The sequence below is a fragment of the Salinimicrobium soli genome, assembly GCF_048323655.1.
Lineage (GTDB): Bacteria > Bacteroidota > Bacteroidia > Flavobacteriales > Flavobacteriaceae > Salinimicrobium > Salinimicrobium soli.
In genome coordinates this window covers 919,778-977,448 of record NZ_JBLUWW010000001.1, presented here as the reverse complement: position 1 = coordinate 977,448, position 57,671 = coordinate 919,778, and the positions used below count along the sequence as shown (strand labels likewise).

The 57,671-nt window shown below is 42.7% G+C and carries 50 protein-coding genes (2 of these 50 running past the window's edge); 12 read left to right on the top strand and 38 right to left on the bottom strand.

Translation table 11 applies throughout. From position 1 onward, the window contains the following. A protein-coding gene (locus ACNORC_RS04435) for a WD40/YVTN/BNR-like repeat-containing protein (RefSeq protein ID WP_418334387.1) crosses the window boundary here: on the top strand, positions 1-3,072 show its 3' portion. Its footprint begins 57 nt before the window's first position; the window shows 3,072 of its 3,129 coding nt (coding positions 58-3,129); its start codon lies off the left edge, out of view; it ends in the stop codon at positions 3,070-3,072. Positions 3,073-3,183: 111 nt separating this feature from the next. Here ACNORC_RS04435 and clpX read toward each other — a convergent pair whose 3' ends face one another. The 8 genes from clpX to ACNORC_RS04395 form a co-directional block, all read right to left on the bottom strand. Continuing rightward, a complete protein-coding gene (gene clpX / locus ACNORC_RS04430; RefSeq protein ID WP_418334386.1) occupies positions 3,184-4,416 on the bottom strand; it encodes an ATP-dependent Clp protease ATP-binding subunit ClpX in 1,233 nt (410 codons plus the stop codon). 63 nt (positions 4,417-4,479) lie between these two features. Next, on the bottom strand, positions 4,480-5,154 hold the full coding sequence (gene clpP / locus ACNORC_RS04425; RefSeq protein ID WP_418334385.1) for an ATP-dependent Clp endopeptidase proteolytic subunit ClpP: 675 nt from the start codon (positions 5,152-5,154) through the stop codon (positions 4,480-4,482). A gap of 133 nt (positions 5,155-5,287) precedes the next feature. Beyond that, complete coding sequence (gene tig, locus ACNORC_RS04420; protein ID WP_418334384.1) at positions 5,288-6,601, bottom strand: trigger factor; 1,314 nt, start codon at positions 6,599-6,601, stop codon at positions 5,288-5,290. An 85-nt stretch (positions 6,602-6,686) separates the two neighbouring features. Continuing rightward, on the bottom strand, positions 6,687-7,028 hold the full coding sequence (locus ACNORC_RS04415) for a phage holin family protein (protein WP_418334383.1): 342 nt from the start codon (positions 7,026-7,028) through the stop codon (positions 6,687-6,689). 75 nt (positions 7,029-7,103) lie between these two features. Continuing rightward, on the bottom strand, positions 7,104-8,666 hold the full coding sequence (locus tag ACNORC_RS04410; RefSeq protein ID WP_418334382.1) for an SGNH/GDSL hydrolase family protein: 1,563 nt from the start codon (positions 8,664-8,666) through the stop codon (positions 7,104-7,106). A gap of 14 nt (positions 8,667-8,680) precedes the next feature. Beyond that, the gene (locus tag ACNORC_RS04405) at positions 8,681-9,952 is read right to left on the bottom strand and encodes an OmpP1/FadL family transporter (RefSeq protein ID WP_418334381.1); all 1,272 of its coding nucleotides are present in this window, start codon (positions 9,950-9,952) and stop codon (positions 8,681-8,683) included. Positions 9,953-10,060: 108 nt separating this feature from the next. Further along, the gene (locus ACNORC_RS04400) at positions 10,061-10,822 is read right to left on the bottom strand and encodes an alpha/beta fold hydrolase (protein ID WP_418334380.1); all 762 of its coding nucleotides are present in this window, start codon (positions 10,820-10,822) and stop codon (positions 10,061-10,063) included. Next, complete coding sequence (locus ACNORC_RS04395) at positions 10,822-11,538, bottom strand: pyridoxine 5'-phosphate synthase (protein ID WP_418334379.1); 717 nt, start codon at positions 11,536-11,538, stop codon at positions 10,822-10,824. Before ACNORC_RS04395 ends, ACNORC_RS04400 begins: the two co-directional genes overlap by 1 nt. Positions 11,539-11,626: 88 nt before the next feature. Between ACNORC_RS04395 and ACNORC_RS04390 the strand changes: the two genes are divergently transcribed. From ACNORC_RS04390 to ACNORC_RS04340, 11 genes are all read left to right on the top strand, one after another. Beyond that, positions 11,627-12,283: a CBS domain-containing protein gene (locus ACNORC_RS04390; RefSeq protein WP_418334378.1), complete on the top strand. Its 657-nt coding sequence runs from the start codon at positions 11,627-11,629 to the stop codon at positions 12,281-12,283. Positions 12,284-12,286: 3 nt separating this feature from the next. Then, a complete protein-coding gene (locus ACNORC_RS04385; RefSeq protein WP_418334377.1) occupies positions 12,287-13,168 on the top strand; it encodes an NAD kinase in 882 nt (293 codons plus the stop codon). Between the two features lie 100 nt (positions 13,169-13,268). Then, positions 13,269-13,976 (top strand): type IX secretion system protein PorG, encoded by a 708-nt coding sequence (gene porG / locus ACNORC_RS04380; protein ID WP_418334376.1) that lies wholly within the window; start codon positions 13,269-13,271, stop codon positions 13,974-13,976. Position 13,977: 1 nt separating this feature from the next. Continuing rightward, entirely contained in the window at positions 13,978-14,718 is a 741-nt protein-coding gene (gene uppS / locus ACNORC_RS04375) for an undecaprenyl pyrophosphate synthase (protein ID WP_418334375.1), read from the top strand. Beyond that, positions 14,651-17,350, top strand: coding sequence for an outer membrane protein assembly factor BamA (gene bamA / locus ACNORC_RS04370; protein ID WP_418334374.1), 2,700 nt, complete (start codon positions 14,651-14,653; stop codon positions 17,348-17,350). Before uppS ends, bamA begins: the two co-directional genes overlap by 68 nt. Positions 17,351-17,385: 35 nt before the next feature. Further along, positions 17,386-18,192: an OmpH/Skp family outer membrane protein gene (locus tag ACNORC_RS04365; RefSeq protein ID WP_418334373.1), complete on the top strand. Its 807-nt coding sequence runs from the start codon at positions 17,386-17,388 to the stop codon at positions 18,190-18,192. A gap of 55 nt (positions 18,193-18,247) precedes the next feature. Further along, positions 18,248-18,757, top strand: coding sequence for an OmpH/Skp family outer membrane protein (locus ACNORC_RS04360; RefSeq protein WP_418334372.1), 510 nt, complete (start codon positions 18,248-18,250; stop codon positions 18,755-18,757). A 65-nt stretch (positions 18,758-18,822) separates the two neighbouring features. Continuing rightward, positions 18,823-19,611, top strand: a complete 789-nt coding sequence (gene murI, locus ACNORC_RS04355) for a glutamate racemase (protein ID WP_418334371.1) — start codon at positions 18,823-18,825, stop codon at positions 19,609-19,611. A gap of 77 nt (positions 19,612-19,688) precedes the next feature. Next, complete coding sequence (locus tag ACNORC_RS04350) at positions 19,689-20,597, top strand: NifU family protein (protein WP_418334370.1); 909 nt, start codon at positions 19,689-19,691, stop codon at positions 20,595-20,597. 170 nt (positions 20,598-20,767) lie between these two features. Further along, positions 20,768-20,971 carry a dodecin family protein gene (locus ACNORC_RS04345; protein WP_418334369.1) on the top strand — a complete coding sequence of 68 codons (204 nt, stop codon included), beginning with the start codon at positions 20,768-20,770 and terminating at the stop codon, positions 20,969-20,971. A gap of 151 nt (positions 20,972-21,122) precedes the next feature. Further along, positions 21,123-21,974, top strand: coding sequence for a mechanosensitive ion channel family protein (locus ACNORC_RS04340; protein WP_418334368.1), 852 nt, complete (start codon positions 21,123-21,125; stop codon positions 21,972-21,974). Positions 21,975-22,057: 83 nt separating this feature from the next. On the opposite strand, the gene ACNORC_RS04335 is transcribed toward ACNORC_RS04340, so the two are convergent. From ACNORC_RS04335 to ruvB, 30 genes are all read right to left on the bottom strand, one after another. After that, positions 22,058-22,738, bottom strand: coding sequence for a DUF6090 family protein (locus ACNORC_RS04335; protein ID WP_418334367.1), 681 nt, complete (start codon positions 22,736-22,738; stop codon positions 22,058-22,060). A gap of 229 nt (positions 22,739-22,967) precedes the next feature. Then, positions 22,968-23,630 carry a hypothetical protein gene (locus tag ACNORC_RS04330; protein WP_418334366.1) on the bottom strand — a complete coding sequence of 221 codons (663 nt, stop codon included), beginning with the start codon at positions 23,628-23,630 and terminating at the stop codon, positions 22,968-22,970. Positions 23,631-23,789: 159 nt separating this feature from the next. Then, a complete protein-coding gene (locus tag ACNORC_RS04325) occupies positions 23,790-24,572 on the bottom strand; it encodes a DUF6090 family protein (protein ID WP_418334365.1) in 783 nt (260 codons plus the stop codon). A 263-nt stretch (positions 24,573-24,835) separates the two neighbouring features. Then, positions 24,836-25,495, bottom strand: coding sequence for a tRNA (adenosine(37)-N6)-threonylcarbamoyltransferase complex dimerization subunit type 1 TsaB (tsaB, locus tag ACNORC_RS04320; protein ID WP_418334364.1), 660 nt, complete (start codon positions 25,493-25,495; stop codon positions 24,836-24,838). Positions 25,496-25,497: 2 nt separating this feature from the next. Further along, positions 25,498-26,781, bottom strand: a complete 1,284-nt coding sequence (locus ACNORC_RS04315) for an efflux RND transporter periplasmic adaptor subunit (RefSeq protein WP_418334363.1) — start codon at positions 26,779-26,781, stop codon at positions 25,498-25,500. 3 nt (positions 26,782-26,784) lie between these two features. Further along, a complete protein-coding gene (locus tag ACNORC_RS04310; RefSeq protein WP_418334362.1) occupies positions 26,785-28,221 on the bottom strand; it encodes a TolC family protein in 1,437 nt (478 codons plus the stop codon). A 64-nt stretch (positions 28,222-28,285) separates the two neighbouring features. Continuing rightward, positions 28,286-29,401: an efflux RND transporter periplasmic adaptor subunit gene (locus tag ACNORC_RS04305; RefSeq protein ID WP_418334361.1), complete on the bottom strand. Its 1,116-nt coding sequence runs from the start codon at positions 29,399-29,401 to the stop codon at positions 28,286-28,288. 27 nt (positions 29,402-29,428) lie between these two features. Then, entirely contained in the window at positions 29,429-30,694 is a 1,266-nt protein-coding gene (locus ACNORC_RS04300) for an ABC transporter permease (RefSeq protein ID WP_418334360.1), read from the bottom strand. A 1-nt stretch (position 30,695) separates the two neighbouring features. Further along, positions 30,696-31,940: an ABC transporter permease gene (locus ACNORC_RS04295; RefSeq protein ID WP_418334359.1), complete on the bottom strand. Its 1,245-nt coding sequence runs from the start codon at positions 31,938-31,940 to the stop codon at positions 30,696-30,698. Then, positions 31,933-32,634 carry an ABC transporter ATP-binding protein gene (locus tag ACNORC_RS04290; protein ID WP_418334358.1) on the bottom strand — a complete coding sequence of 234 codons (702 nt, stop codon included), beginning with the start codon at positions 32,632-32,634 and terminating at the stop codon, positions 31,933-31,935. Before ACNORC_RS04290 ends, ACNORC_RS04295 begins: the two co-directional genes overlap by 8 nt. A 119-nt stretch (positions 32,635-32,753) precedes the next feature. Beyond that, the gene (locus ACNORC_RS04285; protein WP_418334357.1) at positions 32,754-32,978 is read right to left on the bottom strand and encodes a CAMCR motif-containing small membrane protein; all 225 of its coding nucleotides are present in this window, start codon (positions 32,976-32,978) and stop codon (positions 32,754-32,756) included. A 4-nt stretch (positions 32,979-32,982) separates the two neighbouring features. Next, complete coding sequence (locus ACNORC_RS04280) at positions 32,983-33,516, bottom strand: DUF420 domain-containing protein (protein WP_418334356.1); 534 nt, start codon at positions 33,514-33,516, stop codon at positions 32,983-32,985. After that, on the bottom strand, positions 33,506-34,246 hold the full coding sequence (locus tag ACNORC_RS04275; protein ID WP_418334355.1) for an SCO family protein: 741 nt from the start codon (positions 34,244-34,246) through the stop codon (positions 33,506-33,508). The genes ACNORC_RS04280 and ACNORC_RS04275 overlap by 11 nt, the downstream gene beginning before the upstream one ends. A gap of 3 nt (positions 34,247-34,249) precedes the next feature. After that, on the bottom strand, positions 34,250-34,891 hold the full coding sequence (locus ACNORC_RS04270) for a hypothetical protein (RefSeq protein ID WP_418334354.1): 642 nt from the start codon (positions 34,889-34,891) through the stop codon (positions 34,250-34,252). Positions 34,892-34,966: 75 nt separating this feature from the next. Beyond that, positions 34,967-35,329 (bottom strand): cytochrome C oxidase subunit IV family protein, encoded by a 363-nt coding sequence (locus tag ACNORC_RS04265; RefSeq protein ID WP_418334353.1) that lies wholly within the window; start codon positions 35,327-35,329, stop codon positions 34,967-34,969. A gap of 19 nt (positions 35,330-35,348) precedes the next feature. Continuing rightward, positions 35,349-36,329: a cytochrome c oxidase subunit 3 gene (locus ACNORC_RS04260; RefSeq protein ID WP_418334352.1), complete on the bottom strand. Its 981-nt coding sequence runs from the start codon at positions 36,327-36,329 to the stop codon at positions 35,349-35,351. A gap of 45 nt (positions 36,330-36,374) precedes the next feature. After that, positions 36,375-36,956, bottom strand: coding sequence for a cytochrome c oxidase subunit 3 (locus ACNORC_RS04255; RefSeq protein WP_418334351.1), 582 nt, complete (start codon positions 36,954-36,956; stop codon positions 36,375-36,377). Continuing rightward, the gene (gene cyoE / locus ACNORC_RS04250) at positions 36,947-37,849 is read right to left on the bottom strand and encodes a heme o synthase (protein WP_418334350.1); all 903 of its coding nucleotides are present in this window, start codon (positions 37,847-37,849) and stop codon (positions 36,947-36,949) included. Before cyoE ends, ACNORC_RS04255 begins: the two co-directional genes overlap by 10 nt. A 118-nt stretch (positions 37,850-37,967) precedes the next feature. Next, positions 37,968-40,073 carry a gliding motility outer membrane protein RemB gene (remB, locus tag ACNORC_RS04245; protein WP_418334634.1) on the bottom strand — a complete coding sequence of 702 codons (2,106 nt, stop codon included), beginning with the start codon at positions 40,071-40,073 and terminating at the stop codon, positions 37,968-37,970. A gap of 154 nt (positions 40,074-40,227) precedes the next feature. Continuing rightward, positions 40,228-40,941 (bottom strand): energy transducer TonB, encoded by a 714-nt coding sequence (locus tag ACNORC_RS04240; protein ID WP_418334349.1) that lies wholly within the window; start codon positions 40,939-40,941, stop codon positions 40,228-40,230. 197 nt (positions 40,942-41,138) lie between these two features. Then, positions 41,139-41,864 carry an energy transducer TonB gene (locus ACNORC_RS04235; RefSeq protein WP_418334348.1) on the bottom strand — a complete coding sequence of 242 codons (726 nt, stop codon included), beginning with the start codon at positions 41,862-41,864 and terminating at the stop codon, positions 41,139-41,141. Positions 41,865-41,897: 33 nt separating this feature from the next. Continuing rightward, positions 41,898-42,311: a VanZ family protein gene (locus tag ACNORC_RS04230; protein WP_418334347.1), complete on the bottom strand. Its 414-nt coding sequence runs from the start codon at positions 42,309-42,311 to the stop codon at positions 41,898-41,900. Next, positions 42,301-42,681 (bottom strand): glycine cleavage system protein GcvH, encoded by a 381-nt coding sequence (gcvH, locus tag ACNORC_RS04225; protein WP_418334346.1) that lies wholly within the window; start codon positions 42,679-42,681, stop codon positions 42,301-42,303. The genes ACNORC_RS04230 and gcvH overlap by 11 nt, the downstream gene beginning before the upstream one ends. A 61-nt stretch (positions 42,682-42,742) precedes the next feature. Next, positions 42,743-49,888 (bottom strand): T9SS outer membrane translocon Sov/SprA, encoded by a 7,146-nt coding sequence (gene sov / locus ACNORC_RS04220; protein WP_503473625.1) that lies wholly within the window; start codon positions 49,886-49,888, stop codon positions 42,743-42,745. A 2-nt stretch (positions 49,889-49,890) separates the two neighbouring features. Then, entirely contained in the window at positions 49,891-50,472 is a 582-nt protein-coding gene (gene ruvA / locus ACNORC_RS04215) for a Holliday junction branch migration protein RuvA (protein ID WP_418334344.1), read from the bottom strand. 163 nt (positions 50,473-50,635) lie between these two features. Further along, a complete protein-coding gene (locus tag ACNORC_RS04210) occupies positions 50,636-52,930 on the bottom strand; it encodes an NADP-dependent malic enzyme (RefSeq protein WP_418334343.1) in 2,295 nt (764 codons plus the stop codon). A gap of 123 nt (positions 52,931-53,053) precedes the next feature. Beyond that, positions 53,054-54,979, bottom strand: coding sequence for a trehalase family glycosidase (locus ACNORC_RS04205; RefSeq protein WP_418334342.1), 1,926 nt, complete (start codon positions 54,977-54,979; stop codon positions 53,054-53,056). Positions 54,980-55,028: 49 nt separating this feature from the next. Further along, positions 55,029-55,955, bottom strand: coding sequence for a tRNA epoxyqueuosine(34) reductase QueG (gene queG / locus ACNORC_RS04200; RefSeq protein ID WP_418334341.1), 927 nt, complete (start codon positions 55,953-55,955; stop codon positions 55,029-55,031). A 1-nt stretch (position 55,956) separates the two neighbouring features. Further along, entirely contained in the window at positions 55,957-57,279 is a 1,323-nt protein-coding gene (locus ACNORC_RS04195; protein WP_418334340.1) for a cytochrome P450, read from the bottom strand. 49 nt (positions 57,280-57,328) lie between these two features. Beyond that, positions 57,329-57,671 carry the 3' end of a Holliday junction branch migration DNA helicase RuvB gene (gene ruvB / locus ACNORC_RS04190; RefSeq protein WP_418334339.1) on the bottom strand. Its footprint extends 680 nt past the window's final position, so only the last 343 of its 1,023 coding nucleotides appear in the window; its start codon lies beyond the right edge, outside the window — the gene reads right to left on this strand; its stop codon occupies positions 57,329-57,331.

The window sequence follows — 57,671 nt, the reverse complement described above, 5'->3', positions numbered from 1 at the left end:
CAGAAAAGAGGAAATCAACGTGCTAACGCTAAAGTTCAATATGACACTACCTTCCTTTCAGCTCTTCAATGGCGAAACGTAGGACCTTTTAGAGGCGGTCGCTCAGCCGCTGTTACGGGAGTTCCCGGCAAAGCAAACCTTTTCTACTTCGGAAGTTCCGGAGGCGGTGTTTGGCGTACAACTGATGCAGGAAACACCTGGGAAAATATATCTGACGGATATTTTGGCGGTTCCATTGGGGCTGTAGCTGTGAGCGAATCAGATCACAATGTTATTTATGTAGGTGGCGGTGAAAAAACAGTACGTGGCAATGTGGCCTCCGGAAATGGAATGTGGAAAACGGTAGATGCCGGGAAGACCTGGAAACAAATCGGACTAGAAAATTCCCGACATATTCCCCGTGTACGCATTCATCCAACCAATCCTGATATTGTTTATGCAGCCGTTTTAGGAGATCTTTACAAAAGCAGCACAGAGCGCGGAGTATTTAAAAGTACCGATGGGGGCACCACCTGGAAAAAAGTACTTTTTGCAAATGCAGATGCAGGTGTCGTTGATCTCATTATAGATCCTAATAACCCACGGATCCTGTATGCCTCCACCTGGCGCGTACGCCGCACTCCTCATAGTCTGGAAAGTGGTGGGGAAGGTAGCGCTTTATGGAAAAGTACTGACGGTGGCGAGACCTGGAAAAATATTTCATCCAATCCCGGGCTTCCTGATGGAATCTGGGGAATTTCAGGAATAAGTGTTTCTCCGGTGAATTCAGACAGGTTATATACCATTATTGAAAATGACGACGGAGGAGTCTTCCGCTCAGATGATGCAGGAAAAACCTGGAATAAAGTCAATGATGACCGCAGTTTGCGTCAACGTGCCTGGTATTACACCCGCATTTATGCAGATCCACAGGAGTTGGATCGGGTGTATGTAATGAACGTGGATTACCATGTATCCAATGACGGCGGAAAATCTTTTTCTGACTACGCTGCCCCTCACGGAGATCATCACGATCTATGGATCGCTCCCGAAGACAATAACAGAATGATCATTGCTGATGATGGCGGAGCCCAGGTGAGTTTCGATGCGGGAGAGAACTGGTCAACCTATCACAACCAACCCACCGCACAATTCTACAGGGTGACTACTGATAATCATTTCCCTTACCGGATCTACGGTGCACAGCAGGATAATTCAACTGTGCGCATTCTTCACCGGACAGACGGAGGTTCTATTTCTGAAAGTGACTGGGAAGCTACAGCCGGAGGAGAATCTGCTCATATTGCAGTAGACCCTGAAAATAATGATATTGTTTACGGCGGAAGCTACGGAGGTTTCCTTACCCGGGTAAATCATGAGACCAATGAAGTAAGAGCCATCAATGTTTGGCCAGACAACCCAATGGGTCATGGAGCGGAAGGAATGAAATACCGTTTCCAGTGGAATTTCCCGATCTTCTTTTCACCGCATAATCCTGATAAGCTTTATACGGCCAGTAATCATCTGCACGTAACTTCCAATGAAGGACAGAGTTGGGAGGTAATTAGTCCTGACCTCACCCGCGCAGATACTACTAAGTTAGGACCTTCGGGTGGGCCCATCACAAAAGATAATACTGGCGTAGAGTATTATGCTACGATTTTCGCCGCTATTGAATCTCCTTATGAGGAAGGATTGATATGGACGGGATCTGATGATGGCCTGTTGCACGTAAGCCGCGACGGAGGCAAGACTTGGAAGAATGTCACTCCGAAGAACCTTCCGGAGTGGACTATGATCAACAGCCTTGAAGCCGATCCATTTCAAAAGGGAGGTCTTTACATGGCCGGAACCCGTTATAAGCTCGGAGATTATGAGCCTTACCTTTATAAAACCTCTGATTATGGTGCGACCTGGAAAAAGATCACCAATGGCATCCCTTCTGAACACTTTACAAGAGTGGTAAGAGCAGATCCTGAAAGAAAAGGGCTCTTGTATGCCGGGACAGAATGGGGAATGTACGTGTCATTTGACGATGGCGCCAACTGGCAACCATTTCAACAGAACCTGCCAATTGTTCCCATTACAGACCTGGCAGTGAAGAACAATAATCTTATTGCCGCGACCCAGGGTAGAAGTTTCTGGATCATAGATGATCTTACTCCGCTGCACCAGCTGAATAAGGATTTTGTAGCTAAGGACATCAACCTCTTCAAACCAATGGACAGCTATAGAATGGATGGCGGCAGCCGCGGAAGTTCCAGGACAGCCGGTGAGAACCATCCCGGTGGCGTAATTGTAAATTATTTTGTGAAGGACACCACGGCAGTGGATACTTTGAGACTCGAATTCAGAACCCCGAAAAATGAGCTAATTGCTGCCTTTTCCAATCATCCTGATAAAGATGAGAAAGAAGGAAAACTGAAAATAGAACCGGGAATGAACAGGTTTAACTGGAACATGCGTTACCAGGGTGCCGAAACTTTTGACGGGATGGTTCTATGGTGGGCCTCCATGGCCGGGCCAAAGGCCCTGCCGGGATCGTACAAAGTTGCACTAATTGCAGATAACTCTGAAATGGTAAAGGAATTCGAAATCCTTGAAGATCCGAGATCTTCTGCTACAGAGGCTGAGTTACAGGAACAATTTGACTTCCTGCAATCGGTGGTAGACAAGATCACCGAAACGCACAAGGCGATCCAGAATCTTCGGGAGACAAAAGACCAGATAAATGATGTTCTGGAACAAATTGCCGATGTGGACAATTCAGAAAAAGTCAAAGAAATGGGGAAAGAGATTTCCGAAGAACTTACAGAAATTGAAAACGCATTATATCAAACCAAAAACAGAAGTTCTCAGGATCCACTCAACTATCCTATCAAACTGAACAATAAGCTGGCGCATCTTAATTCTCTGATGGCGGTGGGTGATTTTAAACCTACAGATTCTGCGATTGCGTTTAAAGAGGAAGTGACCAAAGAAATAGATGAGGAATTGCAAAAACTAAGAACCATCTACTCATTAAAAATTCCCGAATTCAATCAAAAGGTCAAGGAGCTCGACTGGAATCCGGTGGAAGCAAAAGCTTTTTAATCAACTACACGTTTCAAAAAGGTCATCCAAAAATGGCCTTTTTGAAGCTTTCTTAAAAAGAGAAAGCCACTTCAAATGAAGTGGCTTTTCCTTTTTACGTTATATCTAAATCTATGATACCGCTTTTAATCGCTTGATACCAGATTTGTCCAGTTTCTCTTCTGCATAATCTTTATCGACCACCAGCTTTGTGTCATTGCCTTCGGGCATCTCAAACATGGCATCAGTAAGGATCGCTTCACATAAAGAACGCAAACCTCTCGCTCCAAGTTTGTACTCTACTGCCTTTTCAACAATAAAGTCTAAAGCTTCGTCAGTAATACTGAAATTAATGTCATCCATTTCAAACAATTTCTGATACTGCTTGATAATGGCATTTTTTGGTTCGGTCAAAATGGAACGCAGTGTCTTTTTATCCAACGGATTCATGTGCGTAAGCACCGGAAGACGTCCAATGATCTCAGGAATGAGTCCAAAGTCCTTCAGATCCTTCGGAATGATATACTTCAGAAGGTTTTCCCGCTCAATAGCATCATCGCTCTTGGAAGCACTGAAACCAACTGCCTGCATATTCAATCGCTTGCTGATGTTCCTTTCAATTCCGTCGAAAGCCCCACCTGTCACGAACAGGATATTTTCGGTATCAACTTCAATGAATTTTTGATCAGGGTGCTTACGTCCTCCTTTTGGCGGCACGTTCACAGTTGTTCCTTCCAAAAGCTTCAGCAAAGCCTGTTGCACCCCTTCTCCTGAAACATCCCGGGTGATGGAAGGGTTATCGCTTTTACGGGCGATCTTATCTATCTCATCGATAAACACGATCCCGTGTTGTGCTTTTTCAAGGTTGTAGTCGGCGGCCTGTAAAAGACGGGTAAGGATACTTTCAACATCTTCCCCCACATAACCGGCTTCGGTCAAAACAGTAGCATCAACAATGGCCAGCGGCACGTTAAGCATTTTGGCTATGGTCTTTGCCATAAGGGTTTTACCTGTACCGGTTTCACCCACCATGATAATATTACTCTTCTGAATCTCTATTTCGTCATCTGAAGAGGGTTGTAATAATCTTTTATAATGGTTGTAAACCGCTACGGAAAGTACTTTTTTGGTATGCTCCTGCCCTATTACGTATTGGTCCAGGAAATTCTTGATGGCCTGTGGCTTTCTCAGTTTAAGCTCTGATGTAAGTTCACTGGTACCTTCCTGCTTTGATTCTTCTAAAACAATACCGTGCGCCTGCTCAATACAGCGGTCGCAAATATGAGCGTCCAGCCCCGCAATGAGCAAATTGGTTTCCGGTTTTTTCCTTCCGCAAAAGGAACATTCTAATTCTTCTTTCGCCATAAATTTTTTGTTGCAGCCTTTGCAGCACAAAGACTCTTCTCTACATTCTTTAAAAAGGGAAGTTTAGCCCCTAGTTAAAATTTCATCAATCATTCCATACTCCAAAGCTTTATCTGCTTTCATCCAGTAGTCCCGGTCACTGTCTTCCTCGATCTTTTCGAAAGTCTGTCCAGAATGTTTTGCGATGATCTCATACAACTCTTTTTTAAGAGTCAGGATCTCACGGGCGGTGATCTCAATATCACTGGCCTGCCCCTGTGCACCTCCCAAAGGCTGGTGGATCATTACACGGGAATGTGGCAATCCGCTACGTTTCCCCTTTTCACCGGCACATAAAAGAACGGCTCCCATTGAAGCTGCCATTCCGGTACAGATGGTAGCCACATCTGGTTTTATAAATTGCATGGTATCATATATACCAAGACCTGCATAGACACTACCTCCCGGAGAATTTATATATATCTGGATATCTTTGGAAGCATCTGTACTCTCAAGAAACAACAACTGTGCCTGAATAATGTTGGCCACCTGGTCATTAATAGCCGTCCCCAAAAAGATGATACGATCCATCATCAAGCGTGAAAACACGTCAAAAATGGCAATATTCATTTGCCTTTCTTCAATGATGTTGGGAGTCATTCCCAATGGGTTCATACTGCTGATTATCTGGTTGTAATAATTGCTATTGATCCCGTGATGTTTGGTAGCGTATTTCTCGAATTCTTTTCCGTAATCCATATAGTATTTTCTCTGTTTACCTGTTTAAGGAATTTTGACAAATCTCTCAAAACCCCTGTAAATATTAGCTAAAAAAGGCGTTATCCCGCATTCGGTCTAACGCCTTAAAGATAAGTATTAATTTAATAAAGTTCTATTGATAAACCTCTTTAACAAATTCTTCATATGTTACCTCTTTCTCTTTAAGGTTCACTTTCTCTTTGTAAAGCTGAAGTAATTTCTGGTTCATCAATTGCTCAGACAAACGCTTCACCTCATCCTGACGAGACAGGATACGCGCAGCGATATCATCAAGTTCTTTTTCTTCCGGATTCATTTGACCAAACTGAGCCATTTGCTCCCTGATACGATCTTTAGCAAAAGATTTAAGATCTTCAAATTTTACCTGCAGGTCATGATCAGCGATCAATTTACCTTCGATCAACTGAAAACGAAGTCCTTTTTCGCTTTTTTCGTACTCCTCTTTAGCCTCTTCTTCTGAAAGTTCTTTTTCTCCGGCAGTCTGGATCCACTTCTGAAGGAATTCCTTCGGAAGGTCAAACTTTGTATTCTCGATCAACATTTCAGTAACATCATTCAGCAACTGCTGGTCACTCTGCTGCTCGAATTGCTTAGCCGCATCTTCTTTGATCTTTTCTTTAAGTTCGGTTACTGAAGTAACTTCTCCTTTTCCGAAGAGTTTATCAAACAATTCCTGGTCAAGGTCTGCCAGTTCCTGCTTGTTAACTTCAGAAACTGTAAATTCCACCTCAATATCCAGCCCGTGAGCTTTATCGTGATCTACTTTAAGGAATTCCATAAGATCATGGTCATCCTCAAAAAGGCCTTTTGTATTCAAGGTAAGAACATCACCTGCCTTTGCACCGATCAATTTTTCGGTATTCTTCACTTTATCAAGGGGCAAAGTAGCTTTAGTATCTATACCTTCTTCTTCATTCTTGAAAGTTCCGGTTACCTGGTCTCCTTCTTCAGCAACATCTTTGGAAACAAGTTTCCCGTATTGCTTCTGAATGGTCTTGATCTGGTTGTCGATCATCTCATCGCCGGCAACGATCTTATAATGGGTAATTGGTTCTTTATTATCAAGGCTGACCTCAAACTGCGGAGACAATCCCAGTTCGAATTCAAAAGTGTAAGTTTCACTGTCCCAATCGAAGTTTTCCTGCTCTTTTGGCAACGGATTTCCAAGAACATCCAGTTTTTCTTCAGTAAGATACTTGTTAAGGGCATCCTGTAACAGCTTATTCACCTCATCTACCAAAACTGCCTTTCCATACTGCTTCTTCACCATTCCCATTGGTACGTGTCCTTTTCTGAACCCGGGAATATTCGCATTCTTTCGGTAGTCCTTCAGCACCTTTTCAACTTTGCTGCTGTAATCTTCCTTAGCAATGTCAACTTTGACTACTGCATTCAGTTCATCAATGTTCTCTCTCGTTATATTCATTATAAACTCTTATAAAAATTGGTCTGCAAAAGTACAACTTTTTTAAGAGCAAGCAAAGTTTCAAAAACCTGAAATTCAGAAGCCTCTATTTCCTTTCGGCAAGCGAGAAGAGCAGCGACTGAAAAATGGAAAGAAGTATACTGAAAAGCAGGGCTATCCAGAATCCTGAGACCTCAAAACCTCCCACAAAAGCGTCTGCCAGCAGGATAATAATGGCATTGATCACTATGAGAAAAAGTCCGAAGGTAAGTATGGTTACCGGCAGGGTGAAAATTATGAGGACCGGTTTGACTATCAAATTCAGCAATGCAAGGACCAGCGCCACAACTATGGCTGTTAGGTATCCTGCTACGGTAACTCCCGGAAGGAATTTTGCTAAGAAGACCACGACCACTGCGGTGAGTAAAATGCGGAGAATGAAGATCATTTGGTTAGATTTTAAATCTAAGATAAAAAAAACGCCGGGAAAGCCCGGCGTTTTTAAGATTTATGCAAGTATTAATTACTGTACATTATTACTTGGAGTAATAGTTCCGTAAGCTCCAATATTGACTTTTGGAACTGTGGAATTGTAGGTCTCATTGATTTTTGCGATCACTTCATTCGCAACTATAGCATAGCCACGAGGAGTAAGGTGTATCCCGTCCAAAGAAAAAGCACCTCCGGTACCAAAAGTATCGGTCACCACACCTGAATCAAATGAAATTCCACCGGTTGCTAAAGCATTTTGGAATGGCTCTACATCTACAAAAGCCAAAGACTCTTTTTGAGCTGCCTGCTCGATTACTTGATTGTAAGCGGCACGGGCTGTATTGATGGAGTTGAGTTCTGAAGAATCAAGTACATCTTTGTCATCTATCCCGTTCACAGCGTTCAACACCAATTGAGCCTGCTCTGCTGTAGGCTGACCTCCTGATTGTAATATTCCCAATACCTGCATTACATCTGGTGTAATGGCAGCTGAACCATAACCCTGTTGTCTGATAGCAGTCTGGTTAATTGTTAAAAGGAGCAATTCCTCTTCGGTCATTTGACGGAAACCAAGCGGATTGGTCTGAGTAACAGGAACATCAATTATAAAACGGTTTGGACCCGCATTGAATTTAATAGCATACTGAGCTGCTATAGCCTGAGCCTGCTCTGCAGGAACCTGCTGTTGCATCAGGAACTGAGTAAATATTCCTGCAACGGCCTGGAAATAACCTGTTAGACCAGCTGCCTGCTCAGCTGTAAGCACAAGAGCATTGTTAGGAACAGTAGTGAAATAAGGAACTTTTGTTACATCTGGTACGGTAAGTAAAGCACCTTTTGCTCCATTTGCAGTCATAGCACCCACAATAGCTTTGTAGGCCTGCTCAAAGACCATTGGATCTGTAATGTCACCATAAGAATAAGTTGTAGGATCAAAATTTCCTGTTTGATCAACTCCTGTTCCACCAGAAAGGGCAAAAGAAAGCACATCGTTACTACCTATCCACAATGTAAAGAAGGTAGGATTTTGAGCTACTGCATCTGCAACAACAGTTGTTCCCGGTTCTGAAGCGAAGCGCACAAAATAAGGGTTGGCTGCACCGGTAGAAAGTCCGGCCATACTACCATAGTTAGCCGCAACTAAATGAAAGCTTTTTGCTCCCGGAACTGCCATGTTATTAAATGACCCTGAAAGATGATTGCTCAATTCAGTTGTCGGCATTTCGTTCAACGGCTTTGGTGCAGGATTTCCCTGGGCATCAAAAGCAAGTACGAGTTTTGGGCCGTAAAGTACTTCCCCATTCAGTAAAAGTCCACCAATATTATCTGCCATTAAAGGTTGAGTAAATTCTCCTCCTCCAGCGGTTGAAAATTGTTGAGCTAAAATATTAGGATAGCTATTGGTTTGGCCATATTGAGTCAGGGCATTGTCGGCATATCCTGCCGTCAAAGAATTTCCGAGCGCCACATAAGTAGAGAAATCTGCTTCTCCATTAGAGTACAGGTCTCCCGAGTCAACCGGATTTTCGAATTCCGGCTCACAGGAAGCAAATCCAAGTGCAAGAATTCCTATATAGATTAAATGTTTTTTCATTTTATAATATGCTTTTATAGTTTATAAGTAATTCCCAGTCCAGGAATAAAGGCCACAGATTTGTAAGTACCCTCAAAAGGCACTGCTACCGGACCATTCTGTCCAGGCTCATAATAATAGTCATAGGAAGCATCTACCTCATCAAACCTGATGTAAGCGAAAGAGGCGTCAATGGCCAGTTTAGAGGTCACGTCCAGTGAAAGCCCGGCAGTGAATCCCATTGAGTCATTTCTTGGGGTCTCAGGAGCGAAGTAACCCGGTTGTACAGGAGATTCATCCAGGTAATATCCGGCACGAAGTACCAGTTTTTCTGTAGCATTATATTGCGCACCAAATCTCCAGGTATTGGAATCTTCGTAGTTACGTGCATTTTGAGAATCAGGAATGTTTGGATCTGCGAAATCAATATCTAAAGACTCATAAACTCCCCAATAGGTACGGTTGTAATCAAAGGCCAGAAGCCATTTGTCATTTAATTCATAAGAAACACCAACAGTTAGTTCTGCGGGCAAAGGCAAAGTAGCATCAAAAGCGGTATCATCAATTTGGTCGAGCCCCTGGAAAGGAGTATTCGGAATATTCTCGAAATCGGCTTCCCCACCTTCAGCGTTCATCAGGATCTCTGAACGATAGTTCACCCCTACCCTGATATCATCGGTAGCATTGAACATCGCACTTGCTGACCAGCCCCAGGCAGAAACTCCGGAAGCATCAACGGTAACGTTTGCGCGATTACCTTCTTCATCTACTAAAGTTCTATTAAGGTTCCTGTTGAAATTAACAGCTCCGGTCACATAAATTGGACCACCTCCAAAACTAAGATAATCGGTAACCTTAACAGATACCAAAGGCTGTACGAAAATTGCCTGTAATTCAATATTATTCACAAGATGTGACCCTGCCCAGTCGTCTTCCCACTGTACAGTACTACCATACGGAGTGTAGACACTAAGACCAACTGCTAACCAGTCTTTTAATTTATAGGAAGCGTTGAAGTAAAAAGGAGTTCCCGCAGGATTATCAGTTCTAAAACTCTGTCCTGTTTCTTCATTCTGCCAGGCAACATCAGAAAAGATGGCACTTGCACCTGCAGAAATTGTAAGTTTGTTCTCGAGGTAAACTAACCCGGCCGGGTTAAAAAAGCCAAGTTCGGCACTGTTTACGACTGCTACCCCTGTGTGTCCCATGGCCAGCGCACGCTGTCCCTGTACACTCACCCGGTAACCGCCGGCATAAGTCACGGCGCTTGCTAGTGCAAACACCAATAGAAATAAAATTTTTCTCATGATTGTTTTTGTGAATTTTAATAAGATGGTCCAAAAATAGCATAAATTAGATATTATGCAATAAATACCTTTGTTTTGTTATGCGTGCACAATAAATTTCTTATTCCATTACAGGAATTGCATTACAGCGGCATAGAAACCATCTTTATTTTCGGCATGGACCCAGTGTCCCGAACCGGGAATGGATACAATTTTTGAGGAAGGAAAATGCTTACTGATTTCTTTTTCATCCTCCGAAGTAATATAATCTGATCGCTCCCCTTTTATGAAAAGTGTGGGGCCTGAAAATCTGTAATCATCAGGTAATTTTTCTCCCAGGGCTTCAATATTTCTTTCTAAAGCCGGAAGGTTCATTCTTAAGGCCAGTTTACCTTTAGTTTTCCAGTAAAGATTTTTCAACAAGAACAACCTCACACCTTCCTCCTTTACATAATTAGCCAATAGATCTTCAGCATCTCCCCTTGAAGAAAGTTCTGCCGCGTCAAGGGCATTCAAGCCTTCAAGGATCTGCTGGTGATGTGGCGCGTAATAGCGTGGTGCAATATCCACCACGATCAATTTCTCCACTACATGTGGAAAAAGACAAGCCGCAGTCATAGCTGTTTTACCTCCCATGGAGTGCCCCAGCAAAATGCAATTTTCCAGGCTATGGGTATCAATATATTCTTTAACATCTTTTGCCAACACCAGGTAATTAAACTCCTCACTGTGCGGACTTCTCCCATGGTTTCGCTGATCAATGAGATGAACCTGGTAACCGGCTTCGGCAAATTCACGACCCAGTGTTCTCCAGTTATCACTCATCCCCAGGAATCCATGGAGGATCAATAATGGCTTTCCTTCTCCTACAATTGTGGAATGTAATTTCATCAGCTTTTAAGAAGTTTTAAATATTCCTGAATTACTTTTTCAAATCCCTCATATAGGGCTTCCGAAATTAGAGCATGCCCAATAGACACCTCCAGCAGGCCGGGAATATTATTTTTAAAGAATTCGATATTTTTCAAGGAGAGATCATGTCCAGCATTGATCCCCAGCCCCAGCTCATTGGCGATCTCAGCGCAAAGCGCGTAGGGTTCTATCGCTGCGGTATTTCCCTTTTCGTACTCTTTGGCATAATCTTCAGTATAAAGCTCGATGCGATCTGTCCCGGTTGCCAGGGCAGCTTTTACCATTTCAGGATCGGGATCTACAAAAATGGAGGTGCGTATGTTGTTCCTTTTAAATTCTGAGATCACCTCCTGAAGAAAGTCTTTGTGCTTCTTAGTATTCCAGCCGGCGTTAGAAGTAATGGCATCTTCAGCATCTGGCACCAGGGTCACCTGCTCCGGTTTTGCTTTGAGTACAAGCTCTATGAATTTTGGTATAGGATTTCCTTCAATATTGAATTCGGTAGTCACTACAGGCTTAAGATCAAATACATCGCTATACCTGATGTGCCGTTCGTCTGGCCGGGGATGTATAGTAATTCCCTGAGCCCCGAACTTCTGTACATCCTTCGCCACCTGAACAAGGTTAGGCACATCTCCCCCGCGAGCATTCCGCAGGGTTGCCACCTTGTTAATATTCACGCTTAATTTTGTCATTTTTGGTATGAGTTTCGAACAAAAATACAAAGTTGAATAGGCAAAAAAGTACTTTATTTTAATTAATTTGCAGAAAATACGAGGAGTCATGAGCATTGAGCCATACATACTAAATGATATTAAAATGCCCGATATCACCAGCAAAATTGGTGAGATCAGAAAACTGCTCGAGCCTCCCGAGTATTCCCACATTCCTATTCAGCACGAAGGAACTTACGTGGGTAGCATTTCCGAAAATGACATAATTACCTTCGACCCCGAAAAGACAGTCGAGGAGTACCAGTATTCCCTGGAAGGATTTTTTGTTAGAGACACGGAGAACTGGATGGACGTACTACACAATTTCTCCAAAAACCAAACGAATATCATGCCCGTTCTTGACGAGGAGAATCACTATCTTGGATACCTGGAACTCTATGATATTATGAATCTTTTCACCGAAGCTCCTTTTATTGCAAACCCCGGCGGAATTTTTACGGTTGAAAAAGGATATAAAGATTATTCTTTCAGTGAGATCACGCAGATCATAGAATCTAATGGAGCCCAGATATTGGGAGCTTTTGTTTCCCGCCTCGAAAATGACATGGCCCAGATCACCATAAAAACGGGCCCTACCCCTGTGAATGCTATTTTACAGGCTTTCCGAAGATATGGATACAAAATAGCCTCGACCCACCAGGAAGATAAATATTCTTCAGACCTTAAGGATCGGTCAGACTACCTGGATAAATATCTTAATATATAACGGATGAAAGTAGGGATCTATGGGCAGTTCTATCATGCTAATTCGGGAGTTTATATTGAAGAACTTCTCAACGCGCTGGGGGAGGAAAATGTAGAGGTAGCTATTGAGGAAGAATTCTTCCGGCTGATAGACCAGAACAAATCAATTGAAAAGGACTATCACCACTTTAGCACCTTTAGGAAACTTGATTCTTCTTTTGACCTTTTTCTAAGTGTAGGAGGAGATGGGACCATTTTAAAGGCAGTAAATTATATTTACGATCTCAACATTCCTATTCTCGGAATTAATACGGGAAGATTGGGTTTTCTTGCCACGGTGAACAAAGAAGAGATACGTAGTACCATTTCACAACTCGTCAAAAACCAGTATAGTATTTCGGAGCGCACGCTCTTGTGCCTTTCCACAGAACCCGAAGATGACGACTGCAAACGACATTTTGCACTCAACGAAATTGCCGTAAGCCGAAAGAACACCACCTCCATGATCACCATAGAGACATGGCTGGATGATGAATATCTCACGGCTTATTGGGCAGATGGTTTAATCGTCTCCACCCCTACCGGCTCAACGGGCTACTCGCTAAGCTGTGGCGGCCCTGTAATTACCCCTGCAACAAAGGCCCTGGCCATCACCCCTATCGCACCTCATAATCTTAATGCCAGACCGCTTATTATTACCGATAACACCAAAATAAGATTAAAAATTTCGGGAAGAGAAGAAGATTATCTTGTCTCTATGGACTCCCGAATCACATCTTACAAGAACAATACTACCGTAACCATCCAAAAAGCACCCTTCACCCTTAAGATGGTAGAATTTACAGGAGACACCTTTTTAAAGACACTTCGCAAGAAACTTCTATGGGGAGAAGATAAGCGCAACTAAACAATAAATCTCCGGGAAAATTGTTAATGCTAAGGGACAAACCCGCTCAAATTATTGTGGAGCAAACAATATTGTTATATTTGCAAACTTTTGAAAACCTATGAGGTATATAGTTGTGATGGTTCTAATGATCTTTTTCAGCAACCAGTCATATTCCCAGAATTTTGAAATAGGCCCTTATGTTGGAGGAGCCAATTATATCGGGGATGTGGGAAACACAACCTATATAAATCCCAAGTCTCTTGTTTTTGGAGGACTCTTAAAATGGAATCGCAGTGACAGGCATTCATTCAGGTTTTCTCTACTTTACGCAAATATTGAAGCCGATGATGCCCGGTCTGACGATACCCGAAGACAGCAGCGCGGCTATTCTTTTTCCAATAATATAGCCGAAGCATCCCTGGGACTGGAATTTACTTTTTGGGAATGGGATCTTCATGCCAACACTTACCAGTCTACTCCTTACCTTTATACCGGTATTAATTATTACTTTGCGCATCATTATATGCTAAGGAATAATGCATACACCAGGCCGAATCAATTGGAAGAAGCAGGGAATAACTGGGAGTTTTCTATTCCTTTGGTCATGGGCTATAAACAAACGCTGAACAATTTTATGGCGGCAGGTATAGAAATAGGCGCCCGGTACACTTTTACAGACAATCTTGACGGCAGTCAACCTTCCGAAGTGGATGGCGATTACCGCCTGAAGGATTTTGGAAACCGGAATACTACAGACTGGTACATGTTCACCGGTATCTACCTGACGTTCAATTTTGGTCACCGGTCCTGTTACAACGAATATTAAAATGAATTTCAAAGAAAAGATCAATCCCGAAAAATTACCGCAACACATTGCTATCATCATGGATGGGAATGGCCGCTGGGCGAAAAAGCAGGGGTTGGTAAGAGCCATGGGCCATGAAAGAGGCACAAAAGCGGTTCGCGAAGTAGTAGAGGGCGCCGCCGAGATAGGTGTCAAAAACCTCACTCTCTATGCTTTTTCTACGGAAAACTGGAACAGGCCAAAACTTGAGGTCGATACCCTGATGAAGCTCTTGGTTTCCTCTCTTAAAAAGGAGATCAGCACCCTTCAGGATAATAAGATCCGGCTGAATGCCATTGGGTGCCTTGACAATCTTCCTGCTAAGGCCCACCGCGAATTACAGGAGGTAATAAAAAAAACAGCTTCCAATGACCGAATGACCCTTACCCTTGCATTGAGCTATGGTTCAAGGGAAGAACTCACCACAGCAGTAAAAGAAATTTCCAAAAAAGTGAAAAACGGGGAGATTTCTGAAAAAGCTATTGATGAATCGGTTATAAATAAGCATCTTTACACGCAAAATTTGCCAGATGTAGATCTTTTGATCAGAACAAGTGGCGAACAGCGCATTAGCAATTTCCTGTTATGGCAAATTGCCTATGCCGAATTATATTTTTCAGAAATACTATGGCCAGATTTTCGGAAAGAGGATCTATATGAGGCCATTTATAATTATCAAAACAGAGAACGAAGATTTGGAAAAACAAGTGAGCAACTTAGTTAGTGCATTTATATCAAACAGAATTTTAGCACTCCTGGCATTTTGCCTTTTTTACAGTTTTACATCAACCGCTCAGGATCTGCCACTTGCTAACGGCAAAGAATACACCATAGGAGAAATAGATGTTACCGGAACTGTATCTTATAACGAACAAACGGTAATAGCCTATACGGGCCTTAAAAAAGGGGAAAAGATCTATATTCCCGGAGACAGGATCAGTAAGGTGCTTAAAAAGCTCTGGAATCTCGGACTTTTTAGCGATATCAATATTTATGTTACCAGTATTGAAGGCGATACAGCGAACCTCGAGCTGGAGATAAAGGAAGTTCCTACCCTGGCTGATGTAAGGATTCAGGGAATCAAGAAGAAAAAGCAGGAAGAGCTAAAAAAGGAGAATAAACTTACCAAAGGTGCCAAGGTCACCGAAAACCTGCTTACCACTACCAAGAACTATATTGAGAACACATACAAAAAAGAAGGGTTCCTGAACACCAAAGTAGTTCTAAATACAATTCCGGTTGAAGATACGGCTGCTGTGAACCAGGTGAACATGGTGGTGAATATTGATAAAGGTGAGCGTGTAAAGATCTCCGATATTGAATTTATAGGCAATGAATCACTTTCTGACGCACGCCTTAGAAAGTCCATGAAAAAGACAAAGCAGCAGAATTTCCTGCGCTTCTGGAAACGTTCAAAATTTATCCCGGAAGAATATCAGGCAGACAAACAAAAGCTGATCAAAGTTTACAAGGAACGCGGTTTCCGTGATGCCCGTATTGTCTCTGATACACTTATTAAACAAAACGAAGACAAGGTTGCTCTTCGCCTCAATATTGAGGAGGGAGACCGTTATTACTTCGGAAATATCGACTTTATAGGAAACAGTGTTTATACCGATGAACAGTTGCAGAGAGTTTTGGGTATTACAAAAGGGGATGTTTATAACGGTGTGCTTTTGGAAAAGCAGATCGCCGATAACACTAAACCTGATGCCAATGACCTAACCAACCTTTACCAGAACAACGGTTACCTGTTCTCTAACATTAACCCGGTTGAAGTAAAGGTCTATAACGACACCATTGACTTTGAGATCCGTATAAGGGAAGGAAAAGTGGCTTATTTCAATGAGATCAGGGTAGTTGGAAATGACAAGACGAAAGACCATGTGATCTACCGGGAATTGAGAACTAAACCGGGACATAAGTACAGCAAAGAAAATGTTGTAAGAACTGTAAGGGAACTTGGACAGTTAGGGTATTTTGATCCTGAAAACCTGAAACCTGAATTCAGAAATGTAGATCCAAACAGCGGAACTCTTGACCTGGAATATTCTGTAGTAGAGAGTGGCGCCAGCCAGATCGAACTTCAGGGTGGTTATGGAGGCGGTGGTTTCGTTGGAACCCTTGGACTTTCTTTCAACAACTTCTCACTCGCCGGACTTTTTGACAAGGAAGCTTACCGTCCTTTACCAATGGGAGATGGCCAGACACTATCTTTAAGAGCTCAGGCGAGTACTTATTATCAAACTTACAGCCTGTCATTTTCTGAACCATGGTGGGGTGGAGTGAAGCCTGTAAGGCTATCTACCTCCTTCCAGCATACAGAGCAATATGATTACAATATTCGTACAAGGAGAGCTAATAAAGACAGGAAATTCTCAATTACCGGAATTACTTTTGGTCTGGCAAAAAGACTGACTGTGCCTGACGATTTCTTTGTATTGTCTCATGCAGTGGCATTCCAGCACTATAATTTAACTAACTATAATACAGGTCTCTTTACTTTTGGAGACGGTTACTCTAATAACCTTTCCTATACCATAGGATTGACCAGGGACAATACATTCACGAACCCTATCTTCCCAATGGGAGGTTCAAAATTTGAGATCATTGCAAAACTGACTCCTCCTTATTCTCTTTTCAACGATGTTGACTATGCGAACCTGGGAGACCAGAAAGAGTTTCAGTTGCAAAATGCAAACGGAACATTGATCAACAGGCAAGGTCGCCCATTACAGGCAGGAGAAGACCCTGTACCGGATCAATCCAAGATCGACCAGGAAAAGTACAAGTGGTTGGAATTCTACAAGGTAAAATTCAGCGGTACATGGTATACTAACCTCTACGAGAAACTGGTGATGCGCTCACATGCTGAATACGGATTCCTTGGAGCCTATAACAACGACAGGGGAATTCCTCCTTTTGAAAGGTTCTACCTTGGAGGTGACGGAATGGGAACTTATAGCCTTGACGGAAGGGAATCTATTGCCATGAGAGGTTATCCTAACCAATCTTTGGTTCCGGTTGACAGAGGAACCATGAGTTCAGCGACAGCTAATGACGGTGCAACTATTTACAACAAATACTCACTGGAACTACGGTATCCAATCACATTAAAACAGACTGCCTCTATTTACGCGCTTACCTTTTTGGAAGCGGGAGCCTCTTATGATGGCTTCAGGGATTTCAACCCATTCCAGCTAAATAGATCTGCCGGTGCAGGATTGCGTATATTTATGCCTGCATTCGGATTATTGGGAATTGACTTTGGTTATGGTTTTGATCCTAATCCATCTTTAGGAGAGAACAAAGCCAATGGTTGGGAAACCCATTTCATAATCGGGCAGCAGTTTTAAAAATTGGCACGGTATTTTCTATAAACTGATAGACTATGAAAAAATCAATTCTTTTCAGCTTTGTAATTGCACTTATCGGCTTTGCCGCTACGGCACAGCAAACGGTAAGGATTGGTTATGTAGACATGGAATACATTCTTGAGAATGTTCCGGAATATCAGGAAGCTTCAGCACAACTTGAAAAAAAGGTGCAGCAGTGGAAATCTGAGATCGAAGCAGATCTTAAGAGAATAGAAACCATGAAACAGGAACTCGCCAATGAGAAGCCACTTTTGACCAGTGAGCTGATCGAAGAGCGCGAGGACGAGATAAAATTTGAAGAAGAAAAACTCAGGGATTATCAGCAAAAAAGGTTTGGACCTAATGGAGACCTGGTAATTCAGAAACTTCAGCTGGTAAAACCAATCCAGGACCAGGTGTTTGTAGCGGTTCAGGAAATAGCCAAGAACAGGAAATACGACCTGATCTTTGACAAGTCGGCTGATGTGATCACCCTTTACGCAGCAGACCGTTTAGATGTAAGTGACCAGGTGTTGCGCAGCATCACAAGAGCTTCCAATCGCGAAGAACTTGAAACTCGCCAGGAAAAGAGGGAGTTGCTTCGGGATGAAGCTAAAACAGTTGAAGAAGACGAAGTAGTTTCAGAAAGGGAACAACTTCAGGAGCAACGCAAGAAAGAACGCGAAGCCCTCTTAAAAGAACGCCAGCGGGTAAGAGATTCTCTTAGAACTGCCAAGAAAAACGAGTACGAAGAGAGAAAGGCAAAGATTTTGCAGGAGCGTCAAAGAAAAAAAGACTCTATTGAAAAAGCCCGGGAGGCGAAAAAAGACACGATAAACTAAATAAGAATCCTGATAATTAAACAAGAATTTTAAATCAACAATTAATACTTCAAAAATGAAACAAGTAAAGACCCTTTTAATAGTTGTAACCCTGATTCTAGGAGCAACTTCTTTTGCAAATGCCCAGTCTAAAGTGGCACATATCGCTACTCAGGACCTGATTGAGCAAATGCCTTCTTACAAGTCTGCCATGAATCAATTGGAAAAGCTTCAAAAGACCTATGATACTGAAATCAAAGACATGGTAACTGAAGCACAGAACACCATGAAGCGTTACGAAAGTGAAGCTACTACCAAGACTGACCAGGAGAATGAAAAGAGAGCAATGGAGCTTCAGCAGACTCAAAGAACTATTGGTGAGTACCGTCAAAATGCAATGCAGGAACTTCAAAAGAAGGAAATGGAGCTTTTAAAGCCAGTATTGGAAAAAGCCCGTACTACCATTCAAAAAGTAGCCCGTGCAAAAGGATTTGATTATGTATTGGATTCTACTACCGGAACAGGAGTGATCATGGCTGACGGATACGATCTTATGCCAGATGTAAAGAAGGAATTAGGTATCTAATACTTTCTCAAAAATAAATTACTTAAAACTGCGCATCCCTGATGCGCAGTTTTTATTTTTACAGTATGAGCAAGCACAGCCCTATTGGTATTTTTGATTCCGGCGTTGGAGGTACTTCCATTTGGAAAGAGATCCATAGTCTGTTACCGCTGGAGCATACCATCTATCTTGCCGACAGTACAAATGCTCCTTACGGGGAAAAACCAAAAGAGGAAATAGTAGCCCTGAGTGTTAAGAACACCGAAAAGTTACTGGATATGGGTGCAAAGATCATTGTAGTGGCCTGTAATACCGCCACAACCAATGCCATTAAACATTTGCGCTCCACATATAGGGTTCCTTTCATAGGAATTGAACCCGCGATAAAACCCGCCGCTCTTAACACCCGCACGAAATGTATTGGAATACTGGCCACCAAAGGAACACTCTCCAGCGCTCTTTTTGCTGAAACTTCCAGTCTTTATTCAAGGGATATTAAGGTAATCGAGGTTGTGGGCAAAGGCCTTGTTCAGGAAATAGAAAAGGGTGGCAAAGATTCTCCTAAAGTGGAAAAAATGCTACGGGAGCTACTGGATCCAATGATCAAAGGCGGCATTGACCACCTGGTACTGGGATGCAGCCACTATCCGTACCTCATCCCCACCTTAAAAAAGATGCTTCCGCCGGAGGTTTCCATAATAGATTCGGGAATGGCTGTAGCCAAACAAACCCGATTGGTTCTCCAAAGCATGGATCTGCTTGCGAATACAAAGGAAGCTGCGCCTGAATTCTATACCAATGGATCTCCCTCAGTTTTAAGGTCACTCTTATCCCCCATTGCCGATTCTTTTAAAATTGAAACCCTGGATTTTTAGATCCTTCCGCAGGAAAGAATGGGTCTAAATACCCGATCTAATAGCTTTTGATTTAGTACTTTTGCAAAAATTTTATTATGAAGGAATTCACCATAAATATACAGCCCACTACTAAACCAACAATTGTAAAATTCGAGGCGAATAAGTTCTTGACACAGCACGAAAGCTTTGAGTTCCACAACATAGAGGAAGCTGAACATTCCCCTCTTGCTCAACAGTTGTTTCACCTGCCGTTCGTCAAGACCGTTTACATCGCTCAGAACTTTGTCGCTCTTGAAAAATACAACATCGTACACTGGAAAGACATACAACACGAAGTAGCAGAGCAAATAGAAGACTTCCTGAACAAGGGAGGAACAGTTGTAACCCCTTCTAAAGAAGAAAACAAAAAGATCCCTGTGACGGTCTATGCCGAAAGCACGCCCAATCCTACAGTAATGAAGTTCGTGGCTAACAGGAAACTCGTACTGCAGACCGCGGAGTTCAAAAATATTGACGAGGCGAAACATGCTCCCCTGGCAAAAGCACTCTTCCATTTTCCGTTTGTAAAAGAAGTCTTTCTGGATGAGAACTATATCTCTATTACAAAATACGATATAGCCGAATGGAATGACATCACACTGGAACTACGGGAATTCGTCCGAGAGTATCTTGAACAGGGAAAAGAGGTAATGTCTGAAGATCACGTGGAGACAACTAACGCTAAGAATAATTCAGATTCAAACATTCAGGAGGTACAATTGGATGATGTTTCTAAAGAGATCGTTGCTATCTTGGATGAGTATATAAAACCGGCTGTAGCTAGTGATGGAGGAAATATTATGTTCGAGTCTTATGACGCAGATGAGAAGACGGTAAAGGTAATTTTACAGGGTGCCTGCAGCGGATGTCCTTCCTCTACCTTTACCCTGAAGAACGGAATAGAGAATATGCTGAAGGAAATGCTTCACGGAAAAGTTGAAAAAGTAGAGGCCATTAACGGATAATACTAAAGAATGAATATTAGAAGCGGGAGAAAAAGGCATTTTTGACTCCCGCTTTTTTTATACCCTCTTCTGAAGAGGTTTAACAAATCTTTGCCATAAAGCGGGTTTTGTTTTTTGTAAATTGATAATCAATCAATTAACTGAAACAATAATCTCAAAATTTTAGTATTATGGCAGTAATGAAAGTAATTGAAGTAATGGCGAATTCTGACCAGAGTTGGGAGGAAGCTGTGAAAAATGCTGTAAAGACCGCAGCAAAATCTGTAAAAAATATTCGTTCTGTGTATGTAAAGGATCAGACAGCCAATGTCAATGGTGATAACATCACGGACTACAGAGTTATTGTGAAGATAACATTTGAAGTAGGCGCCTGAGAAGGCACTGTTTATTAGTTGAAGAAAGCTCCTTTACAGGGGCTTTTTTGATACCCGTTCCTAAGGCGGAACCTCTGTATTTACGGGAGTTTTAACATAAAATAAACATAAAAAAAAGCCTAAAAATGCAACTTTGCAGCAAACATTTTACATGGAAGAAATAAACAACATTAAAGATCTTACAGAAAAATATGCGGAGAGGTTTTTAACATTCCTGCCCGACCTTATTGGGGCACTTCTCTGGCTGGTCTTAGGCTGGTGGGCTATCAAGTTGCTCGTGAAATACATGCGTAAAATATTTGAAAAACGCGGTCAGGATCCGGCACTTACAAAATTCATTGTCAACCTTGCAAACTGGGGTTTGATAATTCTGCTACTGGTGAGTGTAGTGGGTATGTTAGGAATAGAAACTACTTCCTTCATCGCTGTACTGGGTGCTGCCGGTTTAGCAATAGGCCTGGCCTTACAGGGTTCCCTTGCCAATTTTGCCGGCGGAGTGCTCATCATTGCACTTAAACCTTTTAAACTGGGAGACTGGATCGAAGTAAATGGTATCTCCGGAAGCGTTAAAGACATTTCCATGTTCTACACTAAACTGAATACATTCGGAAATCAACTGGCTGTCATTCCGAATGGAGAACTTGCTAATTCAAATATTGTCAACTATTCCGGAGAGAATATCCGGAGGGATGCCATTACTATTGGTATTTCATATGACAGCAATATAAAAGTAGCTAAGGAAGTCCTGATGGAATTATTGCGGGAACAGGAGGATATATTAGCCGATCCTGCTCCGGCCGTGGTAGTGACCGAGCTGGCCGACAGTTCGGTGAACCTCTCAGTTCGATTCTGGGCTCCTAACGAGGTTTTCTGGGAAAGACACTGGTATACCATAGAAGAAGCCAAGACGCGCCTTGAATCAGCCGGAATTTCAATTCCGTTCCCTCAACGCGATGTACATTTCTTCAACCATAGCTCATCAGAGAAAGCTATCGAAAAATAGCATTTTTGAAACCCATATGAATCAAAAGCTGAAGGAGTTCCCTTCAGCTTTTTTTTGATCAGTTATCAGATGTTGTGCTTGCTTTAATGTGCGGACTCTTTATTTTCTGCAATTATCTTATCTATTTCGGCTGCGGCTAATTTTAATTGAGTCGTATACCACTCCAATTGAACATAATGATGAAACAGGTCATCAAGGAATTCAGATAGCTGTGCTGGATCCATATCGCGAAAGGACCCCGTCCTTCTTTCGTGACTGTACTTTTTACTTATAAAAGACCACCTTTCGTCCAGAATTTGGCCGTTATCTATTAACCGGTCATACGTGGAATTGTATAACTTGATCAATTGTTGAGATAACTCTTTATTTCGGAAATTGGTGAGTTGATTACCTGATACAGCTGACTGATAGGAGCCCAGTATCGGATAAAATGTTCTGTTTGTGGAGAAATAAATTTTAAAGATAGAATCTAATGATCTTCTGTCATTCCGGTAAAGATCGAACAGGTCTTTGTTCAAAGTATTATAAGCCTCTATTTTGGGCTCTATTATTTCTATTGTAGAATGAATAAAAGCCCGATCCTGTTTTAGATCATTTTTTACGCTGGTAATAAATTCCTTTTCTTTTTCGTAATGAATCCTTCTTTCGTTCCAGTTATTGATTTGAAGAGCAATCAAAATTCCAATTACCACCAGCACAATTTCTCCAAGAGCATATTTAAGATACCTTATGGTTTTTTCTTCTGAAAGTAAACTGTGTCTCATTCTTCTAAAGAAGGTTATCATTAGAGCCGGGTTTCTCTAAAGATATGGCTTTATGAAATTATTTCAACAAAATAATGAAGTACAAGGGGTTGCGGCAATAAAACCAGTGAATTTCTGGGGCAGAAAGACGGATTTCCCGTTTACTTGTTGGATTTAATGGCAGTCAAAAATGACATTTTTTGAAGGTATCGGTAATTTGGGTTAAGATCTGCTGTGACCTGTTTGCAATCTAGTATTTTGACATATCAAGATTTTGAAAATCTTTAATCTCAGATAATTTAATTAAATCGTCTATTTGTATGTCATATGATATTGCCTCAAATATTTCTTCTTCAGATTCGGTATCTCTGGTCATATTTTCAGAAAGCGTTTTCTCTTTTTTTATGAAGTCTATTCTTGTCCGATAAAGTACTTTTGGCCCCTGGTTTTCACTGGATTCAAACCCAATTAGTTTAAAGTCGGATTCCAGGTATTTAAAAATATATTCCCAATATCCATATCGGCCGTGACCGTAATGAATTTTCATTTTATTATCCTCAATATTAATCCATAATTCCGGTGGCATATAAACCCCGCCATCTTCATTTTCTGATAAGAAGCAATCGTTATTTTCAACTACTTTTTCAAATTCACCTTCTCTGTTGAGGATTACTATAATTCCTCTTCTATTTCGATCAACCACATCTCCAAACCTGTTTTCAACTATTTCCTCTTCCTTTGTATTTTTAATTATTAATACATAATCCTTTCTGTTATCATTATTTAAGTCGCCACTATATTCCTTGAATAATACATACCCTTTTGGAACAAGATCGGCTGGTATATTCTTTTGAGCATTACACAGGTTAAAACTCAGAAACAGGGCGAAGGTCAGTATAATTGATTTTGTCATCTAATCTTTCATTGTGGAAATTGCTCCCAGCGGAATTGTTGGTCCCGGTTGTTTTTAAAGGTAGTCAAAAATGCCATTTTTGGAAGGTCTCCCGCAATTTGCTCGTTTAGCACTTTTTTGCTTTCGTTATTTCTATTTACTATTTGGATATTATTTACTTTATCCTTTTTCCCTTAATTCTTCTTCAAGTATTTCAATAGTTGATAAGATAAAGTCTTGAATATTCAATTCGTTAATAACGACATAATCGTGATTGTGTTTATGATGCCAGACTTGGTTCTCAAATTCCATTAAATCTTTTTGGGATAAATTGGATTTAAAAGGTGACTTAACTTTATATGTTTCCAAATAGTTTTTTTTATCATGCTCTAATTTTTTAGTAAGCTCTCCATTTGCCAGAGGAAATCGTTGTATTAAGAAAGGCATCAAATTCATTGTGTAATTATCTGAACGGAAAAGTAGGTCCTCTTGAGAATCTCCAATTAAAGTCAACCAATTACCAAGACGCTCACGTAGGTCTTTATTTTTAAGAATATTTAATTTTCCTGAATTAACTATTTCGCTGGAAATTCCTGTTCTTGCGTCAAATGAACTAATGCCACCAATATTTAGCAATAACTCGTCGACAAGATCGGGAACTTTAGTTATGGAATCTGCTCTTATGAGTTGAGTCAATTGTAAGCATGATTCGGTAACTTTCCTATTAATCTCTATGGATTCATTTAAAGTGCTTAAGTTATGTTGGAATTCACTTTTTAAGGATGTAAGAAGTGCAATTTCTTTTTCATCTTCAACTCGCTGTTGGTTCCAACTATTAATTTGGAGGGCTAGAAGAATCCCGATAACCACAAGAACTATTTCTCCAATAGCATAAATTAGATACTTACTGAATTTATTTTTAATCAGGTTTTCTTGTCTAATTTTTCTAAATAAATTTATCATTAGAGACTTGGTTGATTTCTCTAAATATATAATAATTAATCAATTAGGCTAACCCGAAAGATTAATGTTCATTAGAGTATCGCTTGTTGAAATAATGAAGAACAATGTGCCCGGTTAACGCAAGTGGCGGATTTGGGGAACGACTATTTGTCGGTTAAGTTGTCTATTTAAAAGTAGTCAAAAATGCCATTTTTGACACCTATAAAAATTAAAAAGCTGAAGGCAAACACCTTCAGCTTTTCAATTCAATATATTCTACTTATTTATCCCGCCTGAAAGTCCTTCAGGTAGTATGGCTCAAAATAAGCTACATCCTCAAAAAGACCCTTTTGGAACTTCTCTTCAGCAAGTGAAGCCATTTGAGCTGCTGAAGGTAATTTACCTTCCACAAAGACTGCATTCTCATGCTCACAGACAGCCTTAAACTTTTCAACCCCGTTTCCTATAAAGGAAACTTTTCCTTTATCGAGGTACTCTTTAAATGATTCTGCTGTGAGAATTTCAGCGCGGGTATCAAAGATCTGCTTCTCGGCAGAAAAACCTGCCGTGTAGACTTCCATCCTCCTGGCATCCAAAAGTGGGATAATATAACCTGCCTTCTCATCTTCTACCTGTCTCGCAAGCGAAGAGAGCGTGGGTACAGAAATAAGCGGAAGGTCCAGAGTAAAGCACAATCCCTTGGCCGCTGACACCCCAATGCGAAGACCCGTATAAGAGCCGGGGCCTTTGCTTACAGCCACAGCCGTAAGATCTTTTGGAGTGAGCCCGTTTTCCTTTAGGATCTCCTCAATAAAAAGATGCAACCGCTCGGCATGTGAATAATTACTGCTGTAATCCTCTTTTAAGGCCAGGACCTCTCCATTCTTCCCCAAAGCCACAGAACAATTGGTTGTGGCCGTCTCTATACACAATATCAAGCTCAAATCTATTCCTCTTCTTTAGCTTCCAGTTCTTCTTTGCTCTTCACCTCTACCTTATCTCCCGGTTTCAGAGATTTGGTAACGGTATTGTACGGGCCGGTGATCACTTCTTCGCCTACCTCGAGTCCCGAGGTGATCTCGATGTTAGCATCATCCTGTATTCCCGACTTTACAACCCGAAGTTTGGCTTCTTCCCCTTTTTTCACAAAAACGGTCTCAAACTTCTTATCTCCGGGTGTCACTGTTTCTTTCTTTATTTCTTTGGTACTGGTAGTATCACTTCTCACTACAATAGCACTAATGGGTACCGCGATCACATCATCTTTCCTGTTGGTAATGATCTCTACCGTGGCTGTCATTCCGGGGCGGAAAGGGGAATAATTCTCAGGTTTCCCTTTAAGGAGGTGTTTATAGGAATCCTCAAGGATCCGCACTTTTACTTTGAAATTGGTCACCTGGTCTGCTGTTAGTGCAGAGTTTGCAGAGTTAGAGATCTCAGTAACCACCCCTTTGAATTCCTGTTTCAAATAAGCATCAACCTCAACAATGGTAGAATCTCCAATAGATATCTTTACAATGTCATTTTCATTCACATCGACCACAACCTCCATATCGCGAAGATCTGCCACTCTAAGGATCTCGGTACCGGCCATTTGCTGCGTTCCCACAACTCTCTCTCCCAATTCTGCATCCAGCGAAGAGATGGTACCAGACATTGGCGCATAGATCCTGGTTCTTCCCAGGTTCTCCATAGCCTCATTCACACTGGCCTCGGCACTCTTTACATTGTAAAATGCTGATTGACGGGCGGCTTTAGCCACTTCATAAGCTGAAACGATCCTGTCCCATTCTGCTTTGGATATGATCCCTTTTTCGAACAGTCTTTTGTTACGTTCGTGATTTTGTTCAGCTTCCTTAAGGCTGGCTTCAGACTGAGCTAAACCGGCACGGATATTTTGCAGTCCGGCGCGGGAACGCTCCAAACTGGAAACGTAGATCTCCGGATTCACACGCGCCAAAAGATCCCCTTTTTTTACCTGTTGGCCTTCCACTATAGGCAATTCAATGATCTCTCCTGAAACTTCCGAAGAGAGCTTCACCTCTACCTCGGGTTGTATCTTTCCGGTAGCTGAAACCGTCTCTACTATATCTATCTTTTCAACCTGCGTTATTTCAACTTCCTTGAAGTTACCGGATTTCCCAAACCATTCGGCTTTTTTCCCGATGATAAGGACAACAATCAATATTACAACAACGGCAATTACTATGTAAAGCGTTTTTTTCTTCATTTTTTAAAATTTTAGTTCAGTAATTGGCACTCCAAAATAAAGTTCCAGCACCTTCAGTTTAAAGATGTAATCAAATTTGGTCCTCACTACTTCACTTTGGGCGTTCTCCAAATTAAATTTCGCCTGACTAAAATCAAGGGCATTTGTCATCCCCACATCATATCGTTCCGTTGCATAATCGTAGGCAAGTAATTGAGCTTCCAGGGCAAGTAAGGCAGCTTCATAGGCTTTAAGTGCGCCTTTGGCATCTGTATAGGCCTGGTAAACATTCGCTTCCAGGTCAAGTTTTGTCTGCTCCAGCTGATATTGAGAACGGCGAACATCTATTTCGCTTCTCTTTACTGCATTGCGGGTAGAAAAACCATTTAAAATAGGAATATTCAACTGCACTCCGTACGAGATACCGTCATTGAGTTCCAGCTGTTCGAAAAATGGCAGCGGATTTCCAATTTCAGTAGACATATTAGGGGCAACAACTGCTTGCTGTGTTTCTTCTACAAAACCTATCTGCCTGTACGGCTCGTCAGGATCAAGACCACCGGCGACTATTCTTCCCGCGCCAGATTCCCTTGTATTATAGTTAATGAAAGCACCTAAAGTAGGATAATAGGCTCCTTTTGCGATCTCCTGCTGTTTCTTGGCCATCTCCTCGTTCATCTCAGCAACCTTTACCTCGTAACGTTCTTCTTCGGCAGCATCGATAACTTCAGAAACAGGAATATCCATGATCTCACTTCCAAAGACATCATAATCCCTGTCAACAATATCAAAGGTCTCATAATCTTTTATCTGCAGGATCTGGGCAAGGGCCACTAATGAGATCTTGATCTGGTTTTCGGCCACGATCATTCGTTGTTCCTCATTGGCCGCAGTAGCTTTTATCTCCAGGAGGTCTCCCTTAGGTACAGAACCAGCATCGACCAGTTCCTGCACTCTTTCCAGCTGTTGAAGCGTGATCTCGTGCTGGGCAGCTATAACTTTATAATTCTCTTTATTGAAAAGCACCTGTAAATAGGAATTCGCCACAAAAAGCGAAATATCGTCTTTCATTTGTTCAAGAGAATACTCACTGGCCAGCCTGTTCATTTTTGCAAGTTGCAACTGCTTAAAATTTCGTAAACCGTCAAATAAAGTGAGGCTTCCGGTTACCCCTGCGGAAAAGTTACGGGTGGTTTGGGTTTGAAGGATCCCTGTAGTGACATTCTGAGTAAGACCGGTATTCCAGGAATTTGATGCGGAAGCATTTATATTAGGAAGAAAATTCCCGATCGCGTCTGAGATCTGCGTCTCGGCAAGTTCCACATCCAAAGCCGATTGTTGGACCGAAATATTCTGTTCCAGGGCATACTCGATACACTCCTGAAGGGTCCATTTATCATTCTGGGCGTTTGTAATTATTCCGAAGGAAAGGAAAAATACAGACAATAAAATTTTTCTCATAATTGGTAGTTGTAATAGATAAGTCTTATTTAAACGGCTGATGTTACAAGACCAGCCCTGAAATCTAGTTTGCAGTAAATCCTGCAGGTTTTAGCTGATTCCACACTTTGATCCTGTCATCTTTAGAAAGACCATTCTTCACCTCTACATATATCCCGTCACTAACTCCCAAGTCAATATTCCTGCGCTCAAACTGCTGATCTCCTGTTTCTACTTCAACATACGGCTCCTGGGTCTTTGGATCAAATTGCACAAGTGCTTCCTTGATGGCCAATACTTCATCCGCACGGGCCAGAATAATAGATGCGTTTGCACTTAATCCTGCTCTTATGAAGGTAGTATCTGCTTTGTTAAGGGTCCCCTTGATATTGAACTGAATGGCCCCGTTGTCCTCTACTCCTTTTGGAGCGATATAATCCAGCACGGCATCAAAAGTCTTGTTTTCGATCGCTCCAACAGTAACTTCCAACGGCAGGTCTTCCCTGATCTTGCCAACTTCACTTTCATCCACTTTTCCTTCGAAGATCATTTCATTGACATCTGCCAAAACAGCGATAGTGGTACCATCGTTGAAGTTGTTACTTTCGATCACCTGGTTCCCAACCTTCACGGGAACATCAAGCACCATACCTTCAACCGTAGAACGAATAAGGGTATTGGCTGCACTTCCCAATCCACTGGTGGTTCCGGTTCTTACGATCTCGTAGTTTTGTTGCGCAGATTTGTAATTCTGCTCTGCACGTTTATAAGCTACATCGGCATTCTGAAATTCATTGGCCGAAATAACTCCCTTCTCAAAAAGGGCTTTTTGGCGCTCATAATTTTTCTTCTCATTATCGAGGTTTATTTTAGCAGTGGCAACAGCATCCTTTGCACTTTGTAATGAAGATACATTTGGGATCACCCTTATCTTTGCAATAGGATCCCCTGCTTTTACCCGCTCCCCGGCCTCTATATAGATCTCATCGATAATTCCCGAAATGTTCGGCTTGATTAGAACCTCCTCTTTTGGAACTATGTTGCCGGTAGCTACTGTTTTCTTTACAATATCCTGGGTAGAGGCCTGTTCAGTCTCGTAAACAATAGGGTCCTCCTGATTCTTTGAATACAAGTAGTACAAAGCTCCTGCGAAAGCAACGGCAATGAAGACTAAAATTAAAATGGTGACAACTCTTTTCATTCTATCTGTTAATTTGACTTTGTTTTATTATTCGGTTCTTAAAGCATCTACTGGCTTAACTTTTATTGCGTTTTGTGCGGGTATCATTCCGGCCATCAATCCTGATATAACAAGTATGGCGAGAGCGGTCATGATCACCCCAAGATCGACACTCGGGTTAAGGAACATCATTTCTGAAGTATCCACTCCATCCAAAGCGAAATTGATCCCTGCGATCACTGCTGTAGCGAAAGCTATACCGGCCATTCCCGAAACTATGGTAAGGAAAACGGCTTCAGTAAGTATTTGACCTCTAATAGCCCACGGTGTTGCTCCCAAAGCCCTGCGGACTCCAATTTCATTAGTTCTTTCTTTTACTACGATCAACATAATATTACTAATCCCAATAATTCCTGAAAGTAATACCAGAACGCCAACAAAGTAGGCCACTCCTTTTAAAGCGACGAACAACCCGTTGATCTTGCTGAATTCTTCATAAAGGTCAAAATTCCCTATCGCCCGTTCATCTTCAGGATGAATAGAATGCCTGCTTTTAATTACATCAAAGATCTGGTTCTTCAATTCGGTGATCGAGGACCCGTCCTGAGCGGTTATAGCCATCCAGCCCACGTCTCTTCCGCGGTTGAAGGCTTGTGAAAATGCTGTAAAAGGAACATAGATCTCCTTTTGTGCTTCTTCCACGTTACCATTGTTATTTCCTTTTTTCTTGTATGTACCAACCACCATAAAGTTCACTCCGCTGATCTTGATATAAGATCCGAGTACTTCCTCCCCTTTCTCGTACAATCCGCTGATCACTCCTTCTCCTATGATCGCAACTTTCCTTTTATCCTGTATATCGGAATAATTGAGGAACCTTCCGGTAGTAATGTCCATTGGCTGCTGCTGGATGATCTCGGGATAATCTCCGTAGACGTTATAGGCCCCGGTGTTGAGTCCACGCACCACATTGTTGGTACCACGGAATCCTCCTAACTGGTTTCGGGGAGAAACAAATCGTAGATTCGGAACATTGTCTTTTATTGCAGTAACGTCATCGACTTTAAAGCTGTATCGCCTTCCCTTCGGAAGGCCTTTATAAGGCTTGGAGGTGACCTGCGTCCACATGAACATAGAGTTGGTCGCCATTCCACTGAAGCCTTGTTTCACTCCATTCTCGAGACCTTTACCTGCAGCAAGCAGGATGACCAGGATGAAAATACCCCAAAGCACCCCAAAGGCTGTGAGCAGCGTCCTGAACCAGTTGGCGCTTAAAGCTTCTAATATTTCGTCCCAATTATCTTTGCTGAACATCTTATTCGTCTCTTAATGCTACAATAGGCTTGATCCTCGCCGCACGCCAGGCTGGAAAAAATCCGGCCAGGGCACCCGCAACCACTAAAATGATCACTGTGGAGACTGCTACTTTGAAATTCACAGCTGGATTAGCGATGTACTGCGTTTCTATTAGCGGCCCCACAAATTCCAGGAGTGCCAGGCTGGTGATCAAACCTACAAATCCGGCAATAGCTGTCACAAAAATAGATTCATGCAGCACCATTCCCACTATCGATAAAGGTTCTGCTCCAAGTGCTTTTCTCACTCCTATCTCCCGGGTTCTTTCCTTGACAATAATGAGCATGATGTTACTTACGCCAACAATACCGGCGATAATGGTACAGATACCCACGCCCCAGAAAAAGAATTTGATCATGTCCATAAGGTCATAGAACCTTTTGGCATTTTCCAGTGAATTGTTGATGTTGATAGCTCTGGTGTCTTCAGGAGCTACGGTATGTCTTTCTTTAAGATTCTGCTCTAATTTGGCAGTAAAGTTATTGGACGCTGCCAGGGCTTTATCAAAGCTGCCTTCCTGCGGAAGGGTGAACGACATATTATTGACATTGTTCTGACCATTAAAGACCCTTTGAGCCGTGGTTATGGGAACATATACTCTGGATTCTTCCCTTTCCCCACCGGGATCGGTAAAAACACCAATGACTTTAAAATTGATGTTAGAGACCTGCAGGTATTTTCCAATTGGATCACCTCCTTTAAAAAGGTCATTTTTGACCTTGTTTCCAATGACCGCTACCTTTTCATAGTTTTCCAGATCCTTAAAATTCAAATAACGACCTTCTACCATGCTGCTATTCTCGAGGAACTGATAATCTGGCCACACCCCTTCTACACTGTAAGCCCCAGATTCTTTTCCGTAGTTTACCACGGCATTCCAGATGCGGTAAACAGAGGATCTGTATTCCAGTTCATCAATATGTCTCCGGGAAGTTTGGTTAAAATCCTCATTTTTGAGTTGGATCCTTCGCCCCGGGTTCAGGCCCTTGTATTCCACAGAAGTAGTACCTGTCCACACAAAGATCTGGTTGGCCGCGTCCTGTTGGAATTCTCTGGAGATCCCATTTCTCATGCCCTCCCCAATCCCCAGTAAGACCACCAGAATAAAGATCCCCGAGGCTACTGAAAGCCCTGTAAGAAACGTACGCAATTTATTCTTGCGAATGGTTTCAAAGATCTCTTCCCAACGTTCGAGGTTAAACATTTTGCAGTGCTTTTACTTGCTCTACTTTTCTATCGTCAATGATGATCCCATCCTTCAGGTTCACAATACGCTTGGTCATTTGGGCAATATCAGCCTCGTGCGTAACAATAAGAATGGTTCGTCCTTCTTCGTTTATCTTTTGAATAAGATCCATCACCTCATAAGAGGTCTTGGAATCAAGTGCTCCCGTAGGCTCATCGGCCAGGAGTACTTTTGGGTCACTGGCCAGTGCCCGTGCGATGGCAACCCTTTGTTTCTGCCCTCCCGAAAGTTCATTCGGATGGTGGGAAGCCCAGGGACCAAGTCCCACTTTTTCAAGATAAGCCATAGCCCTGTCCATTCGCTCCTTCCTTTTCATACCCTGATAATAAAGCGGAAGTGCCACATTATCCAGCGCAGATTTATAGGCAATGAGATTAAAGGATTGAAAAATGAAACCCAAAAATTTATTACGGTAGCGTGCAGCTATCTTTTCGTTCAGATTTTTAATGGGCACCCCGTCAAGAGTGTACGTACCTGCATCAGCCTCGTCCAGCATCCCCAGAATGTTCAGTAATGTGGATTTTCCCGAACCTGAGGATCCCATTATGGACACGAGTTCCCCTTCAGCCACATTGAAATTAATTCCTTTAAGGACATGTAAGGCCGAACTTCCTGTTTTATAAGATTTGTGCAAATCCTTGATCTCTATCATACGCTGTAAATCTTAATTTAGCTATCGATGCTCACCCATTAGACTTGCAAAAAGCCTAAATGTTACATAGAGACCGGAAAAATTCTGAAAAAGGAGGGATTTTCAGAAGTCTCATTGGACTATTCTGTGCGGCTTTTTTTTCGTGACCGCCAGATCATATAACCCACACCCGCCATCAACAGGTAAGGAAAGATCATTAAATACATGATCCCGTCATTTATTCCCTTTGCGGCAGATTGGGAGGCTTCACTTTCGAGCACCGCGCGACACATAGCGCACTGAGCTTCCGCATCAAAAGTCAGCATTAAAAGAAGAATGAGCAGTATAAGGATCTTCCTTTTCATAAGTCTAATAATAAGGAGTCATAAACACGTATACCAAAACTCCTGTTATAGCAACGTATAACCAGATTGGAAAAGTATATCGGGCTATTTTTCTGTGCTTTTCAATCTGCCCCGTAAGACCCCGATACATGGTAAACAATACCAACGGAACTATGATCGCTGAAAGCATGATGTGTGTGATCAAAACAAAAAAGTAGATGTACCTTACCATTCCTTCACCACCAAAAGGCACAGGTTCATTGCTTATCTTGGAGATCACATAACTAATGAGAAAAACCGTCGAAAGGAAAAAGGCCGAGATCATAGCATTGCGATGCCAAAGCAGCTCCTTGACACGCATAAAATAAAATCCGGCGATGAGGAAAAGGGCAGTGAAAAAATTCAGGATAGCATGGAACAGCGGGAAGTTCGCAAGTTCCACACCCAGAAAATTGTAGCGCGTAGGCAGATACATTAAGATCAATACCAGCACAGGGACCAATATGGAAACACCCAAAATGGCAGGAACCATATATTTATCGGACTTTCTATATTCCATCTTTCAAAAGATTTTTAATATCCTGAATCAGTTCTTCGGTTTGCGGAGTCTCCTCCCCGGGCTGCGGCACAGCATCCTTTTCTACGGAGCCGCGATAATAAATGATAGGATTCCCATATTGATCTTTACGCGACCTTAAAAAACCTTCCCGATCAATAAGCGCAAAATAACCTGAGTGAGCAAAACCACCGGGTACAGTAGAATCCTCTCCTGCGTAAATATTAAATCCCTGGTTAGCCAGCTCAAAAATCTTCTCACCGTCTCCCGTCATCAGGTGCCAGTTAGGATGTGATATCCCATTAGTTGCCGCATATTTTTTCAAAACTGCAGGAGTATCATACGTTGCATCAATACTAAAGGAAGCGATCCCAAGGTCATTTTCATTCTTAAATTCCTCCTGCACCTCGAGTAGATTTTCTTTCATAATAGGGCAAATACTGGGACAGGTTGAAAAAAAGAATTCAACCACATACACTTTCCCCTTATAGGTCTCATTAGAAATGGTATCACCTTCCTGGTTTACAAACTCAAAGGCAGGAACTTTTTTAGCTTCACCATCTATTTCGATATATGCCAGCTCTTCAGCAGCAGCGGCACGTTCATCTCTTGTATCTGACCGGTTGGAACTCACCACCTCTTTTTCATTTACCCTGTCAATGATCTCAGGAATAACCAGGATTCCAAAAATCACAATAATGAGCGCTACTCCTATGTAAGAATAATTCTTCATCGACTATTTCCTGTTCCGGTTATACTTCTTTAGTTCCAGCCTGTATTCAGCAAGGATCACTTTAACATCATCTGTCATTTTATTGTTGAGCACAGCAATAGACCCTGTATCATATCCAAAAAGGGGATTTCCATCCTCATCTTCTTCCCGGCCACGCAATTTTCCATCTTTGTCAACTATAAAGACATTAGGTGTGAAGAGCTTATCATCCAGCTCAAAATTCGCACCAAGACTGCTAAAGAGTTTCTTTACATCCTCTTCAGACCCGACCACAAATTTCCATTTTTTGAGGTCCATTATTTCAGCCAGTTCGGTTTTTAACTGTGAAATTTGCTCTTCCCCACTTTCGGGCAGCACTACCACCAGCTGAAAGTCATTAAACTCGTGATACGGATTATAGATCTTCTCTGCCAGGTGATAGGCATTAACAAGATAGTCATAGGGCTGTTCGCCGGCAAAACCCAGAATAGTTATATTCCCTTCAAAAGTGACATTTTCACCTGTTGTTCCGCGGAAATTCTCCAACGGATAGACTTCAGAATTAAGAACAGGTAGACGGGCGAAGTTGTTGACTCCCGAAGCAAAGAAAAGATATGCTACCAGGGGGAGTGCAAACAAGACAAATATTACAAAGAATTTTTTCATTTTTCCTCCGAAGGAATTGGGCACAAAAATAAAAAAAGGCGGTTTTAAAACCGCCTTTCCTGAATGTTTTAACTTTTAAAAGTCCCAGGCGACATGCCCTCGCTTCATTACTTCGAAAATGTAGTCTCCTTCAGTTAAAAGAATGAAAACCAGGTAAGCAATAAGGAATCCGGCGGTCCATACTACAGAGCGACGAAGACCTTTTGTTTCACCTTCCATGTGCATGAAAGCCCAGGTAATATAGTAAGCCTTCGCAATGGTAAGAACGATAAAGATCCAGTTAATTAATTTTAGACTAATAAAATATGTATGCGTAAGAAATTGAGGTTTTATAATCCCCAGGATCACTTCCACCAATGTAATGATGGAAAGAATGATGAAAACAGACCAGATCCTCTTAGTGTTTGATTCGTGTGCGTGTGAAATATCGTGTGCCATCTAATTTATTATTCTCGAATTATACCAAATAGAAGAAAGTAAATACAAATACCCATACAAGGTCTACAAAGTGCCAGTATAACCCCACTTTTTCAACCATTTCATAGCTACCTCTTCTCTCATAGGTTCCTAACAGAACATTGAAGAAGATGATAATATTGATCAGGACACCGGTAAATACGTGGAATCCGTGAAAACCGGTAATGAAGAAGAAGAAATCTGCAAACAACTGATTCCCATACTCGTTCCTATAAAGATTGGCTCCTTCAATTATTCCAATTCCTTCCTTTTGAATTTTAGCCAAAGATTGTTGCCTGTTAAGAACTACTTTTTCTCCGTTATCGGTTAGCTCCTCAGTTCTTATCAATAAATTGGGATTCGCTTCAAATCCTGTAAGCACATCATTCATATCATACCGTGCAATGGTAGGCTCATCAACGAACCATAAACCATTGGACCTTTCATGAAGTATACGCTCTTTTGGCATTGGTGTCACGAACTCATCAAGAGCCACTCGCTCACCATCAGTATTTACAACTTGCAGTATGTTACCAGCTTTAGTTTCAATTGCTCCATATTCCCCTTTGATAAAAGTACTCCACTCCCAGGCTTGAGAACCGAGGAAGATAAGACCACCAACAATGGTCAACAACATGTAGAAAGAAACTTTTGCCTTTTTCATCTGGTGACCGGCATCAACAGCCAACACCATTGTAACCGATGAAAAAATAAGCACAAAGGTCATAAATGCCACGTAATACATAGGAGCATCCACTCCATGCAGAAATGGGAAGTGAGTGAAGACCTCATCTGCAATAGGCCAGGTGTTAGAAAATTTATATCTCGCAAACCCGTAAGACGCCAGAAAGCCGGAAAAAGTAAGTGCATCAGATAAGATGAAGAACCACATCATCAGTTTTCCGTAGCTTACTCTTAAAGGTTGATTCCCTCCGCCCCAGGTTTTTCCTTCAGTACCTGTTCTAGTAACAGTAGCTTCCATAGAAAGATTTGAAATTTAAGTATTCGGCAAAAATACGTTTTTTTATTATCTAAAGAAATATAAAAACAAAATCAGGTATATCCAGAGGGCATCAACAAAGTGCCAGTAAGTCGCACCCAGTTCTAATCCAAGAGTTTGCCCCGCCTGATACTTCTGTTTAAAATGGTTATAAATTAGGACAAAAAGGACCACAATACCTCCGGCAAGGTGAGCCAAATGGGTTAAAACCACCACATAAATAAAAGAAGTGGTTACCGTACTTTCACTTCCGGTAAAGTAATAACCATCAGCGATCAATTGTCCAAATCCCTGGAATTGCAGATAAATAAAGGTTCCGGCTAAAAGAAGAGTAGCCCATAACAGCATAGTTCCCTGCTGCCGATCTTCTTTTTTGATGGCTTTTTCAGCAAACATTATCGTCAAACTGCTCAAAAAGATCACTGCAGTACTCCAAAGGAAAGAGGTTGGCAATTCAAGATCTGAGATCCAGTCTGGCCTGTTCTTACTTACAACGTAAGCACTGGTAAGCCCGGCGAACATCATCGCCATACTGATGATCCCAAACCAGAGCATCATCTTTTTTGCCCTTCCGGTCTTGTGTTGATCGGTTCCCTGTGTTAAATCCATACACGAATCAATTTATCTAAAACATATATTATTTGCAGCAGAGTGATGTAAGACACACTCGCCAGCATTAATTTTTTTGCTGAAGCATTATCCCTTTTCCGGTACAACTGCAACGCGTAGAATAGCATTCCCAATCCCAATATCAACACTAAACCTGCGGAAAGAGGGGTGAGATATAATTTTCCGGTCATTCCAAACGCCGGAATCAAAGAAACCAGGATCGTCCAAAGAGTATAAAGCACGATCTGAATTGCTGTTCCCTTATCTTTTTTTCCGGTAGGAAGCATGAAAAAACCTCCTTTTTCGTAGTCGTCATACAACCACCAGCCCAGCGCCCAAAAATGCGGAAATTGCCAGAAGAACTGGATCATGAATAAAGTTCCAGGTTCAATTCCAAAGCTTCCTGTAGCAGCCACCCAACCTAACATGAACGGAATAGCTCCCGGGAAAGCACCTGCAAAAACAGAAAGAGGCGTCTTTGTCTTCAGCGGAGTATATACACTCACATAAAGAAAAATACTCAGGGCTCCGAACATCGCAGTCCTCGGATTGATCATATACAGGATCACAAGCCCAAGAATTGTTAATGAACTGGCTATGAAAAAAGCAGTGTTCACAGTCATTCTTCCGGAAGGTACCGGACGGTTTCTCGTACGATCCATCAAAAGATCCAGATCCTTTTCAATGATCTGGTTATAGGCATTAGAAGCTCCCACCAAACAATAACCTCCCACAGCCAGCATAACCACAGTAAGAAAGTCTATAGAATCTGCCCCTAAAAAATAGCCCGCCACAGAAGAAAAGACAACGCTGATCGCGAGTCTCATCTTAGTGATCTCCTTTAAATCTGAAATTAGGGAAACGGATGTAGTATTTACACGGGTGTTATCCAAAAAAGCAATTTTTAGTGCGGCAAAGATACTTCTTAATTGCTTTTTAGCAAGGCAGAGAAAAGGTAAATTTTCTTTAGAGGAAAAAAACTACCGATTGAAAATCAAAGCTTTAAACCGACTAGTAATCGAAGTACCAGTTAAAAATATCAGTACGCAGGCCTATGTTCAGCCAGTATGTAGTATTCTCAAAGGTAGTGGCAGTATTGACCTGAGGGTCAAGATTTCTATAGATAAAGCTTCCGAAAAATTTCAGGTTTGTAGCTGGATTAACAATATATCCGGCTTCCAGTTCCGTGTAAAAAGAATTGGTGGAATTCCCCTGCCCTATCTCCACGCCGCTATCAAAAAGCCGGTCTTCTTCTGTTCTGTAAATATCACCACCATAGTTGGCCATGTCTGCAGAATTATTGAAGTCAAAACCGCGTTTACCATAAATTGCCTTGACGCTACCGTAATACCGCCCGTAGTTATACCTGGCAATCCCTATTAACTCACGGAAATTTGCTCCCCATAAATGAGCCATTGACTGATTATGATGCCCGTAATTGAGAGTGATCGTATTATGGGAATAGGTATATGGTCGTACCTGATTATATTCCAGTTGAAGATAAAGATTGGGAAGATTGAAGGCATTGAAGTACTTGGCACCTATTTGAAAACCGTGTTTATTCTTCCAGCTTCCCTCGCCTCCAAAAACATCTCCCGATGAGAATTCGTCTATTAACCACTGACCATATGTGAGCAGCTGGTTGCTCCATTTGTATTTACCGGTAAGTCCGATTATTGCATTTCCCGCCTGGGCGCCGGTAGAGAATTCAATTGCGCGGTAGAAAATTATTGGATTCAGGTAGTTGAGATCGAACCCGCGGTTATTGTCATTTTCCCACATTACCGACTCAAAAAAGCCAATATTCAGTCTTTTTGTTACATTATAACTTAAATAATGATTCGCCATGTACTTGGTTCGGTAGGATCCTTCTCCGGTTACTTCGCGCCTTACATCCCTTAAAGACATCCAGGTGTTGGTGTACTTGATCTTCCAAAAAGTGGTATTTAGCTGAAAGAAGGGATAAGGAGAAGCATTATCGCTTAATAACAAAGAGCGATAGCCGTCTCCCAGAAAGTTCTTTCCGTGGCCAAACTGCAGATTGAAGAATTTTCCGGGGCTATAAGAAAGATATCCTTCAGCCACCGGATAGTCATACGCCTGTCCCATGAATGATTTTGCAATTCCCCTACCCGGAATGATCGCAGGACCCTCGGCCCCTGGTCTTAAAGATTCCGCGAAACGATTGTAGTAATCAGCGAAACGCCCCTGATTCTCATAGACAACCGAGTAGAAATTAAATTTTCCCCCCAGTCCTCCCTGAAAAATGGCTGCCCCTGTATTGTTATATGTCACATCAAGGTCGCTGTCAAAATCTTTACCCACCTGCATATCCAGTCCAAAATCAACAGTGAACCAGTAATCTTCTCCCTGAAAAGTAAATAAATGCTCGTTCCAGACCTTTCTGCCTAACCAGGAAGAAACCGGTTTTTGCAGTTTGGCAACTTCTTCTTCAAAGTTGTAATAAGGCTGAACTTCACTAAAGAGGAAGGGTTTTGAAGCCGTATGGAAGTTAGTACCCACCTGGTTTATTTCATCTTCGAAACGGGTGTAAAGCTCATGGGAAAATGGAATGCTGATCTCACTGGATGCTCTTGGATGTTCGAAGGGTTCCGAGACTATCTGGTCATATTCCTCAACAACCGGAACCTGCTGTTCCTTTTCAGGCTGGATCACCTCCACAGCCGGGGTCGCCATCCCTGATCCACTAACTTCTTTTTCCAAAGGAATGCGCACGGGCATGCGAAATTGCATATTTATGGCCCGGCTATTATAAGTAGCAGGCTTTACCTTAGGTAGGTTTTCAAAAACACGTTTTATTTCATCCTTTAATTCTTGATAAGCGGCATCCACGTAAACGATCTGGAATTCACCTTCACGATTCACCTCAAAAAGAACCACCAGTTCGCCTTTAAAATTATCTTTGGTAACAATTTCAGGTAGACTGAACCTGTTGTAGATCTCCGACTTTAACTGTGTGACGAAACACTGCTCTTCCTGTTCAAATTGCACATTTTCACATGCCTCAAAAACCGGATAGCGTTCCTGATCACCTACAAATGTTTGGGAAAAAGTCAAAAAAGGAAATAGGAGGAAGAGGAGAGAGTAATACTTCATCATGCCTGATAAGGATCCTGTTTAAAATACAGATGAAAGATACATTTTTTTGAAGAAGCGGTTAAACCTGAAAGCAAATTCCTTCAAAATTTTCCCCGAAACAAAAAACCCGCACCTAGGGCGCGGGTAAATTTTTATCCATAAATGACATTTTTCATTCCTGTACCTGGAAAATTATTGGCAGCGAATACAGCACCCGTACAGGTTTTCCTCCCTGTCTTCCGGGTTTCATCACAGGGAGAAGTTCAATAACTCTTTCTGCTTCGGCTTCCAGCCGGGGATGCGGGGCACGTGCTCCAATCACTGAAACATTGCCGGTCTCATCTATCCTAAACTGAACGTAGATACGATTGACTCCGTGGAGACCCAACTCTTCTCCCAGGTTGGAGTCAAACTTCCGATTTACCAGCTGGCTTATCTTTTCACTCATACAATCCCGCCGTTGTGAATTGGAAGTCAAATTCTCGCAACCCGGAAAGACCGGAACTTCCTCAACAGAGATGATATTATAGTCTTCAATAGGCTCCTCCGGTTCCACCACTTTGATATCTTCTACTTTTGCAATATCCGTTTCCTCGGTTGAAGCGATCACCGTTTCCACCAGGTCTTTATCATTGTCGATTATTTTAGGAACCTCAACAATTTCCCGTGGAACTTCAGGCGGGGTAACCTCCTTCACCACAGTAATCGGAATTTCTTCGTCTTCAAAAGAATTAATAGATACGGTATCACCTCCGGAAGTTTCGGTGGCATTTACTTTCCACTCTATGAGTTGCCATACCAGAAAAAGGGACAGGATAAGCCCCAACTGAAAGAAGAAGATACTTTTCTTCTTGAGATCAACATTAGTGTTCTTCTTGTTTTGCATAATATTGAATATTAAGGTTAATTTTATTTCAAATTAGACCTAACAGCTCATATCATTCCAAGAAGCAGCACCACTGTTAAGGAATTATTGAACATCCAATAAACATGCCTAAAAATGTAGGAATTATCTTTTCTCAATGTCAGACATAAAAAAACCCGCACGAAAAGTGCGGGTTTTATATATAAAGTTTAAGTTTTTTAATCCTGTACCCTGAAGGTAATTGGAAGTGAGTAAAGCACTCCTACCGGTTTACCACGTTGCTTACCAGGTTGCATTTTAGGCAACATGTTCACTACGCGTTCTGCTTCGGTTTTTAAACGAGGGTGCGGTGCACGAGCCCCAAGAACTGTCACATCACCATTTTTCTCGATCCTAAACTGAACATAGATACGGTTAATACCTGTTAGACCAAGGTCACTACCAAGACCAGTATCAAATCTACGGTTTACGAAATCGTTGATCTTTTCACTCATACAGTCTTTACGAGCCTGGTTGTTTCTTTCCTTTTCACAACCCGGGAAAATTGGCACATCTTCAATTACCGCAAACGGAACGTCCCCAATTTCTTCTTCTTCTTCAACAACTTCCACTTCCTCTACTTCCACGATTTCTTCCTGGTTAGTTTCGGTAGACTCGATAATAGTTTCTTCAACTTCCTCTTCATCTTCCACTACCTCGATCACTTCTGGTGCTGGTGGCGGTGGTGGCGGTGGTGGCGGTGGAGGAGTATTAAGCTCTGTGATTGGCACTTCTTCCTCTTCAAAAGCATCCATCTGTACCTGACCGAGATCAAGATCATCTTTATCATAGGTCTTCCACTCAATGGCCCTCCAAGTGATAAAAAGCATCAAAATCATACCGATCTGGAAGAAGAGAACGCTTCTCCTGGACAAATCAGCTTTTTCGTTTTTCTTGGGTTTCATAATTCCGTTTTAATTATAGGTTGGCTAAAATAATTATTTTTTCATAAAAAATAAATTAATCTTGCCTTTAAACCTGATTAGATAATCCTTTGCGAACCATACAAAAATTCCTGCACTAATAACGCCTACGCTGTTGGCAAAAATATCATAGAGATCCAGGGTGCGGTAACTTGTTAACGTATCCTGTAAAACCTCAATAAAAATGCCAAATGCAACGGAAGCAGCAGAAACTATAACAATTTTCTTAAAAATAACCTTTTTTCCTGGAACTGAGAGAGCAAAAAGACTCCAGATCAATCCCAGTCCAAAATATGCGCCGGCGTGCATTACCTTATCACTTACCCCCAGATCTTTTACCGGAGTATCTGCAAGGTTGATCAAAGACAGATAAAGAATGAGGCATGTATATGCCAGTGCGGGTATAAAAAAGAAAAGTCTAGCCTTCAATAACCTCTGCGTATTCCTCAGCACTTAACAGGTCATCGATCTCTGAAGCATCACTGAAACGAATCTTGACCATCCACCCTTCTCCATAAGGATCTGAATTCACCTTTTCAGGCTCATCTTCCAGGCTCTGGTTAAACTCAATAATTTCTCCGGATAGTGGAGAGAAAAGATCTGATACTGTTTTTACCGCCTCTACCGTTCCAAAAACCTCTTCTCTATCTAAGGTTTCGTCTACGGTTTCTACCTCAACATATACTATATCTCCTAATTCCCCCTGTGCGAAGTCGGTGATACCTACTACAGCAACATCTCCTTCAATTTTCACCCACTCGTGGTCATTGGTGTACTTTAAATCTTTTGGAATATTCATTGGTTAGTTTATTTAGTAAAGCAAAGTTACTTTTTTAATTGTTTTGTTCAAACACCAATTGCTAATTTCCGAAGTTATAACGCAAAGTAATACCAGATCTAATAGTGGTTTGCGGGAAAGCTGTTGAAATAGCATATTGGGAGAAGCTATGGTCATAATACACCAACGCTGTAAGGTTCTTTGAAAGGGCATAATCAGCAGTGAAATTGATGGCCCAAATATCCTGTCCGGCCGTAACCTGACTGTTATCAATATCCAGATACCTTATTACAGTTTCATTATGACGATAGGAAACATCTGCCTTAAAGTTGAGATCACTGCTCAGAATACGCTGCTTCCCTCCTACCTTAGTGGTGATCTTGAGATCTTTTATCCTGTAACCCAGTCCCAAGGTATATTGATTTCCATTGATCTCGGTTAGCAGATTATTATCGAAACTTAAGGATAGTGCCCTGTCCTTTTGCACGTCTGCCAGGATCTTTATGGAATTGGACATTTCAAGGTCCACTCTCACCAGGGGATTAAATTGTTCGGTAAGATTGACATTGGAGAACAGGATCTCGCTCTTGTAATTTCCGGCCTGGTCTACAGCAAGATCATCTTCGGGGTCATAATCAAGGTTCGACTGGAACTGGTTTATTGTATAGCCGGCGCTATACCCATGATTTAAAGAGAAACGTTTGAAGTTCTTTTTAAACCAGGGAAGGCGCATAAAGCCGGTATACTTGATGTTCCAGTTAGGAAGTGGGAAATCCCTGAAGGCGCCAAGGGAGATGTTATCCACATCTTTACCTGAATAGGCAGCCAAAAATGCAGGTAATAGCACATTCTGACTGGTTCTTCCGAAACCGATAGGATATCCTTCAGCATCTGTATTATCAGGATCAAATCCGTTTTCAATAGCTAATCTTCTCGCCACAGCCAACCTGTTTTCCCTGAAATCTTCAAATATTGCTGAAGATTCAGCTGAACTCTGACTAAAAGCCGTCTTCAACAAAATAGTGGAAATATTAAAGTTTCCGAAGGTTACCGGAGTAAGGGAAATATACTGTGAATCATCCACCCGGTAATTCTCTGAATAGGTCTCGGAATACAACCTGCCCGCACTCAATTCGATCGTGAGATCAGGAATAAAAGCAAGATTTGCATTGATGCCTAACTGCTTATTAGAGACCTGGGTGTATTGTTGGTTGAATTCATCATACAAAGTCAACCAACCTTTTCTAGCCGCTAAATACCGTACTTCTTCCTGGCTACCCAAAGTAAATCCAAAGGTAGGATTCCAGGTTCCCATAAAACCAATACCATTGGTATAACCCGGCAGGAAAATACCGTTGTTCTCCTGGTAATTCACCTGGACTTTTTTGATTCCCGTAACTATTCCAATAAAGGTATTGTAGGTTTTATCTCCTGCACTCAAGGCATTTTCATCCTGATCCTGCGGGGTTTCCTGGGTTGCCTGATTAAGAGTGGGCACTGCCCTGCTCCTTTCCTGAATAGTACTACCTACCGTTTTCGGAACACGTTTCTTTAAGCCCACATAATCATAGAGGGTTTGCATTTCCAGGTTCGCATTGATCTGATGGGTATTTGAATTCTGAACACTGTTTCCAAGATCGGGAACATCTTCCAGGGTCTGGAATATTTCAGAGCCCCGCTCCCACTGGAAGTTACCTGTATAGGAATAGGTGGTATTTATAAAACTAAGCACAGGCACCTTGGCGAACGGAAGATCATAGTTCACCTGTAATGACTGGAAGTGCTGGTTAGGAATTCCCACATTGAAGAATCCGTCCCAGATTCCCGTGGTGGCATCGGGCACATTGTCTTCATCTAAATAATTCCTGATTATCCTGTTGGTGGAAGAATCGAAATTAAGCCGCAGGCTCTTCGAGAAGTTGTAGTTGATGGTATACTGCCAGTCAAAAAGGAAATTTCGTTGATACAGCGTTGGAATTCCATTAATGAAACCCGGCGGCAAATTGATCTCCCTGAACTTCTGTTCATTATACTGCCTAAAAATAGTAGAAGTAGCAGTAATGTTAGACGGGAAGACGTTAAAATTAAAATCTTTCAGTAAAGCGAAATAAGCACTACTATCCAAAGCCCTTACATTCTTGAGAGGTTCTATAGAAAGTGGCGCAAAGGTGTAATCGTAGGTCGCGCCCACCCGTACGTTTTGATCAAAAGCCTCTTCGATTTCAAAATCACGGTGGTCGATCTGATTATAACTTCCTGAGAGGGTCAGGTTTTCAATGTCGTAAGGCATTGGTTTAGACTCGCCCATTCTCTCTTTGCGTAAACCTATCACGTTGATGCTTTGCCTCTTTGTGTAATCTTCTGCCCTTTCCTGAAGATCATCACGAATCTGAGGAGTAGCTGCATTTTCCAGCACCGTGTTCAGCTCAAGATCCAGGTACTCCGGATCATACTTGGGAGTGATCAACTCTTCACCAATACTGTAGCTCACCGGAATTTTCACTCCCCATTTCTGCGGAAGCAATTGGCCCATATTGACATTACTAACAAAGTCATACTGCTGCATGTCCTCAAGGCTTCGCTGGTTTGGCCCCTGCTCTAAAGCTCCAAAGCCTACCGTACTTCTTCTGCCTGTTGCCGAAACATTCGCGAAGTCGGCTACGTTGGCATCCATATTCACAATGGCTGCCCAACCGCCTTCATTCTTAAGGTCTGAAAGTCTCAGTTCATTGAACCAGACCTCACCGCACACCTCCCGGGAAGAAGACTGCGGAATGCCATTTTTGACACCTAACATTAGCATTCTTATACTTCCGAAGCTTGGATTTCCTTTGATCCCGATTCGGAGTTGACCTATTTCATAATTACCTTCAGTAGTCACAAGACTTCCATCTTCCTGAAAGAAGTTAAGTTCTGTAGACAATAGAGAAGGATCTCCAATTACCTTAGCTTTGATCTCCTGCAGCAATTCCAGCGGTAGGTTCAGACGGTTTTCTTCGGGCCAGATCTCGGAAGCAGAAGCTGCACCAAAATCAGTAGGTTTTAACGGCACTTCTATCTGGTAAAAGTTATCGGTAAAATCTGTTCCTATTCTTATAAAAGCCACAAGTTCACCTTCACTTAATGCCGGCCGGTTAAGCAGGGATTCAGCATGAATGAACATTTCCAGGAACTTATACTGGCGCATATCAATCTGGAAATTCTTATAAACTGCTCTTGCGTCCTGAGGCTCCAATCCGCAAACTTCCAAAGAAAGGGATTGTTCATTTTGGCGAATTCGGCTGTTATTATTGAGCAGCTCTTCCCGGTCTACTCCCGGAGGCAAAACATAAGGAATAGGTTGCCTGTTCTCGTTATCTTCAATACTAACTGCCGAAACCTCGAATGATGTATCTTCAGTTGAAGGGTCAGACTTATCAGGATCAAGAGTCTGCGTATATCTTCGGTAATCTCCCCGAACCAGGTCCATTGTACCAAACCTAAGAACTGTAGGATCTTCAAATCCGGTGAGGTACATTCTCATGAACCGAATTGACCTGAAATCTCCAATTCCGCCGCGGGCGGCAGTTGGTTCATAGATTGGAATTTTAAACTGTAACCAGCGTACCGGCAGTTCCTGCCCGTTGTCGAGAGTGGTTGTAAACTGCTTTACGTCAGTAATATACTTACTGTTGTCAATATTCATCCCCGGGTACAGTGGTACATCGTATTCGAAGTAGCTGTCCACCGTGTTCATAGTATTGTCCCGGTTGAGATCTTCCACGGTAGGCAAAGTAGTATTTCCGCGGTTGGTGTTGGTCACTGTCGGCGGAGAGTTCCCTTCCAGACCATTGTAATCAAAGTAACGCTCTAAAATACTTCCGGAAGAATTCAGGAAATAATTATAATTATCTGCTGAAGGGTCGGGAAGGTTTGCAAAGGCTGAGAATTTGGAAGCTTCATCAGCATCCAATAATCCGTCGTAACCAATATCCTGATTGGTGCGCGCCTGACCTTCGGTGTTGAAAGCGTAGATTAGGGATTGATTGGCGGGTACCCTTCCAAAAACGGTTTCTGAAGTATTGATCAAACCTCCATCTTCCGGAAGTCCATTCTCATATTGTTTACGTCCGTCCTTTAAAACATCTTCGGAAATATTTCCGAGGTTGAACACGAGTCGGCCACCGTCATTTTGTGCATTCTGCGGATAGATGAATGGGTCCATCAACCAGAATTCGATGTATTCCACATTGCTCTGCTCAAAATTGGTGGAGTTCAGTGCCCGGCTGATCCCGGCGAAATTCTGTTCGGGATCGGGCAGTACATTTCCTCCTGCCGCTGCCGGATTGTAGTTATATGGCCCACGAACCGAAGGATAGTAAGCGAGGTCCATGGTGTATAACACCTGAGACTGTCCCTGCACGACGTCAACATTAGGAAAGATCTCATCTAAAAACACCCTTCTGGTGGCATAGCTGGCAAGATCAGCATCGGTGATTCCCCCAGGTCTGCTGCTTCCGTAGAAAATAGGATCGATAGTATACCAGGCCAGTTTTGCCCTTTTATAGCCGGTAGCAAGATCGCCGTTAGCAAGTTCGCCTCCAAATCCAAGGGGTGCACTGGAAAGCTCCCATCCCAAAGGATTGTCTATGGCAATACTCGTCTGCGCCGCCTCAAAATCATCTACATAAGTGGTAGCCTTCCCACCAAACTCATTCCCTTTGGGAGAACCGGGCAATAAATACGCCACCTCCCCACGAAGGGAAAGATTGGAGATCACATCGGTATCAATATTCGGCAGTTTATTGACCATGCGGGTCAAAAAGGGCACCTCGGTAGAATAATTCAGGTTGAGACCCAGAATAGTATTGTTGATGGGTTCATAGCTGTAAGTGGACTTCTGGGTGAGCGGCCGCTCATTTAGATTGAGATAGGTACCTCCCACCAAAAAGTTCTCACTGAACATATGCTCCACGTTGATCCCGGTAAAGCGTTTGGTCTGCTGTCCAAAAAGGGCATTATTCTCGGTAGACACCTGGATAGGAATATTCGATGCGAGTAAAGACTCATCAAGAATTTGGACCCGTCCAAACTGGTAGTTCACTACATAGTCTACTCCTTCCTGCAACACCCGGCCACCGGCCGTAACGGTCACAGAACCCTGAGGAACGTTAAAAGCCCCGATAGGGATCCCTTCAACATTGGATGACTTATAGCGTCCCCGCAACTGGAACTTATTCTTTTCAGCCTGTTCCTGTTCCGCCTGGGTCTTAGTGGTGGTGTACAGGGACCGGAAAACATACTTCGCCTGGTTGGCGTTATAGGTCGCCGGAATGTTATAATCCTCTCCCCCGGCATTTGGATTAGGATCGAGCTTATTGAACAGATATTCCCCGAAAGGTTCTACCGAAGTAAAGATTATACTTCCTGTCTGCGGATTAATGGTGATGCCGGGAACAAAATCAAAGAAACCGTCACCCCCAACTATTGGATCGCCGCTAATATTGAGATTGTCCAGATTAAAGACCTTCAAAAGTGTGGTTTGCTCCACATCTTCGGGTAGAGGAACTCCTTCCACTCCGGTTATGTAATTGAGTGGCTGCGGATCTGTATAAACAATATTCATCCGGAAATCTTCCCTTTCCAGGTCAAAGGCTCCAAGGTTGTAGATGTTCTTCATCATCAGGTCCCATACCGGCTCCTGCACATTAGTGACCGAACTTTTTAAAAGTTTAACCACCAGGTTCTGTGAAATGGAGGATTCATTAGTTCCTCCTGAAGCGTCGATCCCATCATTGGCAAACTCCCCAACCTGGTAAACCTCTCCGCCCACAGTGTACTGGAAAGCTACCGCCAGGATCTCGTCACTGGCCAGCCGCTGATTCAGGGAAATGTACCCTAATCTGCTGTTCAACTTATATTCCGAAGGTTTTAATTGCCGGGCATTTTCCAGCTTCACATAATCTGTCCCTTCAGAGACCTGTAAACCTCCAAAACCGGCTTGCACTGTTGCAATATCACGGATAGCAGGTGTAAGAATCGATTCTCCGGGACCTTTAATTCCGAAGGGATTCAGGTCGTTGTTGCGGTTATCGGTAAAGGCTCCCGGAGGATTATTAAAAAATCCGGCAGGAGGATTTTCGAGTCCGATATTTCCCTGCACAGGAGATTCCCCAAGGTCCTGAATAGCAACAATATTTCGTGAATCGGTAAGATTTTGTACGCTATTGGTACGGTTGGTGACCCAAACCTGTACCCGTGTCACCTGCACATTAGAGTTTATAAAAGGATAATTTTTCAAGGCCTCATCGTAGTGGTCCCTGAAGTAATGCGCTAAAAAATAGTGTCTGTTCTCGTCGTATTCAATGGCGAACCGGTCAAATTCCTGGACGGTAGCTCCCCCTTCAACATTAACGGTACGACGTTCTGACTTTTGTTCCGAGAAAACGCCGGTAATGCGGGTCTTTCCAAACTGAAGTTCTGTTTTTACCCCAAAAAGGCTTTGCGCGCCCTGAATTAAAGCTGAATTCAGAGGCATGCTGATATTACCCACTTCTATCTTCTGAATAATATCATCTTCGGTAGGAGTGTATTCCAGTTTGAGTTGGTTCTGAAAATCAAAAGTCGATTCGGTATCGTAATTGGCGGTCACCTTAAGGCGCTCTCCAATGTTCCCCAGCAAACTCAACTGGATACGCTGGTCAAAATCAAAAGTAAAGGTACTTCGGTTCCTGGGAGAGAAGGCCGGATTATCCCTTTTTGAGTATAGTATTCCGAGGTCAAGCGCCACAGATCCCTGTGGAATAAGTTCTATCTCCCCGCCTCCGAAGATATTCTGAAAGAAATCGGAATTCACATAGAATCCCGGCAGCAGGTTTCGCTGATCTTCTTCAGTCCCTTCCTTTTTTCCAGACAAGGCATCGATCTTATCCTGAAAATATTTCTGCATTTCCTCCTGTATCACCAGCTCCTGGTATTCTTCCGGAGTAAGGATAAGAGGTGCGGTAAGATCAAAATTTCCGAGTTTTTCGGTATAGATATACCGGTCCAACACGGGATCGTAGGTATAAGAAGAAACAATACTTGGTGGATTCTTTAAACGCAGTTTTCCCAGCGAATAGCCGGTTTTAGTAGTGTCCTGACGGGTAATGGTATCCTGGGCTGAGACAGTAAAAGAGGCAGCCAGCACAAAAATAAGTGCAAAGCCAACTGTAAGCGGAAACCGGAAATTGTAGTTCTGCCCCAAGATTACTATAATTTTTTAAGTGCCAGCTTTATCAGAGTCTCGACCGTAGCATCGGGTTCTTCCTTCACGATCCTGTCTACCACTTTTTCAGATTGCTTACGGGTATATCCAAGAGTCTCTAAAGCTGATAACGCTTCCTCACGGCTTGTATTGCTTTGAGGAGCCGAAACTTCATCAATTCCGAACACTTTTACGATCTTGTCTTTCAAGTCTATAATTACACGTTGAGCTGTTTTGGCTCCAATACCTTTTATTCCCTGAACGGTGGCGACATCACCTGCCGCTATGGCTTCCATGATCTGCCTTGGCTCCAATGAAGACAACATACTTCTTGCGGTACTGGCTCCTACTCCCGAAACCGAGATCAACAACCGAAAGATCTCCCGTTCAGTCTTATCCCAAAATCCATACAGCGTATGGGAGTCCTCCTTCACCTGAAAATGGGTGTAAAGTTTAATGGCTTCCGAAGAAGGAATTTGAGAATAAGTGTAGAGTGAAATGTGAATAAAATATCCTATTCCATTGCAATCAATAACAACATTGGTGGGATTTTTTTCTACGAGCTGACCTTTTATGCTATGGATCATTTGATAAGGCTGGTTAACAACTCAAATGTAGTAAAATTAAAAGGACAGAAAAATACCTGGCTTTTTATCTTTTTTAAGAGGAAAGCAACAGGATTTTCTGATAAAATCTCAAAGAAAAAAGGCTGCCTTAACAGTAGCCTCTTTGTATTTTGAAATTCTGAAATTACACCAGTTCTTTTTTTGCTTTTCGCTCCTTTTCCTGGGCATCTACCACTGCAACTGCCGTCATATTAACGATTTCCTCTACGCTGGCACCCAATTGAAGCACGTGCACCGGCTTGTTCATCCCCATCAAAATAGGGCCAACAGATTCTGTTTTGTTCAACTCTTTGATGAGCTTGTACGTGCTGTTTCCGGAATCCAGGTTCGGGAAGATCAAAGTATTTACTTTTTTACCCGCCAACTTTGAAAAAGGGAATTTCTTCTGAAGCATATCTTTGTTCAGGGCAAAATCACTTTGCATTTCTCCGTCCACAGTAAGATCCGGATAGAATTTGTGCAGGTAATCTACTGCCTCTTTAACTTTTTCGGCCTTCTCATTACTCGAAGAACCAAAATTCGCGTAGGAGATCATGGCTATTACAGGATCAATTCCGAATAAACGCACGGTTCGGGCGGTCATTTGAGCAATTTTCGCAAGTTCCTTAGCGGTAGGATCTATGTTCACCGAAGTATCACTGATAAAAATTGGTCCTCTGGCTGTGTTCATGAGGTTGGTCGCGGCTACCTTGGATACCCCTTTGGCTTTACCAATCAATTCCAGCATTGGTTTTAATACGGTAGGATACGACCGCGAATATCCGGAAAGGAGGGCATCAGCATCTCCCGCATTCACCATCATTGCCGCAAAATAATTGCGTTGGCGCATCAATAACTGAGCGTCATAACGGGTAACACCTTTACGCTGACGGGTCTTCCAATACACTTCAGCATATCGGTTTCGTCGCTCATTCTCTTCATCAGACTTGGAATCAATGATCAGAACGTCATCGGCATGAAAATCGATCTCCTGCATTAGTTCTTCGATAACATCCTTTCTACCCAACAAAATTGGAGTAGCTACCCCTTCATCGTGGACGATCTGGGCCGCCTTCAGCACATCCAGGTGATCAGCTTCGGCAAAAACAACCCTTTTTGGATCTGTTTTCGCACGGTTCATTAACAGCCTGGTGATCTTATTGTCGTTACCCATTCTCTCCAGCAGCTCATCTTCATAGCGATCCCAATCGTAAATAGGATTTCGTGCCACGCCACTGTCCATAGCAGCCTTTGCAACTGCAGGCGGAACTTCGGTGATAAGACGTGGATCAAAAGGCTTCGGAATTATATAATCCCGTCCAAAATTAAGTCGGGTTTCCCCATAGGCGATATTCACCTGTTCCGGAACCGGTTCTTTGGTGAGCCTGGCCAGCGCTTTAACCGCCGCCATTTTCATTTCTTCATTGATCTTTGTTGCGCGAACGTCCAGGGCGCCTCTAAAGATGAACGGAAACCCGAGCACGTTGTTCACCTGGTTAGGATGATCACTGCGGCCTGTAGCCATAATAATATCCTTACGGGTGGCGCAAGCAAGATCATAATCAATTTCAGGGTTTGGATTGGCCATGGCAAAAACGATAGGGTTTTTTGCCATTTTTAAGAGCATTTCAGGAGTAACAATATTACCCACCGAAAGCCCTAAGAACACGTCGGCACCTTCCATAGCTTCCGCCAGGCTACTGTAATGTTTATCTACTGCAAATTTTGACTGCAGGTCAGAAAGGTCGGTCCTTCCTTTGTGCAGAACACCCTTCACGTCAAACATCACCAGGTTGCTCAACTCTACCCCCATGGCAACATAGAGGTTTGCACAGGCGATAGCTGCAGATCCCGCTCCCGAGATCACCACTTTCACCTTATCTATATCTTTTTCTGCAAGTTCAAGGGCGTTAATTAGGGCCGCCGAAGAGATAATTGCCGTACCATGCTGGTCATCATGCATCACCGGAATATCCAGTTCTGCCTTTAACCTTCTTTCTATTTCAAAAGCTTCGGGAGCAGCAATATCTTCGAGGTTGATCCCCCCAAAAGTGGGTGCGATATTTTTCACCGTTTCCACAAAAGCATTTACATCTTTAGTGTCCACTTCAATATCAAACACATCAATATCAGCAAAGATCTTAAACAAAAGACCTTTTCCTTCCATCACGGGCTTGGAAGCTTCGGGACCAATATCGCCCAATCCAAGAACAGCCGTACCATTGGAGATGACGGCGACCAGATTCCCTTTAGTGGTATATTTATAAACGTTCTCCTTATCCTTGTGGATCTCAAGACAGGGTTCTGCAACCCCCGGAGAATAAGCCAATGAAAGATCCCTTTGTGTGGAATATTTTTTTGTAGGCACCACCTGGATCTTTCCGGGGTGCGGTTTGGCGTGATAGACCAGCGCCTCACGTCGTTTGCGTTCGTTACTCATATCTCCCGTTATTTTTCAGGACTTACAAAGGTAAGGGTTTCGGAATTACAGGTTTCTTTTTCCCATCATTTTTTACTGAAATTTCCTATAAAATATTTGCTAAAAAAGCAATTTTTGGAAGCTTTAAAAGACCATTCCCGGCGGAACGAGCTCATCCAATTGTCGCACATATTTCTGCGGAAGCAAAGCCAATCCTAACTGGTAAGATGCGTTCATCCATCCAAAACCTGAAGTGGTGATATAATCGAATTCCGTTCCCACATTTCCATATTCGGCGTAGACCTTATGAGTTGCGTTTACCACATCGTATTTCTCCGGAATGGTGCCGTTGTAGTTCACCGCATTTTTGGTGATCATCCACAACCAGCGGTAAATTAATTCGTAGGCCTCCTGCTCATAACCGTAATTGAGAAGACCCTGCCACAGCAACATCTGGTGCGGTGCCCAGCCATATGGATAATCCCATTGACGCTGCACATCGTTAGTAGCTGTTTCTTCTACTGAAGATTGGGCGCTCGCAAGAATTCCTCCCTTCGCTTTTAAATCGCGCATAAGGTTTGGGACCATTTTAGCAGCCTGCTCTTCTGAAGCCATTTTTGACCACAGCGGGTAAAAATTGGTTGCCGAAATATATCCTGTTTGTTCCCCCTTTTTGAAGTTGTAGTCGAAAAAACTCCCCGCTTCTTCGTTCCACAAGTACCGGTTCATTAAAGCTTTCCGTTTTTCCGCATTTTTCTGCCAGTAGTCCGCAGAAAAGGTCTTTCCCGATGAAGTTGTAAGTTCTCCTCGAAAATACAGGTCAATGAGATATTCAAAATCACGTTCGGTCTTGTAAAGAAGGGAGTTGAGATCTACAGTATTGAGATCTGCAGCACGATTCTCCAGGCGCCACGAAGTGTCATGACCGCTTTCGCGAATGCTTCGGTCGTGGGTAAAATACCTGTCTGCCTCCTCATCTTTAATTTCTCCGGATTGATATTTTCGGCGGAATTCTTCCGCGGAAATTCCGTGTTTCTTTCCGAATTGGGTAAGAACTTCTTCAAAATGCCCTTTTTCGGTCTCCGGCGGAATGCCTATTCCCTGGGCGTAATAGCGGTTGAGGCCATTAGGCGTCAGGCGTTCCCCTTCAACCATCCACACCTCTTCGTATTCGGTAATGGCAGCTTCAAGGGAACTTTTCAACCACTGCAGGTCCTTCTCTTCCGAAGTTTCAAAAACTTCCCTGATGAAGGATGACAGGAAAGGCGGCTGGGTGCGGGTAAGATAGTAAGTACGATTGGCGTTGAGGATCTTTCCGTAGTGATCGATCTGGTACACGAAATTGTCGACCATGGCTTTGGCAAGATCGATCCTGCCATCCAGCAGCAATCCTATACCTTCAAAATAACTGTCCCAGCCGTACATTTCATTGAACCGGCCGCCGGGCACCACAAAAGGCACTCCTTTTCCGTTTTTCAGCTTCAGGGATAGCAATCCAGGTTTATCATTTATGGACTTCACATATTCAGGCGTGATCTTCTGCGGAAGCACCACCACTTCAAATCCTGGATTGTCCTGCTGCAGCTGTTTGAAGTAACGTTGTCCAATAGTGTCATCTGCCGGTACGTACAACCGCTGTACATCTCCTGAAGCTTTGGTGTCCTTAAGGATATGTTTTAGTCCTTTGCGATCTATTGTACGGGTAAGGTCATCCCAGAATTCAGTCTTGATGCGGCGGGAAATACGTGCTGAAGGAGCTTCTTTAATTTCAGAAAGCGAGATCTCCAGCTCCCGCTGCTCGTTTTGCCGTGCCACCGCCAGGCGTTGTAACAAGTTGGAGAGGTAGTAGATCTCAGAAACACTTACCGAATCCCCTTTTTGACTCACCATCCAAAAAGGGCTTTTTGGATGGTCTTCTATGGTGATCTTTTTATCACCATCTGTGTCGGCCAAAGAAAGTAAACGCTGAAATGCAGGCTCCACCTGCAGTGAATATTCCGGATCCTGGGCAAAAACCAGAAAGGTAGAAAAGATAAAAATGACCGCTAAAATTCCCTTTTTTAAGACCATAGCTGTAGTTATAAAGGAAAGATACGAAGAATGCAAACAGGAGAAAAACCTACTCTTCTTTCAGAAAATTGATATTGCGTTTAAGGCCGCTGTACTTTGTTCTTTTCACCGCCGACTTTTTAAAGACCTTCCTGAAAGTTTCTTCAGTGATCTCTTCCCAATCCTTTTTGCTCATTGAAAGCAATTCCGGATGTGGATCAAAAAGTGGTTCCCGGTGAGGTTTTGAAAAACGGTTCCAGGGACAAACATCCTGGCACACATCACAACCGAACATCCAATCGTCAAACTTCCCTTTCATGCCTTGCGGCAACTGGTCTTTCAGCTCAATAGTAAAATAAGAGATACACTTACTTCCATCAACTTTATACGGCTCCACAATGGCCTGGGTAGGGCATGCATCGATGCAGGCGGTACAACTCCCGCAATGATCGGTTACGGGATTGTCATATTCCAGCTCGAGATCTACAACCAATTCGGCAATAAAGAAGAAAGAGCCGGTTTTCTTTGACAATAAATTCGTGTTCTTCCCAATCCAGCCAAGTCCGCTTTTGGCAGCCCAGGCTTTATCGAGCACAGGTGCCGAATCTACAAAAGCCCGGCCTTCCACCTCGCCAATTTCATCCTGAATGAACTGCAGCAGCTGCTTCAGTTTGTCTTTGATAACAAAGTGATAGTCGGTACCATATGCGTATTTACTGATCTTATAGGAATCCTCACGCTGCTGTTCCTTCGGAAAATAATTGAGCAGCAGGGAAATAACACTTTTGGAACCTTCAACAAGTTTGGTAGGGTCAAGGCGCTTGTCAAAATGATTCTCCATGTAAGACATTTCACCGTGCATGTTGTTCTTTAGGTAATTTTCCAGCCTAGGCGCTTCCTCCTCCAGAAAACCGGAACGGGAAATTCCGCAGGATAAAAATCCCAGCCGATCTGCTTCGGCTTTAAGAAGGGCAGTATTTCGGGAAGTAGTATTCAAATCAGCGTTTTTGGAACCTAAGGATTGCGTTCTTTGGTTTGAGCGTGATCAAAGGTAAAATTTCGATCTTTTCTTTATTGGTGCTTATTCTGAACCTTGAAACCAGTTCAGCAATCGTCAGCACCATTTCATACATCGCAAAATTGTTGCCAATACACTTGCGCGGACCGGCACCAAAGGGATAATAGAAACTCTTGCGCCCTTCAGAAAAGCGATCAGGATTGAATTTTTCGGGATCCTTCCAGAACTTTGGATTGCGGTGGATCTCATAAACCGAAAAAAGCAGGCTTAAGCCCTTCGGAAAATGTTTTCCTTCGAAATCATCTTCCTCAATATTCACCCTGTCGATAAAATATGCGGGCGGATAGAGGCGCATTGCTTCCTCGATGACGTGCTGGGTATAGCTGCACTTCCGAAGTAATTCAAAAAGATCTTCAGAGCTTTCTTTGGCCTCTTTTACTTCGGCAGCCACTTTTTCCTGAACCTCAGGATGACGGGCCAACAATTCACAGGTAAAAGTAAGAGCATTGGAAGTGGTTTCATGACCTGCAGTGAACAGGATGAGGATCTCATCAATGAGCTGTTTTTCGCTCATAGCCGTGCCGTCGTCGTAACGGGCGTCCAACAGCATGTCCAGCAGATCATCCCGGCGCTCCCCGGAAGCCTTGCGTTCATCGATAAGACGTTGTAAAATGTCACGTGCTTCATGCGTTAGTTCAAGGTTGTGCCGAATATCCCCATGCAACCTGAACCACCAGTTCAAATACGGCTGCCGCAGCTCCCGCACCAGCATCTTTTGCGCCGACTCTGTAATATACTGCAGCCTGCCGATCTCCTCCTGCCCCACGGCGCTGCTAAAAAGCGATTTTACCACAGTTTGAAAAGCCAGGTCGTTGAAGACGGGGAAAATATCCATTGGCTGATCTGTCCGCACCTTTTTCAGCTCTTCGAGAATAGCCGAATTCATACTGCCGAGCAAATTAACCAGCTGTTTTTTATGAAAGGCAGGCTGTATTAATTTGCGCTGCTTTCGCCAATATTCCCCTTCAGAGGTAAGAAGACCTTTACCAAGATATTTGGCTACATCCTCAGTCTGGATGGGTGATTTTGTGTAGTTCTTTTGATTTTTTGTGAGTACGTATTCAGCCAATTCCGGATCACGGGAAAAGATCACCGTCCTGCCCCAGCCCACATTTAGCTGAAAGGTATCTCCAAGGGCTTCGAAGCGTTCATGATGAAAGGGTAACGGGTTCTTCAGGATCCTGCGGGCATTGGCGTAAAACCGCAGCCGGGATACTTTGGGAATTCCTTTGATCTCTTTCATGATTTTTCTTCTAAACCTCACAGGTTTTTGAAACCTTTGGGTTTGTAGGTTAAAATAATCCTCCCTGTATTCCGCCTCTCTCGCGTCCCAAGTGGCGGTAAGCCGCCTCGGTGACTTCACGACCGCGGGGAGTTCTTTGTATAAATCCCTGCTGTATCAGGAAAGGTTCATATACCTCTTCAATGGTCTCTGCACTCTCGCTTACTGCTGTTGCCAAAGTTGTAATTCCTACCGGGCCACCTTTAAACTTATCAATAATGGTGGTTAAGATCTTATTGTCCATTTCATCGAGTCCGTGGGCATCCACATTCAAAGCCTTCAAGCTGTATTTGGCGATCTCAATATCGATCTTTCCGTTCCCTTTGATCTGGGCAAAGTCGCGTACCCTTCTT

Coding starts and splice junctions, on each gene's coding strand:
- ACNORC_RS04365 (WP_418334373.1), top strand. CDS start 17,386: ATGAAAAAATCAATTCTTTTCAGCTTTGTAATTGCACTTATCGGCTTT.
- ACNORC_RS04270 (WP_418334354.1), bottom strand. CDS start 34,891: ATGAAAAAATTCTTTGTAATATTTGTCTTGTTTGCACTCCCCCTGGTA.
- ACNORC_RS04395 (WP_418334379.1), bottom strand. CDS start 11,538: ATGACAAAATTAAGCGTGAATATTAACAAGGTGGCAACCCTGCGGAAT.
- porG (WP_418334376.1), top strand. CDS start 13,269: ATGAGGTATATAGTTGTGATGGTTCTAATGATCTTTTTCAGCAACCAG.
- ACNORC_RS04330 (WP_418334366.1), bottom strand. CDS start 23,630: ATGACAAAATCAATTATACTGACCTTCGCCCTGTTTCTGAGTTTTAAC.
- ACNORC_RS04275 (WP_418334355.1), bottom strand. CDS start 34,246: ATGAAGAATTATTCTTACATAGGAGTAGCGCTCATTATTGTGATTTTT.
- uppS (WP_418334375.1), top strand. CDS start 13,978: ATGAATTTCAAAGAAAAGATCAATCCCGAAAAATTACCGCAACACATT.
- ACNORC_RS04235 (WP_418334348.1), bottom strand. CDS start 41,864: ATGAAACCCAAGAAAAACGAAAAAGCTGATTTGTCCAGGAGAAGCGTT.
- ACNORC_RS04315 (WP_418334363.1), bottom strand. CDS start 26,781: ATGAAGAAAAAAACGCTTTACATAGTAATTGCCGTTGTTGTAATATTG.
- ACNORC_RS04415 (WP_418334383.1), bottom strand. CDS start 7,028: ATGATCTTCATTCTCCGCATTTTACTCACCGCAGTGGTCGTGGTCTTC.
- clpX (WP_418334386.1), bottom strand. CDS start 4,416: ATGGCGAAAGAAGAATTAGAATGTTCCTTTTGCGGAAGGAAAAAACCG.
- murI (WP_418334371.1), top strand. CDS start 18,823: ATGAGCAAGCACAGCCCTATTGGTATTTTTGATTCCGGCGTTGGAGGT.
- tig (WP_418334384.1), bottom strand. CDS start 6,601: ATGAATATAACGAGAGAGAACATTGATGAACTGAATGCAGTAGTCAAA.
- ACNORC_RS04350 (WP_418334370.1), top strand. CDS start 19,689: ATGAAGGAATTCACCATAAATATACAGCCCACTACTAAACCAACAATT.
- ACNORC_RS04260 (WP_418334352.1), bottom strand. CDS start 36,329: ATGGAAGCTACTGTTACTAGAACAGGTACTGAAGGAAAAACCTGGGGC.
- ACNORC_RS04240 (WP_418334349.1), bottom strand. CDS start 40,941: ATGCAAAACAAGAAGAACACTAATGTTGATCTCAAGAAGAAAAGTATC.
- ACNORC_RS04210 (WP_418334343.1), bottom strand. CDS start 52,930: ATGAGTAACGAACGCAAACGACGTGAGGCGCTGGTCTATCACGCCAAA.
- gcvH (WP_418334346.1), bottom strand. CDS start 42,681: ATGAATATTCCAAAAGATTTAAAGTACACCAATGACCACGAGTGGGTG.
- ACNORC_RS04195 (WP_418334340.1), bottom strand. CDS start 57,279: ATGAAAGAGATCAAAGGAATTCCCAAAGTATCCCGGCTGCGGTTTTAC.
- ACNORC_RS04305 (WP_418334361.1), bottom strand. CDS start 29,401: ATGAAAAGAGTTGTCACCATTTTAATTTTAGTCTTCATTGCCGTTGCT.
- ACNORC_RS04295 (WP_418334359.1), bottom strand. CDS start 31,940: ATGTTTAACCTCGAACGTTGGGAAGAGATCTTTGAAACCATTCGCAAG.
- ACNORC_RS04280 (WP_418334356.1), bottom strand. CDS start 33,516: ATGGAATATAGAAAGTCCGATAAATATATGGTTCCTGCCATTTTGGGT.
- bamA (WP_418334374.1), top strand. CDS start 14,651: ATGAGGCCATTTATAATTATCAAAACAGAGAACGAAGATTTGGAAAAA.
- ACNORC_RS04400 (WP_418334380.1), bottom strand. CDS start 10,822: ATGAAATTACATTCCACAATTGTAGGAGAAGGAAAGCCATTATTGATC.
- ACNORC_RS04340 (WP_418334368.1), top strand. CDS start 21,123: ATGGAAGAAATAAACAACATTAAAGATCTTACAGAAAAATATGCGGAG.
- ACNORC_RS04345 (WP_418334369.1), top strand. CDS start 20,768: ATGGCAGTAATGAAAGTAATTGAAGTAATGGCGAATTCTGACCAGAGT.
- ACNORC_RS04390 (WP_418334378.1), top strand. CDS start 11,627: ATGAGCATTGAGCCATACATACTAAATGATATTAAAATGCCCGATATC.
- ACNORC_RS04265 (WP_418334353.1), bottom strand. CDS start 35,329: ATGGCACACGATATTTCACACGCACACGAATCAAACACTAAGAGGATC.
- ACNORC_RS04285 (WP_418334357.1), bottom strand. CDS start 32,978: ATGAAAAGGAAGATCCTTATACTGCTCATTCTTCTTTTAATGCTGACT.
- ACNORC_RS04335 (WP_418334367.1), bottom strand. CDS start 22,738: ATGAGACACAGTTTACTTTCAGAAGAAAAAACCATAAGGTATCTTAAA.
- ACNORC_RS04405 (WP_418334381.1), bottom strand. CDS start 9,952: ATGAGAAAAATTTTATTTCTATTGGTGTTTGCACTAGCAAGCGCCGTG.
- clpP (WP_418334385.1), bottom strand. CDS start 5,154: ATGGATTACGGAAAAGAATTCGAGAAATACGCTACCAAACATCACGGG.
- ACNORC_RS04325 (WP_418334365.1), bottom strand. CDS start 24,572: ATGATAAATTTATTTAGAAAAATTAGACAAGAAAACCTGATTAAAAAT.
- ACNORC_RS04300 (WP_418334360.1), bottom strand. CDS start 30,694: ATGTTCAGCAAAGATAATTGGGACGAAATATTAGAAGCTTTAAGCGCC.
- ACNORC_RS04310 (WP_418334362.1), bottom strand. CDS start 28,221: ATGAGAAAAATTTTATTGTCTGTATTTTTCCTTTCCTTCGGAATAATT.
- ACNORC_RS04255 (WP_418334351.1), bottom strand. CDS start 36,956: ATGGATTTAACACAGGGAACCGATCAACACAAGACCGGAAGGGCAAAA.
- ruvA (WP_418334344.1), bottom strand. CDS start 50,472: ATGATCCATAGCATAAAAGGTCAGCTCGTAGAAAAAAATCCCACCAAT.
- ACNORC_RS04205 (WP_418334342.1), bottom strand. CDS start 54,979: ATGGTCTTAAAAAAGGGAATTTTAGCGGTCATTTTTATCTTTTCTACC.
- ACNORC_RS04385 (WP_418334377.1), top strand. CDS start 12,287: ATGAAAGTAGGGATCTATGGGCAGTTCTATCATGCTAATTCGGGAGTT.
- ACNORC_RS04410 (WP_418334382.1), bottom strand. CDS start 8,666: ATGAAAAAACATTTAATCTATATAGGAATTCTTGCACTTGGATTTGCT.
- remB (WP_418334634.1), bottom strand. CDS start 40,073: ATGAAGTATTACTCTCTCCTCTTCCTCCTATTTCCTTTTTTGACTTTT.
- ACNORC_RS04290 (WP_418334358.1), bottom strand. CDS start 32,634: ATGATAGAGATCAAGGATTTGCACAAATCTTATAAAACAGGAAGTTCG.
- ACNORC_RS04360 (WP_418334372.1), top strand. CDS start 18,248: ATGAAACAAGTAAAGACCCTTTTAATAGTTGTAACCCTGATTCTAGGA.